Here is a 54,953-nt window from a genome sequence, read left to right as displayed (position 1 = left end):
GTCGACCGGTCGTGGCCGGCGACGTAGACGAACTCGTCGGTCAGCAGCGGGAGCAGGTCGTCGGTGAACTCGACCGGAGACGTCTGTCGCCACCGTCGCTCGCCGTCGGCGACCGCGCGGAGCTGGATATCGTCGCTGCCAGCGGTGACGAGGGTTTCTCCGTCGGCGACCCCGACGGTCCCTTGCACGTCGTGCTCCCACACCGGTCGTGGCTCGACCGGGCCCGTGTCCGTCGTCGTCGCGGTGGTCCCTGTGGTGGCTTCGTCAGCGTTCGAGGAGTCCGCGTTGGCTTCGCCGCCAGTGCCGTCCCCGGTCGCGACAGCCGCTTCGTCGGCACCTTCCAGGCGGAGACACCCGGTAGTGACGACCGATGCGAGCCCGCAGACGACCGTCCGTCGACGCATCATTCTTCCTATTTTCTCTGGTGATTACACATGATTGTATCGTCTTCTGCACCGGAAGAACGAGGTCGCGGGTCGGTCGAAGGGGACGCCGAACCCAGCGGTCAGGAGCGCTCGGCGTCGCGACAGAGGGTGGGCACGAACAGCCCGGCCCCGGGTGCGACGGCCGACAGGACGAGTGTCGCGACCGCCGTGGCGAGCATCGGCCGCGGCACCGTCACGCGCTGCGTGCGCATCGGCTCACCTGGCGGTGGCCACATCGGACTCCCGGGCGTCGGTCTCGCGCTCGACGAACTCGGCGAACCCGACGGCGAACTCGTCCACTGCGTCCCAGTCGGTGTACTCGTAGTCGCGGGACGTGTCCGTGTCGCCGGTCGCCTCGCTGGCGATCTTCTGCATCATGACGCGCTTGAGCAGCCCGTACTCGGAGTAGCGGATGGCCCCCGCGAAGCTGGCCGCGCGGTCGGGGTGCCAGCTCGTCTTCTCGACGAACTCCTCGACGTAGCGGGCGGCCTCCAGCTGTCTGGCCTCGTCCTCGACCGCGCTCGACAGGCACACCTGGAAGAACCCGGACGGGCGCGACGCGAGTTCGCGCCGGTTCTCCCGGACGAACGCGGCGACGTGCTTCTGGTGGGCCCCCATGTGGATGGACGCGCCGACGAGAACGGCGTCGAAGGCCGCAACGTCGAGTGTCGGCGGCAACTCGGTCAGGTCGACCGTGGTGACCTCGTGGCCGCGTGCCGCGAGGTCCGCCTCGATGGCGGCGACTACCTTCGCTGTCTGTCCTTCACCAGTCCCGTAGCACACGAGGAAATCGGCCATGTGTCTGTCACCAGGTAGAGATTCGACGTGTCGGACCGAATAGTCGTCTCAGATTCTCTCGCGGTGAGAACGACCCGCGGTCCGGTTGGGGGTGCGCGCTTTCCGTGACCATGCCCTATACCAGGGTATGGCGAAGGCGTACGAGTCCGAGCGCGAGGAGACCGCACGACTGGTCGCCCTGAGCGACGGCGTCATCGCCATCGCCATCACCCTGCTGGTGCTGGACCTCACCGTCCCGACCATCACCGGGACCGCCACGGACCGTGCCCTCGCCGAACTGGTGTTCGAGCAGTGGCACGAACTGTTCGGGTACGTCCTCAGCTTCCTCGTCATCGGCCTCTACTGGGTGCTCCACCGGCGGGTGTTCATCTACGTCACTGGCCACGACCGCCGGGTGCTGTGGCTCAACCTCGGCTTCCTGCTGCTGGTGGCCTTCCTGCCCTACGCCACCAGCCTCTTCTCGACGTACCCCACCACCCGGTTCGGCGTCGTCTTCTACTCGGTCGTCCAGGCCATGACGGGCCTCAGCCTCGCGCTCCTGTGGGTCCACGCGGCGCGCAGGCATCTCATCGCGGAAGGGCTCACCTCGCCCACCGTCCTGCTCCAGGCGGCCCGGTTCCTGGCGACGCCGACGGTGTTCCTGTTCGCTGCGCTTCTCGCGTTCGTGAATCCCACGTTCGGCATCCTCTCGTGGTTGCTCGTCGTGCCGGTCAACGGGTTCTTCGAGCTCCGGCTCGGCCGGGCGACCGCCTGACCGAGGGGTCCCCAGTCACTAAACCTCGTGACACACCATCCGCCTCCAGTTCCCCGTGACGGCCCGGCCGCCGGTCGCTGCGACCCAGTCCGTGCCCTCTTCCAGCGTGGCACGCCCGACGACGGTCCCGTCGGCGATGTCGACGCCGGTGAGTGTGTTCCTGCCGACGCCCCACGCGAGACCCTCGGCCGGTTCGACCGCGAACTGCGCGGGTCTGAGGTCCCCGCCCTCGTCGCCGACCGACGCCTGCCAACGGAACGCCCCCGTCTCGCGGTCGAGCGCGGTGATGTACCGTGACTCGGCGGCGAGGACCGTGTCGGCGACGACCGCGACCGTCTGGGGGTGGTCGAGACTCGCGGACTGCCACTTCGTCTCCCTGTTCTCGGGGTCGAGACAGTGCACCCCGTTCCTGTTCGAGAGGTAGAGGAGGCCGTCGTGGGCCACCGGGGGTGCGAACCCACTCAGTCCATCGTCCTCCCACAGCAGGGTGAAGTCGGGGAGCGAGAAGAACGCGGTGTAGTTCAGGAACCGGGTGAACACCGCCCCGTCGACGGTCGCCGCCCCGACGAACCTCTCGGTGGTCGGCTGGCCAGACCACGTCACCTCGAGCGTCTCCGCGTCCAGGGTGTACAGCGTGTCGTTGTCGTTGAACGTCTCGATGCCGAGGAGCAGTTCGTCACCGACGAGGCAGGGACTGCCGACGAACGGGGAGCTGCGTTCGATGGTGTTCTGGGCGACGACCTCGCCGGCGTCGAGGTCCAGTTTCAGGACGAGGTTCCCGGATTCGTCGGCGGTCCGGCCGGCGACGTACGCGTACCGGTCGGTCAGCAGCGGGAAGAATCTGAGTGCGTAGCGCTCTGGGGCATCTCGACTGCTGTCGATGACGCCGGAGGACATCGAAACCGCGGCGAGCCCGTCCGACCCGCCGACGACGAGTTCTCCGGCCCTGGCAGCCCCGAGGTCCGCCCGGAACTCCTGTTCCCAGACCGGGTCGAGGGACGGGGCGGTGTCGGTCTCGGTCGTCGTTTCGGGGTCGGTCTCCGTGGCTTCGGTGGTCGTGGCCTCTGTCTCGGTCGCGGTTGCACTGGCCGCCTTCGTCGCCTGCCGCGTGGTCCGGCCGGTGCCCGTCGCGCCTCCCCCCGGTTCGCCCGTCGCGTCCGACTCTTCGAGTCTGAGACACCCCGACCCGAGTGCCAACCCCGAGGCGGCCAGGAGCCGACGACGGCTCATCCTCCGTTCACCCATGCGTATAGTTTAATCACATTTCGAACCTTCAATAAAGGTGTTTCGAGCGTGTTCCTCGCACGGGCCTCAGCGCGCCGGGGGTCGGGTCGGGCCGCCTCCGCAACCACTAAACGCGGCTCACACCAACCACCGTGCAATGGCTGACTGGACCGAAAAGTACCGCCCGAAAACCCTGTCGGAGGTCCGGGGGAACGACAAGGCCCGCAAGCAGTTCAAGCAGTGGGCCGACACGTGGGACGACCACCGGCAGGCCGCCATCATCCACGGTTCGCCGGGGGTCGGCAAGACCTCTGCGGCGCACGCGCTGGCCAACGACATGGGCTGGCCGGTGATGGAGCTGAACGCGAGCGACTCGCGGACTGCCGACGACATCAAGCGCTTCGCCGGGCGCGCCTCGCAGAACCAGACGCTCGGCGGCGGCAGCGGCGGCCGCCAGCTGCTCATCGTGGACGAGGCCGACAACTTCCACGGGAACAGCGACTACGGCGGCTCGCGCGAGGTGACCCGCATCGTCAAGGAGGCGAACCAGCCCATCGTGCTCATCGCGAACGAGTTCTACGACATGAGCAACAGCCTCCGGAACGCCTGCAAGGACATCCAGTTCCGGGACGTGTCGAAGCGCTCCATCGTGCCCGTCCTCCGAGACCTCTGCCGGAAGGAGGGCATCGAGTACGAACAGGACGCCCTGGAGAAGATCGCAGAGAGCACGAGCGGCGACCTGCGCTCGGCCGTCAACGACCTGCAGGCGCTCGCCGAACAGGGAGAGCGCCTCGCCGTCGAGGACGTGGTGATGGGCGAGCGGGACAAGACGGAGGGCATCTTCGACTTCCTCGACGACGTCATCAAGCACAAGGGCGCACAGGAGGCGCTGTATGCGGCCTACGACGTGGACGAGACGCCCGACGACCTGCTGAACTGGGTCGAGGACAACATGCCGAAGGACTACCGGGGCGACGAACTCGCCGACGCCTACGGCTACATCGCGCGGGGCGACACCTGGCTCGGGCGGGTGCGCTCGACGCAGGACTACTCGTTCTGGCGCTACGTCACCGACAACGTCGCTGCCGGGGTCGCGGCGGCCCGCCAGCACGACCACGGCGGCTGGACCCGGTACGGCCCGCCGAGCTACTGGTCGAAGCTCGGGCGGTCGAAGGGCACCCGGAAGAAGCGCGACGCCATCGCCCGCAAGATCGCCGAGAAGGGCGGCTTCAGCATCGCGACGGCCCGCCGGGACGTGATGCCGTTCCTGGCGACGATGACCCACCACTGCAAGCCCCGCGACCTGACCGTCCAGATGGCCGCGGTCTACGAGTTCGACGCGGCCGAGGTGTCGTTCATCACGGGGAGCGGTGAGAGTACCAACAAGGTCCAGGACATCGTCGCGGACGCCGAGGAGTTGCGCGAGACCGAGGCCGTCGAACACTCCGGTGGCGCGTTCGAGGGCTTCGCGAGCGATTCGACGCGGGGCGGGGCGGCCGAGGAATCGGCAGCCGACGGGGCCAAGAGCGAGGAGTCCGGCTCGGGTGACGACCAGCAGACTCTCGGCGGCGAGGACAACACTGACACGACCGAGCAAGCCGAGGAATCGGCAGCCGAGGAGGCCGAGACCGACGACGGCCAGTCCGGACTCGACGACTGGATGTGAATTTCCCTCAAGGTTAAACTTCTTACCTGTTTGGCTGTGAAAAAATATCGGAAGGCTCAAGTTTCACGACTCCTGTTTTTCGTGTAGTTTTCCGATGAAACGCCCGCTTCTCGCACTGACGTTGGCCCTCATGCTCCTCGTGGCTGGCTGCAACACCGCCACACAGGACACCTCGACGACCGTCGAAGGGACCGAGGCAGCGACGTCCACCGCTACAACCGTACAGCCGACGACCACGGCGACACAGACGCCAACCGCGACGCAGACGACCACACCCGAACCGGCCGCGGAGGACTGTGAGTTCTCTGGGCAAGGCGACGACGATATCGTCCAGGAGAGCGGCGTCTGCCTCGGCTTCGACGCCGACCAGGTGTACCGCAACATCCTGGAGATGACCGGCTCGAACGTCACGCAGGGGCCCTCCATCCAGTCGAAGAGCCCCGAGCAGACCACGCCGTACACCTTCGACCAGTTCGGCTTCAGCAACCAGTCGTTCCAGGCCGTCATGGGCATCGCCCCCGAGGGCACGCCCAGCGTGTACGTCGCGGGCTACGCTCAGCCGCAGATGAACCCCGACGGTGGCGTCGAGGTCAACGTCGTCATGCGCTACATCGCGAAGCAGGACGGCTCGCCCGCCCCGGGTCGCACGCAGAACGCCTCCGAGGCCGAGGTCACGGCCGCCCACGAGTTCCTGCACGCCGTGCAGTTCTACCAGGGCAGTCAGGACCGCCTCGCCTCGAACCTCCGCAGTGACGGCGTGAACCTCGCGAACGTCGAGACCTCCCTCATCGAGGGCAGCGCGGTCTACTTCGAGAGCGAGTACCAGGAGCAGTACATGGGCAAGGAGGCCGCCTCCCGCTCGGTCGAGCAGTGGGCGAACTCCTCTGCGTTCTCGATGTACACGCTCGGCCCGTACGTGATGGGCGAGCGCTACACCAAGTTCCGCGTCAACTCCACCGCCGAGTTCGAGAAGCTCTACGACAACCCCGCGGTCACGATGGAGCAGATAATGCACAACAAGATGCCCGACGAGGACCTCCCGAAGGAGCTCACCGTCGAGCAGGGGTCGGACTCCGTCTGGAACCAGTACTCCAAGTCCACCAAGGGCGAGCTGTTCCTGCGCTCGTCGCTCCGCGCCGAGGTCTCCGGTGAGCTCGCCGCCGCCGGGGCCGAGGGCTGGGGCGCGGACCGCGTGATGCAGTTCCAGAACACCAGCTACGCCGAGAGCTACAAGTACGGCTACGGCTGGACGGTCCGCTTCGACAACGCCTCCGAGAAGGACGAGTTCGTCGACGTCTACCAGCAGTGGCTGGACAACCGAGGCACCGAGCAAAACGGCGTCTACGCCATGGACGAAGCGCACAACTACCGCATGGTCGATATCGACTCCGAGACGGTCGTCATCCTGGCCGGCCACGAGAACTTCGTGACCCAGGCCACCGCGACGGGGAACAACACCCACGTCACCATCACGATGACCGACTCGAAGCAGGTCGGTAGCGTGCAGGCGGACGATGACGGCGAGGACAACCGCGTCGTCGTCGACCAGCAGGCCGCGACCCGGGTCGTCGCGTAAGGCGGCCGTCACGATCTTCTTCGATTCTTCTCGCCGTACTCGCAATCTGGACCACGAGAATCGCGTCAGTCGATGAGTCGGCGGCTCACAGCAGGCCGACTTTCTCGCCGGCGACGCGGAACGCCTCGATGCAGTCCTCGATGTCGGTCTTCGAGTGGGTCGCCATCGGAACGACGCGGAGGCGACTCGTTCCCTCGGGGACGGTCGGTGGCCGGATGGCCGGTGCGACCACGCCAGCCTCGCGGACCGCCTCGGCCAGTTCGAGGGCGTCTTTCCGGTCGCCGACGACGACGGGGAGTATCTGCGAATCGCCCCACACCTGGTAGCCGAGGTCCTCCAGCCCGGTCCGGAGGTGGGTGGCGTTGCTCCAGAGCCGGTCGCGGCACTCCCCGTGCCGGGTGATGTGCAGCGCCTCGCTGGCGGCGGCTGCGGCCGGCGGGGCCAGTCCGGTCGAGAACACGAACGACCGGGCGGTGTTCACGAGGTACTCCACGAGCGTCTCGCTCCCGGCGACGTAGCCACCCTGGCTCGCGAGCGCCTTCGAGAGCGTCCCCATCTGGACGTGGACGCGGTCTTCGAGCCCGTCGCGCTGGACGATGCCGCCGCCGTGGTCGTACAGCCCGGTCGCGTGCGCCTCGTCGGCCATCACCCACGCATCGAACTCCTCGGCGGCGTCGCAGATGTCCGCGAGGGGGGCGACCGTCCCGTCCATACTGAACACGGAGTCTGTGAGGACGAGCCAGGACTCGTCGCCCGGTCTGGTCTCGGCGCGGTGGGTCAACTCCTCGTGAAGCGAATCGGCATCACAGTGGTCGTACACGACGACGTCAGCTCCGGCGAGCCGACAGCCGTCGATGATGCTGGCGTGGTTCAGTTCGTCGGAGAACACCACGTCGGGTGAGAGGGCGGCGATGGTGCCCACGTTGGCGGCGTAGCCCGAAGAGAAGGCGAGCGCGCGCTCGGTTCCCTTGACCTCCGAGAGCTGCATCTCCAGGTCGCGGTGGACCAGCGTATCGCCGGTCACGAGCCGGCTCGCACCGGCACCGGTCCCGACCACGTCGGCGGCGTCGGCGGCGGCCTGCTGGACGCGGTCGTGCTGGGTCAGGCCGAGGTAGTTGTTCGACGCGAACACGAGGTGCTGTGTCCCGTTGAGAACGGGGAGGTCAGCGCCGGGGTCGGGGGCGAAGTAGCTCCGTTCTGCGACCCTGTCCACCGGTTCGAGGTCGCGGTAGAGCGCGGCGTCTCGACGGTCGGCGACCCGTCCTGCCAGGTCGAACCCGCGGTTGCTCATCTGGTTCACTGTTTGCACATCGCATCTTGAACGGTTCGGAATCCCGATACAGGTGGTCGCGAGGGTGAGTATTCACGGTACTGAGGAGTGAACCGACCGTATTCGGTGCTCTCAGAACCCGGGTATGACCCCTGCGAACCGCGACGCGTCGTCGTGAGCGGTGTGGCTGTCGTCTCGGTCGAGTGTCTCACTCGCGAGCACGCGTTCGCCCGGGTCGTGGGCCATGCTGTTTCGTGACCCAGAGTATCGCATTCGGTTGGCGAATCGATTCTCAGTGAGTGGGTGGTGGTGTGGCTATCGGTCATCAGGTGTAGTTGTGACGTGAAGAAGACGAGTGAGGGCCGCTACAGCGATTTTTTGGGTTTTCTAATAGTGGCTATTATTTCGATGTTCGACAGTAATTTAGCGACTGAAGTAGCAAATATTAAGTCATGCTGGCCCTCGGTTGATGACATGGTGGACCACACCAGACGTGACGTTCTCAAGCTCAGTGGGGGACTACTCGGTGGCATCGCGGTCGGCTCGACCGTAACTGCAGCCGAATCGACAGACCGATTCATCGCCAAAGCGAACCCCGAAGACCTCGGCAGCGACCTCTCGGTCGTCCACGCCATGGATCCCATCGACTTCACGGTCGTCGAAGGGCCGGAGTCCGCGCTCGAATCGGCCGGCTTCGACTACGCGCCCGACGTCGAGATCCAGCTCGACGAACCGACGAAGAAGCAGGACGTCGGTGCCGAACTCGAAGACGAACCGCTCTACGACTTCCAGTGGGGCAAAGAGGCACAGAACGTGCCCGAGGCCCACGAGGTCACCCGCGGTGAGGGTACCCGCGTCGCCGTCATCGACACAGGCGTCGCCGCCGGCCACCCGGACCTCGCACACGCCGTGAACACGGACCTCTCGCAGGACTTCACCGGCGACGGCTACGGTGCTGCAAAGCCCGCTGGCGGCTACCACGGCACCCACGTCGCAGGTATCATCGCATCGAACGACCAGAACGAGGCAGGCGTCGCGGGCACGGCCCCGGCGACCGAGATCGTGGACTGCCGTGTCTTCTCGCCCAGCGCACTGGCGAGCTTCGCCGACATCCTCGCGGCCGCCGTCTACTCCGCGGCCATCGGCTGTGACGTCGCCAACATGAGCATCGGCGCGTACCCGATCTCCCGCAAGGAACTCGGTTCGTTCTACGGCAAGGTCGTCAACAGCGTGATGGCGTACGGCCGCCGCCAGGGCACCCTCTACGTCATCTCCGCCGGCAACGACGCCGCGGACCTCCAGCACGACGGTGGCATCATCTCGCTGCCGAACGAGGCCTCCAACGTGATGAGCATCTCGGCGACCGGTCCGGTCGGCTTCGGCTGGGGCGACGCCGGGATGGAACAGCCGCCCGAGACGCCCTCGGTCTACACGAACTACGGCACCAACGCCATCGACGTCTCCGCGCCCGGTGGCAACTACGACCCCGAGGCGTACGCCAACGACGTCCCCGGCTGGTACTACGACATGATCCTCAACACGGTCTCGCTGCCGGTCTTCGGTGACGACGGCTCCTACCTCGGTGCCCAGCACACCTACAGCTGGGTCGCTGGCACCTCGATGGCCGCCCCCAACGTCGCGGGCGCAGCCGCACTCGTCGCCAGCCAGATGAGTAGCTCCAACGCCAACAAGGTCCGCAACGTGCTCCGGCGCACCGCGCGTGACGTTGGCGACAAGCCGTACCACGGCGCTGGCTTCGTCGACGTCGAGGCCGCCGTCAAGGACTGAACCCAGTCGACACTCCGTCGATACCCTTCAACACATTCCGTTTTCGTCGGCTTCTGCAGCCGTGAGCCGCTGGCTCGTCACTCCCGGTACGTGCTCCGCCCGAGGGAGTCGTTCAGCGGGCAGTACTGCACCCGCGCCTCGTAGATGGCGAACGCACCGCAAAGGAACAGGACGACCGCCAGTGCGAGGTTCGTGAGTCCGGACAGGACGGGCACGACGAGGACGGCGAGTGCCGCCAGTACGAACACGATTCCGAGCGTGTACCGGACCGTTCGCTCTACCCCGCCGATGTTCCGTTCGTGCCCGATACCGAGCGTCCACCGGTAGAGCTGTCCGGCCGCATCGGCGACGCCGCCTCCCCTGGCCTTATCAGTTGATGCCATGGTATCAGTTGGTTGTAACAGGGGATAGCGGTGCCGGCGAGGAGAAACCGCGGTTCGAGAAAGAATTGCTGTTCGCTGCAGGCGCTATAACAGCCGTCCGAGGAACCGCTGGCCGCGTTCCGTCTTGGGCTGCTCGAAGAACTCGTCGGTCTCGGTCACCTCGACGACCTCGCCTTCGGCCATCAGGACGATCCGGTCGCCGACCTCCTTCGCGAAGTCCATCTCGTGGGTGACCACGAGCATCGTCATGCCTTCCTCCGCCAGGTCGCGCATGACCTCGAGCACCTCACCCACGAGTTCGGGGTCGAGTGCGCTCGTGACCTCGTCGAACAGCATCACTTGCGGGTCCATGGCGAGCGCCCGGGCGATTGCGACGCGCTGTTGCTGGCCGCCCGAGAGTTCGTTCGGGTAGGACTCGTCCTTGCCCGAGAGACCGACTTGTTCCAGCAAGTTCCCCGCTTTGACCATCGTCTGGCCTTCGTCCTGTCCCTTCACCTTGATCGGTGCCATGGCGACGTTCTCGATGGCCGTCTTGTGCGGGAACAGGTTGAAGCTCTGGAACACCATCCCGATGCGCTGGCGGAGGCGGTTGATGTCCGCGTCCGGGTCGGAGATGGGTTCGCCGTCGAGCCGGATCTCGCCGGAGCGAATCTCCTCGAGTCGGTTCGTACAGCGCAGCAGGGTCGACTTCCCCGAGCCGGACGGCCCGATGACGACGACCACTTCGCGCTCTTCGACCTCGAGGTCGATGTCCTTCAGGACGTGGTTCTCGCCGAAGTACTTGTTCACGCCGTCGAACTCGACGAGCGAGTGCTGGCTGCTCACGACATGTCACCTCGGCTGCCCGTGAATATCCGCTTGAGCTGTGCGGTCTTCGAGTCGTCATCACCACCGCCACCCCAGTCCGCGCGCTTCTCGAGCACGCTGACGAGATAGCTCATCGACATCGTGATGGCGAGGTAGAACAGGCACACCCAGACCAGCGGCGTCCACGCGTCCAGCTGGTTGGAGTTGATGTTCCGGAACACGCTCATGATCTCGGGGATGGCGATGACCGTCAGGAGCGAGGTGTCCTTGACCAGGATGATCTGGTCGTTCCCGATGGCGGCGAGTGCGTTGCGCCACGCCTGCGGGAGGACGACCTCACGGAGTGCCATCACGCGAGACATCCCGAGCGAGCGTGCTGCTTCCATCTGTCCGTCCGGGACGGCTTCGATGCCGCCACGGACCGCCTCACCGACGTACGCGCCGTGGTTCAGGGTGAGGCCGATGACCGCGGCCGGGACCCCCCAGTTTGGAATGGGGAACGTCCCGGTCGCCCACAGCTTCGGGATACCGAAGTAGATGACGAACAGCTGGAACAGTAGCGGCGTGCCGCGGAAGAACTCGACGTAGCCCTTCGCGATTCGCCCAGTAATCGGCGAGCTAGAGATGCGGCCGAGTCCGACGAGGATGCCGAGCGAGACCGACAGGACACTCGAGATGGCGACGATCTGGATGACGAGGAGGAACGCCTCGACGAACCGTGGGAACACCACCCGGAGCAGGCTGGTGTCCACCTGTGTGGACAGGATATATCCGACCATCGCCAGGATGACGACGACGAACGTCCCCGCTAACACTTCGCCGACTCGCCGAATCAGCTGGTCCTGCATGAGGAGTGAACTGATCGCCCCCTCGCTGCCAGAATCCGTTTCCGCTGTTTCGGTGGACATAACGACGAGTTAGCCCTGGAAGTAGTTGCTGTAGATGTCGTCGTACGTGCCGTTCTCCTTGATGGCGGCGATGGCGTCGTTGACCTCCTTGCGGAAGTCGTCGTCGTCCTGGCGGAACGCGATACCGTAGTTCTCGACAGTGAGCGTGAGGTACGGCGGGGCCTCCTGGCCCGCATCGGATGCCGCGCCCTCGCCCTCGAGGAAGACGACGTCGTCGTTCTGGTTCGCGAACTCGCCGTTGACGGTGTTGTCGTTGATGACGGCCGACACCTGGTTGTTGAGCAGGGCGTCGAACGCGCCCGTGATCTGGTCGAAGCTCTTGAGGGTGAGGTCGCCACCGAACTCCTCTTTGAGGCCTTCTGCCGCGCCTTCACCCGTCGTCCCCTTCTGGACACCGACGTTCTTGCCCTTCAGGTCCTCCTTCGAGGAGATGTTGCCGTCCTTCAGGACGATGACCGTCTGGTACGCCGTGAAGTACGGGTCCGAGAAGTCGACTTCCTTCGCGCGTTCGTCGTTGATGGTCATCGCGCTCATGATGAGGCGGAAGTTCCCGTTGTTGAGGGAGTTGATGATGCCGTCGAAGCTCGTCTGCTTGAACTCGTAGTCTCGGCCCATCTCCTCGCCGAACACCGCCTCGGCGATCTCGACGTCGAACCCGACGAGGGTACCGTCTGCCTCGCGGTACTCGAACGGCTTGTACGGGATGTCGGACCCGATGGTGATCGTCTCGCCGCTGCCACCGGTCAGCGAGCCCAGACAGCCGGACAGGCCCATCCCTGCGATTGCTGCGCCACTACCCTTGAGGTAACTGCGTCTATCCATGCCATGCGGGTTCGTGCCGTCCATAATAAACGGTTCGATGAGAATCCTACGTTTACACACGGACGCGCGTAAAAAATTGGATAATTCGGTCACTGTGGGAGTATCTCGACGCAGACATTGACAGCCAATCCCACGTCCCTGGGCCGAAGCCCCGTCGGGGGATTGGACGGCCCCTCAGGGCCAGGTAACGTACTTGATATTGGTCTCGTGGAGATTGATTGACAGGTAGTTCTCCTCCGTACGTAACTCCCACCTGTAGTTCTTGGACAGCGACTCACCGACTGCCACGCTGCACTCGTAGACCCCGTCCTCCTCGAACAGGCCGTCGAAGGGATGGGCGGTCAGTACGGGATTATCTGGAAGCCTTCGGGCACGACGAAGCCCGCAATCAGGAGCACCAGTGCGGTGATGCCAGCCGTCAGGAGCGCGTACGGAATCTGCGTCCGGACGTGGACCATGTGGTCGGAGCCACTGGTCGAGGAGGCCAGCACCGTCGTATCGGAGATGGGGGAGGTGTGGTCGCCGAAGATGCCACCGGAGAACACCGCCCCGATGACGATGGGGAGGTTCGCGCCGGTGGTCAGTGCGACCGGGATGGCGATGGGGAACATGATGCCGTAGGTCGACCACGAGGAGCCGTCGGAGAAACTCACGAACGCGGTCACGAGGAACACGATGAGGGGTACGATGAACGCGGGCACGCCCTGGAACCACTGCGTGACGAACGCGGCGATGCCGAGCGTCGTCACCGAGTTCTGGATGCTCGAGGCCATCATGAGGATGGCCGCGGCGAGGAAGATGCCCTTGAACCCGCGAACCATCGCGTTCGTGGCGTCGTCGTTCGAGGGGATGTCACCGCGGAGCCGGTAGAGGACGAACGAGAGGATGAGGGCCGTGGTCGCCGCGAGCCCGAGTTCGAACGAGCCAGGTGCGAAGCCCACCTCGCCGCCGGCGGGCAGGAGCAGACTGTACCCGCCGATGCTGAACAGCGTGTCGTACTGGTCGGCGGTGACGAACGGCGAGGACGTCCAGAACATCGAGCCGAGCGCGACGAGTATCATCGCACCGATGGGGATGGCGAAGTTCTGCCAGCGCGGCTCGGCGGTCTCGGCCATCTCGTACTCGTCCATCTCCCGGGAGAGCATGGGGTCGTGGTCCTCGCCGACGACCTTCCCCTCCTGGCGGGCGCGCTTCTCCTCGCGGGCCATCGGCCCGAAGTTCGGGATGACCTGCCAGGCGACCAGCGCTGCGATGACGAGCGCGATCCACGAGTAGAAGCCGGTGAACAGGGTGTTGAGGAACAGCGGCCACACCTCGCTGGTGACGGCGCTGGCGTTCTCGCCGGAGCCGGTGACCATCTCGCTCATACCCGGCGGGAGCGTCCCCTGGGTCTTCGCCGCGGTGAGGCCCGCGCCGATGAAGCCGATGAGGGCGACGCCCCACGTCGAGTAGAACGCGAGGCGGGCTGCGGGGGAGCCGGCGCTGTCGACGTAGTACGCCAGCTTCGCCCGCGAGACGTTGTACTTGTCCGTCAGCGGGCGCATCATCGAGCCGACCACGAGGCAGTTGAAGTAGTCGTCGATGTGGATGGCGACGCCTGCCAGGAAGGCCGCTTTCTCGGCGTCTCCGGCGTCGTCGGCCCGTTTCGCGAGTGCCTGCAGGACGCCCTGCAGCGCGCCGGCGCGAATCATCAGCCCGATGGTGCCACCGATGGCGAACAGGGCGATGAGGACGTTCTTGATGTACCACTCGCTGCCGAACAGCGGCGCGGTCGCCACCAGCGTCGGGATGGTCTTCAGCCCGAAGATGGTCCCGAGCAACGACCCGAATGCGGGCGACCCGTTCGCGATGTCGGCCGGGACACCCACGGCGGTTGGCTTCAGCGCACCGTAGATACTCCCGGTGGTGAGTACCCCGAGGAACAACCCGATGAGGGCCTCACGCGTGTACCACGCCGTCGCGATAGCCACGAGTGCCGGGACGACCGACCATGCACCTGCGTCTATCTGTTCGAGTGCCATGTTCTCGTGTGGCACGGCACTGCCAGAAGAAACTTACGCATAAATGTCGGCGATTCAGGCAGAAACCGGGGGTAGAACGTCCTCAGTCGTCGGCGTTCACGCCGTGGCCGGTCGTGCTGGCGGACTCGTGGCCCGTCTCGGTCCCGTCGAACATCCAGGCGGTCCCACTGACGAAGCCGCCGAAGATGACGAGGGCGGCCGCGTGGTGCAGCGTCTGGACCAGTGCGGTGTAGGTGACGACGGTCTCGCGGCCGAGCAGGATCTGGACCGGCAGGACGAGGATTGCCACGGCGAGCGCGACGTGAATGCGGCGCTGGTCGAACACCTTCCACGCGCCGTAGGCCGTCCCGAGGATGAAGAAGCCGGTGATGGACGCGACGAACCGGTGGGTCCACTCCGGAATCGAGGCGTAGTTCGGCGGGAGCAGGCCGAACACCGGCCCGCCACACAGCGGCCAGCGGCCCTGGCACGTGAGCCCTGTCCCTGTCGCTGCGGTGTACACCCCGAGCAGGATGAGCAGTCCCGTCAGAACGGTCGTGACGACGGCGAGGATGCGGACGCCGCGCCTGCTGAGCGCTTGCATACTCTGTGTCTCAGGAATCGGGCCATATCAACTGTGCGGAAGCGCCCAGCGCGTGGGAACGGGCTGCCGGTTCCGCAGGAAGATGTGCGGAAGCGCCCAGCGCGTGAGAACGGGCTGCCGGTTCCGCAGGAAGATGTGCGGAAGCGCCCAGCGCGTGGGAACGGGCTGCCGGTTCCGCAGGAAGATGTGCGGAAGCGCCCAGCGCGTGGGAACGGGCTGCCGGTTCCGCAGGAAGATGTGCGGAAGCGCCCAGCACGTGGGAACGGGCTGCCGGTTCCTGTGCTGGTTCGCAGGTTTCAAGCCTCGACACGAGAGCCGTCAAGCCATGATACAGACCCGTCTCGACGCCTTCCTCGACGAGCAGGGATACGACGAACTGTGGTTCCTCGCGCCCGCGAACGTCGCCTGGCTCACGGGGGCAGATACCCGCATCGACGCCAGCGACGCGGTCGGTGTCGCGGCGGCGCGCTACGATGGCGACGGTGTCACCGTCCTCGCCGGCCCGGATGCCGACCGGCTCCAGACCGAGGAACTCGACGACGACGTGACCGTCGAGACGTTCGCGTGGTACGAGTCCTCCCTCGAAGCGGCGGTGGTCACCCGCGCTGGCGAGGACGCGGCCGCCGACGTGGCACTGGACGGGCTGGCGACGGTCGACGCGTACGCGCTCCGACAGCCACTCGTCGACGGCGACATCGAGCGATACGACCAGCTCGGGCAGGACGTGGCGAGCGCGGTCGAGGCGGTCTGTCGGGAACTCCAGTCCGGTGACTCCGAGCACGAGGTCGGCTCCGCGGTGCGCATCGCGCTGGCGGCGCGCGACATCGAGCCAGTGAGCATCTTCGTCGGCGGGGCAGCGCGCGCCCAGCGCTTCGTCCGGCCGACGCCGACCGCCCTGGAACTCGGCGACTATGTGGTGGTCTCGGTCACGGGGCGGCGCGACGGGCTCCACGCTGGCTGCACCCGGACGGTTGCCTTCGACGCGCCCGAGTGGCTCGAAGCACGCCACGAGGCTGCGGCCCGGGTCGAGGCGACGGCCTACGCCGCGACCGCTTCGGGGGTCACCGGAGAGGGGGCCGGCACCGTGGGTGACGTGTTCGCGGCCATCCAGTCGGCCTACGACGCGGTCGGGTCGCCCGACCGCTGGCAGGCGCACCCCCAGGGAGGGGCGACCGGCTATTCCCGCCGTGAGTGGCTGGCGACGCCCGGGTCGGACACCCTGCTGCAGGGGCCGATAGCGTACGCCTGGACACCGTCGCTCCCGGGTGTCCGCCGGGAGGACACGACCCTCGTCACGGCCGACGGGATGGTCGATCGGTTGACCGACACCGGTGGGTGGCCCATCCAGCGAGCCTCGGCCGTCGGCTCCGACGAGACGTACTCGATTCCAGCCGTGCTGTCACCCTGATTTCGACGATTGTCGGACTGTTCTTTCGATTAGCTTTTTGTCGGGGGCCGTGGTGGGTCCGAGTATGGGAATCGACGAGGATTCACTCGAGTATCACGCGGAGGACCCACCCGGGAAACTGGAGATATCGACGACGAAGCCGACGAACACACAGCGAGACCTCTCGCTGGCGTATTCGCCGGGTGTCGCTGCCCCCTGTAACGAGATCGCGGCGAACCCCGACGACGCCTACAAGTACACCGCGAAGGGCAACCTCGTGGGCGTCGTCTCGAACGGCTCGGCCGTGCTCGGGCTCGGCGACATCGGCGCGGCGGCGTCGAAGCCGGTCATGGAGGGGAAGGGCGTCCTGTTCAAGCGCTTCGCCGACATCGACGTGTTCGACATCGAACTCGACGAGGCCGACCCCGAGAAGATAATCGACTCCGTCCGCTCGATGGAGCCGACGTTCGGGGGCATCAACCTCGAGGACATCTCCGCGCCGGAGTGTTTCACCATCGAGGAGACGCTCCGAGAGGAGATGGACATCCCCGTCTTCCACGACGACCAGCACGGAACCGCCATCATCTCGGGTGCCGCCCTCGTCAACGCCTGCGAGATCGCCGACAAGGACATCGGCGAGCTCGACATCGTCTTCTCCGGCGCTGGCGCGTCCGCGCTCGCGACCGCCCGCTTCTACGTCTCTCTCGGTGCCACGCGCGAGAACATCACCATGTGTGACTCCTCGGGCATCATCACCCAGGAGCGCGCCGAAGCCGGCGACGTGAACAAGTACAAGCGCGAGTTCGCCCGCGACATCCCCGGCGGCGACCTCGCCGACGCGATGGAGGGTGCGGACGTGTTCGTCGGCCTCTCCATCGGCGGGCTCGTCTCCCAGGAGATGGTCCGGTCGATGGCCGACAACCCCATCGTGTTCGCGATGGCGAACCCCGACCCGGAGATCGGCTACGAGGAGGCCAAGGCGGCCCGCGACGACGACGTCATCATGGCCACCGGGCGCTCCGACTACCCGAACCAGGTCAACAACGTCCTCGGCTTCCCGTTCATCTTCCGTGGCGCACTCGACGTGCGCGCAACCGAGATCAACGAGGAGATGAAGGTCGCCGCCGCGAAGGCGCTGGCTCACCTCGCGAAGCAGGACGTGCCCGACGCGGTCGTCAAAGCCTACGGCGACCAGCCGCTCCAGTTCGGCCCGGACTACATCATCCCGAAGCCGCTGGACCCCCGTGTGCTGTTCGAGGTCGCGCCGGCCGTCGCCGACGCCGCGATGGACTCGGGCTGCGCCCGCAAGGAACTCGACCTCGAGGAGTACGAGGAGCGCCTCGAAGCCCGCCTCGGGAAGTCCCGCGAGATGATGCGGGTCGTCCTCAACAAGGCGAAGTCCGACCCCAAGCGCATCGCGCTCGCGGAGGGCAACGACGAGAAGATGATCCGCGCCGCCTACCAGCTCGCAGAGCAGGGCATCGCCGAGCCGGTCCTCATCGGGAACCCGAACCGCATCGAGAAGACCAAGAACCGGCTCGGACTCGAGTTCGACCCCGAGATCGCCAACCCGCGCGAGGCCGACGGCGAGTACGAGGACTACGCCGACCGGCTCTACAAGATCCGCAAGCGCAAGGGCCTGACCAAGAGCGAGGCGGTCGACATGATCCGCCGCGACACCAACTACTTCGGCAGCGTGATGGTCGAGTGCGGCGACGCCGACGCGATGCTGACCGGCCTGACCCACCACTACCCGTCCGCGCTCCGCCCGCCGCTGCAGGTCATCGGCACCCGCGAGGACGCCAACTACGCGGCCGGTGTGTACATGCTGACGTTCAAGAACCGCGTCATCTTCTGTGCCGACACCACGGTCAACCAGGACCCCGACGCGAAGATCCTCGCCGAGGTCGCCGAGCACACCGCGGACCTCGCCCGCCGGTTCAACGTCGACCCGCGCGTCGCGATGCTGTCGTACTCCAACTTCGGCTCGGTCGACAACCCCGGGACGCGCAAGCCGCGCCGCGCGGCCAGCATGCTCCGGGAGGACCCGAAGGTCGACTTCCCGGTCGACGGCGAGATGCAGGCGGACACCGCCGTCGTCGAGGAGATACTCGAAGGCACCTACGACTTCGCCGAGTTCGACGAGCCCGCGAACGTGCTCGTCTTCCCGAACCTCGAAGCCGGCAACATCGGTTACAAGCTCCTCCAGCGCCTCGGCGGCGCGGAGGCCATCGGGCCGATGCTCGTCGGGATGGACAAGCCGGTCCACGTGCTCCAGCGTGGTGACGAGGTCAAGGACATCGTGAATCTGGCTGGCGTGGCGGTCGTGGACGCCCAGCAGAACGAGTAAGCCTTCGCGGTCACTTTTTGGTCCAGCTTTTGGGAGCGAGGCGGAGCCGAGCGAGACAAAAGGTGGTCGTGTAATCTGGCTGGCGTGGCGGTCGTGGACGCCCAGCAGAACGAGTAATCTCGGGGGCGCACGTTCCGAGTTCCCGGAGCCTGTCACCCCGAGTTCGCAGCGCGGTATCTCAAACGTCTGTTTGTGTTTTCTGTGCCCTTTTATCATCCCAGTCCTAGCGTCAAGTATGAACCGTCGCCGGTTCCTCACGCTGACCGCGGCCGCCGGAGCCACCGGCTTCCTCGGTCGTTCCCTCCGCGAATCCCGTGCCGAGCCGGACACACGGGACCCCCTCACCTCGCCCACCGAGGAGACGGACACGGCCGAACCGGCCACGGCGACCACGGCAGCCCCCGAACGACCCGCCCCGGAACTCGAGGTCATCTCGACGGCCTCGGGTCTGCTCGACGTCTCGGTTCGGCTCACGCGCCTCGAAGACCTGACGACCATCTACAACCGCGAGCGCGAGCTCAGCTACGCCGAACGTATCTACCTGAGCGGGCAGTTCGACACCGACACCGACTACCTGGTCGACATCGCCATCGACGGCGACCTGGTGTACGAAGACGAGGTGGCTGCTGGGGAACGCGTCGTCCTCGGCATCCGCGACGCGACGACGGTCGTGGTCGTCGACCGGCGCCGGCTCACCGAGTAACTCGGAGAGACTCGTCAGAAAAACTGTTTTCGAGTGCGAGAGCCGTCCCTGGGTACGCCCTCGAGCACCGCGACTGGCACCGCCTAGTCCGATGCGTGGCGGTCCGCCCGCGACGGCGGCGGGTACTGCGGTCCTGCCGGCTCGGCCGGGCCGAGCGGTTCGGGCAAGACACACCGTTCCGGTTCGTCGTTGACGTGCGCGTAGCGGTCCGGCGCGTTCGCCAGCGGGTGCGCCGGGTTGTCGTCGGACCGGATGCGCGCGGCGCGCACCTCGCCGAAGCCACAGAGTCGGGCGCGGATGCCGCGCCAGTGGTTCTCGCTGGCCCGCGGGACGACGAACGGTTTGGTCGGTTGCCAGTCCGGGTGTCGAGTAGCGAGTACCGCGTTGTTGACGTTCGCCGCGAGGTCGTTGTGGTCCACGAGGATACCGACGCGGGCATCCCGTGGCGCACGGGCGGCGAGGACGTCGAGGCCGAGGTGCAGTGCGCGGTACTCGGCGACGTTGTTGTCAGGCGGCGAGTCACCCGTCGACATGCGCGCGACACGGGTGCCGTCTCGGGTCTCGATGACGACACCGAGTCCACCCTGCCCAGAGGCTCGATACGAACCGTCTGTGGCGACGTAGAAATCGCGGTGGTGAGTCGTAGGCGGGTGTGCGATGTGCGGCGTCGGCGACTCGTCGAACAGATCCCGCAGGGCGGGACGGCCATGAGCGGCCATACCTGAGATAATGCGAGCATGAATATAAACGGTACGCCCCGGGGTGAAAGTGAACGACCGGGTGCGCAACCGCGGCCGAAAGTTGTGAAATAACCGACCTAAACCGGCGTCGCGGGCCGGGATAGAAAGTTTCCTTACCGTCGGTCCGTTCGTCTCGGCCGTGACCAGATACCGGAACGTCTCGCTCTTTCTCGTGCTCGCGGCCGTCTGGGGGAGCGCGTTCATGGCCATCAAGGCGGGCGTTGCCGACATCCCGCCGGTCCTGTTCGCGGCCCTCCGGTACGACATCGCGGGTGTCCTGATGCTCGGCTACGCCGTCTACGCCGTCGACGACTGGCTGCCCCGTTCCCGGGCCGGCTGGCTGGAGGTCGTCATCGGGGGCGTGTTCATGATCGCCGCCTACCACGCGCTGCTGTTCGTCGGCGAGACCGGCCCCGTGAGCAGTGGGGCAGCCGCCGTCCTCGTCGCGCTCTCACCGGTCCTGACGACCGCGTTCGCTCGCCTGCTGCTCCCCGACGAACCGGTGACTCCGGAGACGTGGCTGGGGATGTTCCTCGCGCTGGTCGGCGTCGCGGTGCTCGTCCACCCCGACCCGGACGCATTGCTCTCCGATGCGGTGGTCTCGAAACTCCTCGTGTTCGGGGCTGCGGCCGCCTTCGCGCTGGGGAGCGTCCTCACCCGCAGAATCGACAGCGACATCTCCATCGAGGCGATGGAGGCGTGGTCGATGCTCCTCGGTGCGCTGTTGATGCATGCCGTGAGCATCGCCATGCCCAGCGAATCGTTCGCGCTCATCCAGTGGACGCCGCGGGCGATCGCCTCGCTGGTGTACCTCTCCATCTTCGCCAGCGCCCTCGGCTTCCTCATCTACTTCGACCTGCTCGACCGGCTCGGCCCGGTCGAGATAAACATGGTGTCGTACGTGGCTCCGGTGTTCGCGGCGCTCTCGGGGTGGGCGGTCCTCGGCGACACCGTCGACGTCTACACCGTCGTCGGCTTCGTGATAATCTTCGCCGGCTTCGCCGTGGTCAAACGGCGGGCGCTCGCGGCGGAGGTCGAAGGCATCAGAACGACGGGACGACAGGAATCGTAAGACCCGCGAGCGTCCGTTTTCAGGGCTGGTAGGTCCGACCCAGCGCCAGTGCGAGCAGGTTCAACAGCAACAGCGAGAGGAATGCCGCGGTCTTCGTCGGTGTGTCGAGGCCGACGGTGAGGAGAGCGACGTTCACGAACGGGAGCGAGACAGCAGCCCAGAAGCTCAACATCTGGACGGGCTGGAACCCGTTCCCGTCGGCGGGGCGGTTCGAGATCTGTTCGAGTGGAGAACTTGCCATGCGACATACAGTACTACGCTAGCAGGGGTCTTATACCCGGACGAGTGTTTGTTTTATTTCTCGACGTTTCACAGAAATATACGGGTGTCCTAATCGTTTCACGACGGGTGCAACGCGCCCGAGACGTTTTATCGGCACTGCTCGTGCGGTGGAACCGACCGAGGAAACCGAGGTGTCCTAGCCGAATAGCCACTGGCGAATCGTGTGTTCGGCGCGAGCTAACGACCGGTTCGAGCCGGCTGTCATGTCCGTGGTGTGCTCGCGCTTCGGCCGGTCGTCGGTCACGCGCTCGCTGGTATCGCTCCGGTTCGCGGTGATGGTCAGGTCCGCCGCGGTGGTTGCCCAGCGGATGGACACCGTCTGGGTGTAGTCCCCGGCAGGGAGGTCGACCGCGTCGACGGTGAACTGGACCTCGGTCGTCTCGCCCGGGTCGACCGTCACTGTGCGAGTCGCCAGCGTCCGGTCACCGATGCGGTACGCGAACTCTTCGGTCGCGCTGGCCGTCCCGTCGTTCCGGACCGTGGCGGTGACCGCGACCGACTCGTTCCGCTGGACCGTGTCGGGGGCCTGCAGGTCGGTGACCGCCCAGTCCGGCCCGAGGACGGTGAGCTTCCGGCTCGACGAGACGAACCGCGTCGTGTCGGTCTCGGCTGCCGCTCCGACCGCGGTCACGACTGTTCCTTTCTGGAAGGCGACCCGGAGCCGACCGTCCTCGCCGGTCCGATACGGCGTCCCGAACAGGTCGACGGTCCCCGCGACGCGCTCGCCGGTGTCCGTTCGGCGGAGCGTGAACGTCACGCGCTCACCGACCGGTACCGTCGACCGGTTCACGGCCAGCCGCAGGTCGACCAGCTTCGGTTCGACCGTCAACTCGGTGGACGCCGAGTCGAACCTGACGGCGGGGGTCTGTGGTGCCTCGACCGTGACCGCGTACGTGCCCCTGGTCGAGAAGGAGAGGTTGGTCTGGCCGTCGGCTCCGGTCGTGGTGGTCGAATTCTCGACGGTGACCGTGGCGTTCACCGGCGCACCCGTGTCCGCCCGGGTCACAGTTGCCTGGACGGGGTCGTCGACCCGTGTTTCGGTCGTGCCGAGCACGAGGTTCAGCCCGACGACCCGTCGGTCGACGACGACGGTCGTCGCTGCGTCGGTGAAGCGCTCGGTCTCGGTCTGTGGGGCCCGGACCGTCACGGTGTGCGTGGCTGCCGTCGAGAACGTCACGTTCGCGCGGCCGTCATCGCCGGTCTTCACCGTCCGGCCGCCCGCGACGACCGTGCCGGCGACGGCCGCACCCGTGTCGGCACGGGTCACCGCGACGGTCACGTTCTGTCCGGTGACCGGATTCGAGGGGCGGACCGACGCCGCCAGGTCGACCTGGTGCCGGCGCACCCTGATGGTGACGCGCTCGGTGGTCGCGTTTTCGCTGGTCGTCGGCGACAGCACCACCTCGTACGTGCCCGGCTCGTCGAAGGTGAGGACCGCGGTGCCGTTCTGGTCGGTCTCGGCACGTCGCTCCTCGACCTGCAGTGTGACGTTCGAGACCGGTTTGTCCGCGGCGGTCACGGAGAACTCGACGGCTCCCGAGGGGTCGACGACGGTCCGGTTCGCCGCCAGTGTGAGCGCCTCCGCTTCCGGTCGGTCCTCGCCGTCGTAATCGAAGACCGGGAACACCGGGCCGCTCGATTCGTTGTCGTCGCCGAACGGCGGGCCGGTTCCGAGCCCGCCGGCCATCACCGCGAACGTGCCCAGGACGATGAGTATCAGGAGGATGACCTGCGGGTCCCGGAGTGGGCGGTAGGTGCCGTCGCTCCGCGTGCTCGCGGGCTCGGGGCCTGGTGGGCCTGCAGGGGGGTCCGACGGCATTCGCTATTCGAGTGGAGGTGTAACCCGCATAGACTTAAAAGCGTTCGCCGGACGATGCGGGAGGATGCCCGCAGCGACCCGCTTACTGGAAGCCGATACGACTGCTCTGGCGGTCGTGGCCCACGTCGGCCGTCCCGCCCTTGAAGTCCTCTTTCATCTGCTCGTAGTAGTCGAGGATGTCCTCGGTGATGGTCGGCCGGACCGACTCCATCGCCTTGCGGAAGTGGCGCATCTCGACGACCTCGCAGTCCTCGTCCTCGCGCAGGGCCTCGATTGCGGCCTCACGCGCGATGGACTCCAGGTCGGACCCGACGTAGCCGTCGGTGAGCTCTGCGAGCTCGCGCAGGCTCACGTCCGGGGCCATCGGGATGTTCTCCGTGTGGATGTGGAGGATCTGCTCGCGACCCTCGACGTCGGGCTGGCCGATCATGACGAGCCGGTCGAACCGACCCGAGCGGATGAGTGCCGGGTCGATCATGTCCGGCCGGTTGGTCGCGCCGATGACCATCACTTCGCCCATATCCTCGAGGCCGTCGAGCTCGGTCAGGAGCTGGTTGACGACCCGTTCGGAGACGTTCGAACCCATCTCGCCACCCCGGCTCGGGGCGAGCGAGTCGAGCTCGTCGAAGAAGATGACCGTCGGGGCCACCTGGCGGGCCTTCCGGAACGTCTGCCGGATGGCCTTCTCGGACTCACCGACCCACTTCGAGAGCAGCTGCGGGCCACGCACCGAGATGAAGTTCGCGTTCGTCTCGTTGGCGACCGCTTTCGCCATCAGCGTCTTCCCGGTGCCCGGCGGGCCGTAGAGCAACACGCCGGCCGGCGGGTCGATACCCATCCGCTCGAACTTCTCGGGGTTGTTCAGCGGCCACTCGATGGACTCCTGGATGTTCTGCTTGGCCGTCTCCAGGCCACCGACGTCGTCCCAGGATATCTTCGGAAGCTCGACGAGCACCTCGCGCATCGCGCTCGGTTCGACCTCGTTGAGCGCGGCGCTGAAGTCCGTGCGCTTGACGATCATCCGGTCGATGAGGCTCGGCGGGATGTCCTCCTCGTCGAGGTCGATCTCGGGGAGGTACCGGCGAAGTGCCTTCATCGCGGCCTCCTTGGTGAGGCTCTCGATGTCGGCACCGACGAAGCCGTGGGTCTCGTGTGCGAGGTGGTCCAGACTCACGTCGTCCGACAGCGGCATGCCGCGGGTGTGGATCTGCAGTATCTCCTCGCGGCCCTCCTCGTCGGGCACGCCGATCTCGATCTCGCGGTCGAAGCGACCGGGGCGGCGCAGTGCCGGGTCGACCGAGTCCACGCGGTTGGTCGCCGCGATGACGATGACCTGGCCGCGGGCTTCGAGCCCGTCCATCATCGTCAGGAGCTGGGCGACGACACGGCGTTCGACCTCACCGGTCACGTCCTCACGCTTGGGCGCGATGGAGTCGAGCTCGTCGATGAAGATGATAGCCGGTGACTCCTCGGCAGCGTCCTCGAATATCTCACGGAGCTGCTGTTCGGACTCACCGTAGTACTTCGAGATGATCTCCGGCCCAGCGATAGAGAAGAAACTCGCAGAGGTCTCGTTGGCGACCGCCTTCGCCAGCAAGGTCTTCCCCGTGCCCGGCGGCCCGTGCAGGAGGACACCCTGCGGGGGCTCGATGCCGAGCTTCTTGAATATCTGCGGGTGCTTCATCGGGAGCTCGACCATCTCGCGCACCCGCTGGATCTCGCCCTGGATGCCACCGATGTCTTCGTAGGTTATGCCACCGCCGGTCTTCTCGAAGCCGGAGATGGGCTCCTCACGGAGCTCGACCTCGGTGTCCTCGGTGATGAGGACGACGCCGTCGGGCTCGGTCTCGACCGCGATGAGGGGGATGGCCTGTCCCGGCGAGCGCATGAACGGGTGGTTCGTGCTCGACATGACCGGGACGATGTCGCGTTCGACGACCGGGCGCTTCAGGATCTGTCGTTTCACCATGCCGGCGGCATCGGAGCCGAACTGCACCGACGCCTCCTCGGGGGGTGCGAGGACGAGCTTCTCCGCCTTGGTGGCCTCTGCTTTTCTGATGGTCACCCGCTCGCCGATGCCCACGTCGGCGTTCTGGCGAGTGAACCCGTCGATTCGGACGGTGTCTGTGTTCCAGTCCTGTCGGTCTGCGCGCCACACCTTCGCGGCGGTCGTATCTGCACCTTCGATCTCGATGATATCGCCCGGGCTGAGCTTCAGATGCAACAGCGTATCCGGGTCGAGCCTGGCGATACCGCGTCCCGAATCGTTCGGGTACGCCTTGGCGACCTCTAGTTGAACTTCGTTCATGATTGTTGGGCTACGGGGATGGTCTGAAATGCGTCTCGCGTGCCGATAGGGTTTTTGGTCCCGGGGGTCCGCGGTCGATTCGCCGTCAGTTCCATGCTATGTGCTAACACTTAAGGTTGGTTCTGAGACATACAAAGGCCTACCGGCTTGACAGCGACGCCTGGTGTCGATGACGACGTCCTCTCGGCGGTTCAGCTCGTGTGTCCATCCAACATACGTCTGTAGAAACCGAACGATACTAAATCACTCGTAGGTCGTACCGAAGAACGACAGCCCACCTTATATTATATTAAGATACCTTAGTCCAAGATACACATCCGCACCTAGCCTTATATGATATGCGTCCGAATTTTCCAGTAGCGACCGACGATGACTGCCACCAACACAGCCCCTGGGGAGGAGAGTGTCAGCGAGGACGAAGAGACGCGTGAATCGATCTACAACGACCATCCATTCACGTTCGGGATGTGGCGGCATTCCGACCCCGTGACGGATGAGAACGACGCGACCGAGGAGAGCGGCGAAAGCGAACCGGAGAAGAAGACGGTCGTCGCGGACGGCGGCGTCGCGATCACCATGGCCTGTCCGAACTGTGATGGGTCACTCGTCAACGTCCAGGGCGTCCCGGCCTGTACCGACTGCGACTGGGCCGCCAGATAACCCGCACGAGACGCCTGGAGACACGTCTCGCCGCGGCCTCGCTTCTTTCTGAACTACTCTCCTATCGGAGCCGCTGTGTCGCGTTCGGCTACTCCTCGTCGTCCGAATCGTCCCCGGTGAGCGCAGGGTCCTCACCACGATGCAGCGCCAGTGCCTCCTCGATGCTCAACTCGCCGGCAGCAACCCGCCGGGCCAGGTCCTCGTCGATGGCCCGGTTCTCGCCGGACTGCTCGCGGGAGCGGTTCTTGATGACCTGTAACTCCCCGGCCGTCGGCTCGATGTCGCGGTTCTCGATGACCTCGCCCTCGATGCGGGCGATGTTCGCCGCCGCGAGCACGTCGCCCATCCCGCGCGCGCCGGTCCCGAGGTACGGCGTCGTCCCCGTCTCGTCGACGAGCTCGACCCGCACGTCGTCGAGCGCGTTCACGATGCTGGCACCTTCGAGCCGCGCCCCGTCACCGACGCGGACGACGGGGTCGACCGCATCTGCGACCTCGCGCTCGATGACGGCGACCGCGTCGTCGGCCGGCACCTGGAACGCTGCGACGACCGTGTCACCGGCGAGTACCGCGATGCCGGGGCGGCGACCTGGGTCCACCCCGACGATGGTCTGGCCGCCCTCCCCGCGGAGATGGGTCAGGGCGGCGTCGACCGCGCGCCGCGGGTCGTCCGGGTCGGCATGGACCACGCGCGGTCCCTCGACCTCCTCGTCCTCGCCCGTGATGACGACGGCTGTCTGCTCGGGCAACTCGTCATCGGGCTCGATGGTCGTGAACGTCACACCACGGTCGCGTAGTTCGTTGACGACGCCGTGGTAGACCTCGAAGTCAGCGGTGGCGACGACTATCACTCCCTGTCCTTTCGAGCCGACCGGCTTAAAGTCAATCTGTGCCCGGCCTTCCCGAGAATTTTTATCCGGGTCCGACCCACGGAGGAACGTGCAAGGGAACATCGAGACGGGGTGTGCGGACCTCGACGACCTCCTCGGGGGCGGGTTCGAGCGAGGCACCGTCACGCAGGTGTATGGGCCGCCGGCCGCCGGCAAGACCAACGTCGCGCTCGTCTCCGCCGTCGAGACCGCCGCCCGTGGGGGGACCGTCGTCTACATCGACACGGAGGGGCTGTCGCTCGACCGCTTCGAACAGATCGCGAACGCGCGGGCCTCGCGCTCGGCGGAGTCCGTCGAGGACATCACGGGCCGCATCATCGTCGAGGAGGCGCTCGACTTCCAGGAACAGGAGGAGGCGGTCCGCGACGTGGACGGGTTCGCCGACCGGGCCGACCTCGTCGTCGTCGACTCCGCGACCGGCTTCTACCGGCTCGAACGCGGCGAGGACTCGACGGGTGGTGAGTCCCTGCGAAAGGTCGGGAGGCAGGTCACCCACCTGCTCTCGCTCGCCCGCAAACACGAGTTCGCGGTGTTGCTCACGAACCAGGTGTTCTCCGACATCGACAGCGACCGGACGCGTGCGCTCGGTGGCAACACGCTGGAACACTGGATGGGGAGCGTCGTCCGCATCGACCGGTTCCGCGGCGGGAACCGGCGCGCGACGCTGGAGAAGCATCGAGCGAAACCCGCCGGTGAGTCGATTCAGTTCAAGATAACGGATTCCGGTATCGCTGCAGCTGACGTCTGAGGACGGGTCGAACCGGACCGCCGGGGTGGGTCCCGGTGTCCCGCGCAGTGGTCGTCCCCCGCTTACAGCTCGTCGAGCTTGCGGAGCAGCTGGCCACGGTACTGCTCGTCCGAACGGTAGTTCTTCATCTCCAGGACGTTGCGCTCGAGCTTGTCGAGTGCGACGCGGAAGGCGGACTCGGCACCGTAGCCCTCACCGGAGCCGGCGACCTGGCCGTTGGTCGTCCGGACACGGATCTGGCTGTAGATGAGGGGCGTCCCGCGGAGCTTCTCCTTGTGCTCCTGGAAGCGGACGTGGACGTGCAGCACGTTCATCTTCTGGTACTTGTCGACGACCTCCTCCAGCGACTGGCGGATCTCCTCGCGGGAGAGCGTGTCGAGCAGGTTGATGTTCGTGATCTGGACGTCCATGTGCTCCTCCTCGGTGAACGTCAGGGCACGGAGTACGTCGGTCTTGGTGACGACACCGGTGACGAGTCGGTCGTCGTCGTCGTTGACCACGACGAGCCCACCGAGGTCGTTCTCGAGCATGGTCGAGACGGCATCCTCGACGGAGGCGTCGATGGTGGTCGTCATGACCGGGCTGGTCATGATGTCGTAGACGGGCATGTCGAGGACGCGGTCGGTGTCGCCCGCGCGCTCGCCCGTGGTCGCCTTGTTCATGTCGCGGATGACCACGTCTGCGATGTCGTGACGGGTCACGACGCCCGAGAGGTAGCCATCCTCGTTGACGACGGGCAGCCGCGAGATACCGTGTTCGCGGAGCAGGTTGATGACCTTCCCGAGGCTGTCCTGCTCGCCGAGGGTGACGGGGTCGTCGGAGTAGATCTGTTCGACGGTGAGCGCGTCGAGGTTGTGCAACACCGCGTCGAGAATATCGTCGGCCGTGACGATGCCCCACAGGTCGTCTCCCTCGAACACGGGTGCGACCTTCACCCCGCCCTCGACGAGGACGCGCGCCGTCTCCCGGACGTCCTCGTTCCGGTCGACCTTCGGTGCCGGTGCGTTCCGGCTGGGCTTCACCAGGGCCTTGACCTTGGCGTCGTCCTCGACGTGCGACTGGAGCAGCACGCGCTCGGAGAGCACACCCTCGTACTCGCCGTCCCGGGTCACGATGATCCCTTTCGGGTTCTCGTTCTCGAACACCGAGCGAACCTTCCCGAGGCGCTCGCCGACATCGACTTCGATGAACTCCGTAGTCGCGATATCAGAAATATCCATAGTACAACGTAGGAGTTCTCCCGCATCGGTCTTCAAGATACCGCCAATCTCAGCCCAGTAGGATTTTGCGTCACCAACACCAACTCCTGCACGTGCTGCCGGACATCACGGTGCTCGGTCCCTGGACCTACCTCGCGACCGAGGTCGTCTTCGGGACCGCCGCGTTCCTCTTGCTCTGGCGAGCCGATGCCCTCCGCCGGGCCGGCAAGACCGTCCTCGCGCTCTACCCGGTCGCGTACGTCTGGGACTGGTACACCCTCGAGGTCGGCGTGTTCGCCATCCCGATGCGGACCGGCGTCGAGGTCCTCGGCATCCCCATCGAGGAGCACATCTTCATCGTCGTCGTGCCCTCGCTCGTCATCGGCGTCCACGAACTGCTGCACGGGGGTCCCGAGAGACCGGCCTCACCGGGCGGGACCGGTACCGATTCCGACGCGAGCGCAAAGGGTAACCCCCCAGGCCGCGAATTATAGAAGTATGACACGACGGTTCACGACGGGGATGGAGTCCCTCGACCGGCTCCACGAGGGTGGTATTCCGGCCGGCAGCCTGCTGGTCTTGCTCGCGCCGCCAGAGAGCCAGGCGGAGCTACTCGTCCAGCAGCTCATCGAGCGTCACCAGACCCTCTACCTCTCGACGACCCGGTCGAAGGAGTCGGTCCAGCGGACGCTCGGCGAGGCCGCCGCGACCACACAGGTCGTGTTCCTCGGCCCGAACCCGACCCCGGAGGACCTCACCAACGCGCTTCCGCACGTCCCCGAGAACGCCGTCGTCGTGGTGGACCAGCCCGACCCGCTGGAGTTCGCCGGCCGCCGCGAGTACGTCTCGATGCTCAACGCCCTCTCTCGCCGGCTGGTCGACGCCAACAGCATCGGCGTGTTCAACTGCACCGGGAGCAACGACGCGACACCCCAGCGCGCGACCACCCTCGCGTTCGCCGACCTCGTCTGGAACCTCGACCTCCGGGTGACCACCTACGCCATCGAGAACCGCCTCGCCGTCACCAAGTTCCGCGGCGGCCGGGCCTTCCGCGAACCCGTGAAGCTCCAGCTCACCGACAAGGTGCGGGTCGACACCAGTCGGGACATCGCCTGAAAACCGGGCCCCTTTTCGCGTCGGTCGGTCAGAGACCACGTATGGACGCGCTTCGACGCTCGGTTCACGAGGCTCCCCTCATCGAGGACGACGGCTACCACTACCTCGTCCATCCCATCAGCAACGGCATCCCGACACTCGACCCCCACCTCATGCGCGAGGTCGTCAACGGCATCTGCCGCGTCGCCGACCTGGCCGACGTGGACGTCATCGTCACGCCCGTGACCATGGGCGTGCACGTCGCGACCGCCGTCTCGCTCGTCGCGGACATCCCGCTCGTCGTCATCCGGAACCGCGAGTACGGCTTCGACGACGAGGTCCCGTTCGACCTCGACGGCGAGGACTACTACCTCAACGACGTGAGCGCGGGCGACGACGTGCTCGTGCTCGACGACCTGACGAACACCGGCGTCTCCATCGCCGCCATCACCGAAGCCCTCGACGACGTGGGCGCGAACGTCGCCGACGTGGTGACGGTCATCCGGCGGATGGAGTCCGAGACCGTCGAGATGGACTACCCCGTCAAGAGCCTCATCGACGTGGAGGTCACCGCGGACGGCGTCGAGATCCTGAACTGAGCGGGTTCGAGGAAGGACTGATTTTCCGCTGGGCCGTGCGCTGGCGAGACCGCGCCTTCTTCACCCCTGCGCGTGACCGCCCCACCATGGTCAGCATCCTCTGGATCAGTGCCGCCGCCGTCACCGGCCTCCTCGCGTGTAGCGCCTTCTTCTCCAGCAGCGAGACCGCCATCTTCTCGCTCTCCGTCGAAGACATCGAGGCTGACGAGGCCTCGGGCGACCGACGCGCGGCTCGCCTCGCCGAACTCCGCGAGGACCCCCATCGTCTCCTGGTCACGCTTCTGGTCGGAAACAACATCGTGAACATGGCCATCTCCAGCGTCATCACGGTCGCGCTGGTGGAGACGGTCTCCGCGGGGGCCGCCGTCACGGTCGCCACGCTGGTCGCGAGTTCGGTCGTGCTCGTCTTCGGCGAGATCGTCCCGAAGTCCTACGGGCTGGGGAACGCCAGGAAGTGGGCCCGCACCATCGCCCGGCCGCTCTATCTGGTTGAACTGGCGCTGCTCCCCATCGTCGTCGTGTTCGACGTGCTGACCCGTCGGCTCAGCGGACTGCTGGGCGGCGAAACCGCGCTGGAAGAACAGTTCGACGACGACCCGAACACACCATGACGCGGGTCGGCAGTTCTCGGGGCGTGGTGTTGTAGAAGCTACTCCGTCGCTGCGTTCGTCGCTCCCTGGCAGTCCTGCCCGTCCAGCCGTCTGGTGACCTGGTCGGTGTCGAACACGGGCGTGTCTCCGACGGTCTGCGGAAAATGTCCTGTGCTGCGGGTGGTGCCTGGTGACCGAGCCGCTCAGATATCCTGGATGTTCGCCCGCATCGACTCGGTGGCCTGTGCGTCGAGTTCGAGGTCCGGGTGGTCTCGCGTGACGTGGGTCTCGACCTTCGCGAGCACCTGCTCCTCGGTCAGTCCGTCTATCGTGGCGTCACAGCCGGGGATGATGCATTCGAGTCGCTTGGCCATTGGTTGGCTCTGGTTCGAGTCCGGACGGTAAAGAACGTGTGGAGTCGTCGTCTTCGCTATGCCTTCTCTATCATCACTTCGGTCGCCTTCACCACGGCGTCGACCTCGTCACCCTCTGCGATGCCCAGCCGGTCGACCGAACCGCTGGTGATGATGGCGGTGACGGGCTGGCCGTCCGGTGTCTCGACGACGACCTCGGCCATCAGGCCTGAGGTCTCGACTGATTTGACGGTGCCGTGGATTCGGTTTCGGGCGCTGAGTGCCATATCGTAGTTGGGGGTCGGGTGGCGATAGCCTCACTCCCTGACTAGTACGCGAGACTGGCTCCCGACGCTGCGGGCCGGTTTCGTGTGGCAGAGGCTCAGGGGGCACTCGTCGGCGTTGTGCTCCGAAGAAGCGGTTGGGGCAGATGTTGAACCTCACTCGCACCGCGTCGCGGTGCTCGCTGGTTCAAATCTTCCCGTAACTCATTCTCGGAACACGATCTTCTCGCTTGCTACGCTCACGGCTACGCCGTTCGCAATTGAGGTCGCTCCGCGACCTCGCACCGCTCGAAGGTGTTGTGTTCCGAAGAAGTGGGTTGGGGCAGATTTGAACTGCCGGCCTCCTCCATGTCAAGGAGGTGTCATAACCAGACTAGACCACCAACCCGGTGGCGTTCCGGTCTTCGTCTGCCTGCAATCCTTCGTTGGCCGGTGGTATAAAAAAGGGTTTCGAATCGACAGCGGTGTGGCGATTCCAACCACGGGGACCGGGCCCACGATTCCGGGGTGGCGTCGGGGCGGCTCGACTCCACGCCAAACTGTGTCACTGTTTCACACGAAATTCCCCAGCGCCGACGACAATCTTAAGTCGATGTACGAATTTGTACATCATAAGACGGAACAATACATTGGTGTTCACAATGCAGGACTATATCGAGCGTGTCACCGACGGCGGTGACCTCACACAGGACGAGGCGAGAGAGGCGGCACGAATGATCTTCGAGGAGGCGACCGAGGCACAGATCGGTGCCCTGCTCACGGCGCTCCGGGCGAAGGGCGAGACGGAGGCCGAGATAGCCGGGTTCGCACAGGGGATGCGCGACGCGGCGCGGCGCATCGAACCGAACCGGAAACCGCTCGTCGACACCTGTGGGACGGGTGGCGACGACTACGACACCATCAACGTCTCGACCACGAGCGCGATGGTCGCCGCAGGGGCTGGCATCGCGGTCGCCAAGCACGGCAACTACTCCGTCTCTTCTTCTTCGGGGAGTGCCGACGTGCTGGAGGTCGCCGGGGTGCAGGTCGACGCGGAACCGGCGGCGGTCGAGGCCCGCATCGAGGACGACGGCATCGGTTTCATGCTCGCGACGGTGTTCCACCCGGCGATGAAGGCCGTCATCGGCCCGCGAAAGGAACTCGGCATGCGGACGCTGTTCAACGTGCTCGGCCCGCTGACCAACCCGGCTGGGGCTGACGCGCAGGTCGTCGGGGTGTACGACCCGGACCTCGTGCCGGTGCTCGCCCGCGCACTCGCACGCATGAACATCGAGAGAGCACTCGTCGTCCACGGCTCCGGCATGGACGAGATCTGCATCCACGACGAGACGGTCGTCGCGGAGGTCGACGGTGACACCATCGAGGAGTACACGCTCACGCCCGAGGACCTCGGGCTGGAGCGCGCCCCCGTCGAGGCGGTGGCTGGTGGCAGCCCCGAGGAGAACGCCGCGGACATGACCGGCATCCTCCGGGGCGAGGTCACGGGCCCGAAGCGGGACATCATCCTCGCGAACGCGGGCGCGGCCATCTACATCGCCGGTGGGGCCGACAGCCTGCAGGCAGGCGTCGAGAAAGCTCGCGAGGCCATCGACTCCGGCGCGGCCGCCGGGAAGCTCGACGACCTCAGCTCGGTACTCGCGAAATGACGCGCGTGAAGATATGCGGGCTGACCCGCGAGGAAGACGTGGACGCCGCGGTCGACGCGGGAGCCGACGCGCTCGGCTTCGTCGTGGACGTGCCCGTCGACACCCCGCGGGAGGTTTCGGTCGAGCGCGCCGCCGAACTCATCGACCGGGTTCCACCCTTCGTAACGACCGTGCTCGTGACGATGCCGGAGACGCCAGGCGAGGCGATCGAACTCGTCCGCGAGGTCGGCCCCGACGCGCTCCAGCTCCACAGCGACCTCGCCCCGGGCGACGTGGCCTACCTCCAGTCGAACCTCGACGTGCCGGTCATCAAGCACGTCGACGCGGCGACCCCCGCGGTCGCTCGCCGGTACGCCGACGTGGCGGACGCGGTGCTGGTCGATTCGGTAGACGAGGAGGGTGCAGGTGGGACGGGCCAGACTCACGACTGGGAGCAGACGCGGGACGTGCTCGCCGACATCGAGGTGCCCGTCATCCTCGCGGGGGGGCTCACACCCGAGAACGTCGTCGAGGCCGTCGCGACGGTCGAACCGTTCGCGGTCGACGTGGCCTCCGGCGTCGAATCGAGCGGTGGCGTCAAGGACCACGACGCGGTCCGGCGGTTCGTCGTCGCCGCGACCGAGCGCCGGAGGTCGCTCCAGGCATGAGCGACGAACAGCCGAACGCCGCACCGACGCTCGCCCCCGACCGCGAGACGTTCGTCCAGCTCGTCGCGGACGCGACCGGCCCCGACACTCCCGCAGTGGTCCGCGTCGAGGCCACGCTCGACCTCGACGACACGACGACCCCGCTGGGGGCGTACGCCGCGCTCTCCGGTGCGACGGAGTCCGACCACGCCTTCCTGCTCGAGAGCGCGGAGAAGACGGCCTCCAGCGACCCGGCCGGTGCCTTCAGCGCCGGGACCGACGCGGACCGCCACGCCCGGTACTCCTTCGTCGGCTACGACCCCGCCGCGGTCGTGACGGTCGGCCCCGAGGGTGCCAGCGTCGAGCTCTGTGACGACCGCTATGCCGGACTGGTCGACCCGGTCGAGGGGGACACCCTCGATACGCTCCGGTCGGCGATGCCCGACGCCACCCCCGTCGGCTTCCCCGAGACGGGCCGCCAGCATCTCGACGGCGGGCTCGTCGGGTTCCTCTGCTACGACGCGGTGTACGACCTGTTCCTCGACGAGGTCGGCGTCGACCGACCCGACTCACGGTTCCCCGATGCCGAATTCGTGCTGGCCACGAAGACCCTCGTCTTCGACCACCACGCCGACGAGCTGTCGCTCGTGTTCACGCCGGTCATCCGCGACGGCGAAGACGCCGGTGCGGTGTACGACGTCCTCGTCGGCGAGGCTGCCCGAGTCGAGGAGCTTCTCACCGACGCGGCCGACCCCGAGCCTGGCGGCTTCGTCCGCGAGTCGGCCACTGCCGGCTCGCAGGCGGACTACGAGGACGCGGTCGCCCGGACGAAAGAACACGTCCTCGACGGCGACATCTACCAGGGCGTCATCTCGCGGACCCGTGACCTCGTCGGCGACTGCGACCCGATGGGGCTCTATGCGGCCCTGCGCGAGGTCAACCCGTCGCCGTACATGTACCTGCTCCAGCACGGCGACTTCCACGTGGTCGGCGCGAGCCCGGAGACCCTGGTCTCCGTGAGCGGCCAGCGCGTCGTCTCGAACCCCATCGCGGGGACGTGCCCACGCGGGGATAGTCCCGTGGAGGACCGGCGGCTCGCCGGCGAGATGCTCGCCGACGAGAAGGAGCGCGCCGAACACACCATGCTGGTCGACCTCGCGCGCAACGACGTTCGCCGGGTGTCCGAACCCGGCAGCGTCCGGGTCGAGGAGTTCATGAACGTCCTCAAGTACAGCCACGTCCAGCACATCGAGTCCACGGTCACCGGCACGATGGCCGCGGAGTACGACGCCTTCGACGCGACCCGCGCCGCCTTCCCGGCCGGGACGCTCACCGGCGCACCGAAGATCCGCGCCATGGAGATAATCGACGACCTGGAGGACGAGCCCCGCGGCCTCTACGGCGGCGGCGTCGGCTACTACTCCTGGACCGGCGACGCCGACTTCGCCATCGTCATCCGGACCGCGACGGTCGAGAAGGGCGCGATTCCGGGCGGCAAGGACCGCGTGACGGTCCGGGCCGGTGCCGGCATCGTGGCCGACAGCGACCCGACAAGCGAGTACGAGGAGACCGAGAAGAAGATGGACGGAGTGCTCGAAGCCCTCCGGCAGGTCGAGGTGCAGGTCTCACAGGAGGTGTCGCGATGACCCGCATCCTGTTCGTCGACAACTTCGACTCGTTCACCTACAACCTGGTGGAGTACGTCGAATCCTCGCTCATCGAGAGCGGGCACGACCCCGAGACGAAGGTCGTGCGCAACACTGCGACCCTGGACGAGATTCGCGACTTCGAGCCCGACGCCATCGTGGTCTCACCCGGGCCGGGCCACCCGGCGAACCCGCGCGACGTGGGCGTCACCCTCGACGTGTTCCGGGAGCTAAGTAGAGAGATTCCGACGCTGGGTGTCTGCCTCGGCCTCGAGGCCGCGGTCTACGCCTACGGCGGGGAGATCGGCCGGGCACCCGAGCCGGTTCACGGCAAGGCCTGGCCCATCGACCACGACGGGCGCGGCGTCTTCACTGGCCTAGAACAGGGCTTCTCGGCGGGCCGGTACCACTCGCTCGTCGCGACGAAAGTGCCCGACTGCTTCGAGGTCTCGGCCACGGCGGACCACGCGGTCGGCGCGGCCAGCGTCGACACCGCGGCGACCGACGGCGGGGCCGAACCGCTCGTCATGGGCGTGCGCCACCGCGAGTACCCCATCGAGTGCGTGCAGTTCCACCCGGAGTCGGTGCTCACGGCGTGTGGACACGACATCATCGACAACTTCCTCGAAAACCTGTAACCGCGTTTTCTAGCCGAGCAGGGCCGTCTCCATCGGGACCGCGATCGACCCCGGGAAGGGGAGCCCGAGCGGGTTGAAGCCGACGAGCGAGAGCCCCCAGAGGATGGCGAGAGCGGCGATGGCGATGACGAGCACCTTGATTGCGATGCTGAACGCGAGGTTGATGACCTTGTAGATGACCACGAGTGCGATGACGAGGAGGACGATTCCCCCGATGGTCTCTACGCCCAGTTGCATCGGGACCAGCCCTGGAAGTTCGAACATGCAGTACACCGCGCACGACGGAGGCATAAGCCTGTGGGCGAAACTGATTGGGACGGGAGTCGGCTCCGGATGCGGTTCTCGAAGCTACACTTTCACTCTGGTTTGAGTGATGTTATTACGACCGAACCATTAGGACATTCTGCCGACTGTGCCGCTACATCACGGGTACGTGATACATTCGAGAAGTGGCAATGCTGTAACACAAGCACGGTTGAATTAGTCCAAGAAATCCGTAACCCGTCCATTTATGAAGCACCATAGAGTAACAAAACTCCGCTACTACCGATGATATCGACACGACGCTTCGACGACGAAATCGCCCGTCAGCAACCTGCTGCGGGTGGGGAGGGGACCGCATGAGCGAACACCAACTGTCCGCCGACGACCTGCAGTTGCCAATCAAGCGGACCGACGGGGAGACGCTCGCCGACCGCCTCACGAGCAACGCGTACAACAACATCCTGCCCGCGCGCTACCTCCGGAAGGACGCCGACGGCGAACTCGTCGAGTCCCAGGAGGACCTCTTCGTGCGCGTCGGCAAGAACATCGCACTCGCCGAGGCGGTGTACGAGGCCGAGAAACAGGACGTGAGCGTCACCGTCACGCCCGACCAGCTCAAACCGGACCACCCGCGCCGCGACGAGCTCGCCGAGGAGGTCTTCGGGATGGGGACCTCGGTCGAGGACGACGCCGAGACCGAGCTCTCGGTGTACAACGTGAACAAGTTCGCGTACGACACCGTCGTCCCCGAACTGCCCGCGGACATCCGCGAGCACGTCGAGTCCGTCTCCCAGGAGTTCCAGGACATGATGTCGAACCTCGACTTCATGCCGAACTCGCCGACGCTGATGAACGCCGGCGACGAGCTCCAGCAGCTCTCTGCCTGTTTCGTCGACTCGCCCGACGACGACATCGACGACATCCACCAGACCGCCAAGGAGGCGGCCCAGGTGTTCCAGTCCGGCGGTGGCATGGGGTACGCCTTCTGGCGACTTCGCCCCTACGGTGACGCGGTGGGCAGTACGGGCGGAATCGCCTCCGGCCCCATCACCTTCATGCGCACCTTCGACCAGATGTGCGAGACCATCGCGCAGGGTGGGGCCCGGCGTGGTGCCCAGATGGGTGTCATGCGCATCTCGCACCCCGACGTCATCCAGTTCATCCACTCGAAGAACAAGGACGTCTCGCTCGCCCAGACCCTCCGCCTGAACGACCCGGACGACTACACGCACACCTCCTTCGCGGACGCTCTCGAAGAGGCCCGCGAACTCATCGACGACGATGGCAAGGTGCCCAAGCACCTCCGCAACGCCGTCGAGGGCCACCTCTCGAACTTCAACATCTCCGTCGGTGTCACGGACGACTTCATGGAGGCGCTCCAGAACAACGAGGAGTTCACCTTCACCAACCCGCGCACCGAGGAACCCCACGTCGCGACGCCCGAGACCAAGGAACTCTACGAGATGTTCGGCCTCGGCGAGTACGTCGAGGTCGGCGAGGTCCTGTCGATGCCCGCCGAGGTCATCTGGGAGGACATCGTCGAGGGTGCCCACGAGAACGGTGAACCGGGCGTCATCTACCTCGAGCGCGTGAACAAGCAGCACTCCTTCGACGTGGAGGAGCACCCGGACCACCGCATCCTCGCCACGAACCCCTGTGGCGAGCAGCCCCTCGAGGAGTACGAGGCCTGCAACCTCGGCCACATCAACCTCTCCACGCTGGCCGACCTCGACGCACCCGACTGGCGCGTCTGGTCCGCCGAACACGCCGACGAGTACGACTCCCACGAGGAGGCAGTCTCGGCGTTCCTGGCGGAGGCCATCGACTTCGAGGAGTTCGACTACCGCATCGACCGCGGGACGCGCTTCCTCGAGAACGTCGTCACGATGTCGGACTTCCCGGTCAAGAAGATCGAGGAGAAGGTCCGCGACATGCGCAAGATCGGCCTCGGCGTCATGGGCCTCGCCCAGCTCTACATCCAGCTCGGTATCAAGTACGGCTCCGAGGAGGGCAACGAGGTCGCCCGCCAGCTCATGCGCCACATCAACCACGAGTCGAAGTGGACCTCCCACGAACTCGCCGAGGAACGTAGCGCGTTCAACGACTGGGACGATTCGAAGTACGCCAACCCGACGCAGTACCCCGACTGGTTCGAGCACCACACCGGTCTCGACCCCGAGGAGTGGGCAGACGGCTTCACCATCCGCAACCACAACACGACCACCATCGCCCCGACCGGGACGACCTCGATGGTCGGCAACACCACGGGTGGCTGTGAGCCCATCTACAACGTCGCCTACTACAAGAACGTCTCCGACGACGTGCAGGGCGACGAGATGCTCGTCGAGTTCGACGACTACTTCCTGCGCACCCTGGAGGCCAACGACATCGACGTCGACGCCGTCAAGACAGAAGCACAGGAGCAGATGGCAGCCAACGAGTTCGACGGCGTCGAAGGTCTCGACACCGTCCCGAACGCCATCGGTGAACTGTTCGTCGTCACGCAGGACCTCACCGGCAAGCAACACGCCGCCGTCCAGTGTGCGTGCCAGGAGGGCGTCGACTCCGCCATCTCGAAGACCTGTAACTTCCCGAACTCCGCGTCCATGGAGGACATGGACGAGGTGTACCGCTACATCTACGAGAACGGCGGCAAGGGCGTCACCGTCTACCGCGACGGCACCCGCTCGAAGCAGGTGCTCACGACCCGCGCCGACAACGCCGACTTCGCCGACGAGGCCGAGGCGGCCGAGGTCATCATCGACCAGATAGAGGCGGCCTTCGGCGGCATCGAGGGCTTCCTCGACAGCGACGACGTCCGTGCGAAGCTCGAAGCCGACATCGCAGACATCGTCGGCGGTCGCGAGCGCTCCTACGCCAAGAAGAAGGAGCGCCCGGACCAGCTCCACGGTGTCACCCAGCGCATCGACACCGGCTACGGCAAGCTCTACGTCACCATCAACGAGGACCCGCAGACGGCCGAGCCGTTCGAGCTGTTCGCGAACACGGGTCACTCCGGTGGCTTCACGAACTCCTTCACCGACGCGCTCGCGAAGACCATCTCCATCGCGCTGCGCTCCGGTGTCGACCCGAACGAGGTCGTCGACAAGCTCCAGGGCATCCGCTCGCCGAAGGTCGCCTGGGACAAGGGCGAACAGATCAACTCCATCCCGGACGCCTTCGGGACCGCCCTCCGGCGCTACCTCGACGACGAGATCGACCGCACCTACCCGCAGCAGAAGACGCTCGACGAGACCGCGGCCGAGCAGCAGCGCAAGGCCCAGTCCCACGAGCCCGACGGCGGCTCTACGACTGCAGAGACGCCGGATAGCGATGCGGGTCACACCTCCGACGCGGTGGACGACCTCATCGCGGCCGGTGAGAGCCCCGAGTGCCCCGACTGTGGCTCGCTCTCGCTGTACTACTCCGAAGGCTGCAAGACCTGCGAGTCCTGTGGCTGGTCGGAGTGCTGAAGAGCCCGACTGACGGTCGCTGACTCTCTCTCTTCTCTCTCTCGCCGCCCGATGAGCGACAGCTGGGGCGATTCAGGGATACTCGTCAGACCGAAGGGCTACGTCGAACCGTTCCCCGTCATCCGTCGTCTCGGCGAGCGCGAGCTGTACCTCGGGAACGCGGCCGCCGCGGACCACGAGGCCCACGACCGGGCGTTCGCGTTCGTCCTCTCGTTGACGGCCGATTCACACCCCTCGACGACGCATCACCGGCCGCTCCGGGACGGGCCGGGTAACGAGTGGCGTGCGTTCCGTGAGGCGCTCGAAACCGCCCGAGAACTGTCCCGCCGGCAGGGCTCACTGCTGGTCCACTGCAAGGCGGGTGTCTCTCGAAGCAGTGCGGTCCTGGCGACGATGCTCGCGGCAAAAGAGGGGCGACGGTTCCGTGAGGCGCTCGAACTCGTCCAGCAGGCCCGTCCGGTCGCGATGCCACATCCGGCGTTACACGAACTGGCCGTGGTGTATCTCGCGGCCGACGGGGCGTGACTACTCGACCGTGACCTCGACCGCGTCGGGCGCGAGTTCGTCCCGGTCGTGCTCGTAGCCACCGACCTGGTAGTACAGCTGGTAGAGCGCGTCGATGACGGTGCTCGCGAGGAGCGCACCGAGGAGGCCGCGGTCGAGTTCGCGGTCGCGGACGAGTCGGCCGACGAGCAACCCGAGCAACACGAGGCGGAGCGCGTTGTACGCTCGCTGGTTGCTCCGCCGGAGGATGGCGGTGGTTCGGTCGTCGAGGTCGGAAGGGTGTCGGTCGCCGTGCATACGCCGGAACACGTCGGCCACCGTGATATATTCTCGCTCGATACCGTTAGGAGGGTCGACACGCAAGGCCAGGTATGGCAAGCGAGGGCGACGAATCGAGCGCTGCCGAGGGCGAGACCGCGGTCGACCACGGGGGACGACCGTGTCCGATGTGCGGGGAACCGCTCTACAAGCGCCACTGCAAGTACGTCTGTGAACAGCACGGCGTCGTCTACGACTGCTCCGACCCGTTCAACTGACCACATATCAGCGTTCCGGCCAGGTGGCCGAAAGCCATAGGACAACCCCACCCGTGGGTTGGGGAAGTACCCTGGTCACTCATGCAGGAACCGACGATACTCGTAGTCGACGACGAGCAGAGCCTCGCCGACCTCTACGCGACCTGGGTCGGCGACGAGTACGAGACACGGACCGCCTACGACGGCCGATCCGCGATTGAACGCATCGACCACTCGGTCGACATCGTCCTACTCGACCGGCACATGCCCGACCTCTCGGGCGACGAGGTCCTCGAACGCATCAGAGCCGACGGCTACGAGTGCTGGGTCGTCATGGTGACTGCGGTCGACCCCGGCCTCGACATCATCGAGATGGACATCCACGACTACCTCACGAAGCCCGTCTCGCAGAGCCAGCTCACACGCCTCATCGAGTCCCTGCGGGTCAAGAACCGGTTCGACGGTGACCGCCGCAAGCACGAGGAGATAACGAACAAGATGGAGACGCTCGACGACGAACTCGACTTCGACGACCTCTCGGACACGGACGAGTACCAGCAACTCGAAGACCAGCTGAAAGGCATCGGCGACGAACTCGCCGCCGAGGCCGAGGCGGCCGAGAAGAAGCTGTCCGAACTCTACTCCGACGAGTGAGCGAACGTCTCGTACGCCGGGCCGGCCAGGAGGACCGTCGCCGAGACGACCATCGCGACTGCGAGCGGGAGCCCGAGCGCGCCCAGCCCGTGCGTCGTGAGCGTGTTCGCGGAACTCCCGACGACCACGGCCGCGACCGTCCAGGGCAGTTCGCCGACGAGCGTGCCCGCGACGAACGTTCGAAATGAGACACCACTGACCGAGGCCGTACAGGTGACCGCATCGGCCGGGATGGGGGCCAGACGCGCCGCGGTGACCCCGCGGAACCCACCCGCGGTGTCGAAGTACCGTTCTGCGGACGACCGGAACCGACCGACTGCCGAGAGCTGGTCGAGCACGGGGAGAGAGCCACCGTCGTCGACCCACTTCGCCGCGAAGAAGGGCGGCATCGACGTGAACACGGCACCCGCGAGCCCGATGGGGACGCCCAGTGCGACGCCGTAGCCGTAGCCGACGACGACCGCGACGAGCGTCGTCGGCCACGCGACCAGCGGGCGCAAGGAGTAGAGGGCGACGAGCGCCAGCCCGAACCACAGTGGGTCCGCGGCGAGTCCCTCGACGTGGACGAGCACCGCGTCTGGCGAGGTGAGCAGGCTCGCGACCACCACGAGGACCAGAAGGGCTCCCCCGACGAAGGCACGCGGTGTCAGGTCGGCTCGCATCGTCCACACCTCGCTGGCGAGACGATAACCGCTTTTCGGTGCCGCGGGACGACCGACCGCGCAAGGCTTAATCGACTGGCCGGAGGAGGCTTGAGCGATGGACGGACAGGACGACCGTATCGAACTCGGCGTGGAACTCCTCTCGAAGCTCGAGGACCCGGAGCTGTCGCTGGCGGACGCGATGGACCGTATCGAGGTCGTCACCCGTGACCCGGCGGCGGTCCGAGAGATACTCGACACCGCCGTGATGCGCGGCGTCATCGAGCGCGAGGACGGCGTCGTCCAGACGACGGGCAGTGGCTTCGTCAGCCAGACCAGCGACGTGGTCACCCGGGAGGGTGACTTCGAGTGCCGTCGCTGTGGGACCGGTATCTCGACTGGTCACTTCATCAAACTCGAGGCGGGAGAACTGGGACCGTTCGGGTCGTCCTGTGTCCGGAAGGTCACCGGGCGCGAGTGAAGCGGGCCGGGCGCGACTGTCACCGGCTGCGACTGAGTTCGTCGATCAACCGCTGGATGAGTACACCCTGTCGCTCGAGCAACTCGTTCTGCTTCTCGACCTGCTGTTCGAGCGTGTCGAGTCGTTCCAGCACGGCGTCGTCGGTTCCGTCGGCCGTCGCGGGCTGGAAGCCAGCCGCTTCGAACGGGGTTGCGTCCTCGTCCGTGCCAGTATCGGCCGGTTCGGACTCGGGCTCGGCGGTCGCTTCGTCGTTCGCTGGTTCGGAGACGGGTTCGGGCTGGGTCGGCGCGGCCGACTCGTGGTCGGGGTCGGCGCGGGCATCGGCCCGTGGCTCCTGGTCGGACACCGCGGGTGCATCCTGGCTCTGAGCCTGCTCCTGACCGGTTCGTCGCTGCCCGGCCGGCTGCTGGGTCCGCGTCTCTTGCGTGCGTGCCTCTTGCGTGTGCGTCTCCTGGGCGGGCTGCGTGTCGTGTTGCTGTTGCGGCGGTCGCTGGTCCTGTCGCGGCGGCTGGGTGTCCTGCTGTTGGGACCGCGGTGCTGACGACTGGTCGGACTGGTCAGGGACCGCGTCGGTCGACGTGTTGGTTCCACCGGCGAGTGGGTCCGCCTGCTGGGCGTCCTGTTGTCCGGTCTCGGCAGTGTGCCCGTTCGGCGGTACCTGCTGGCCGTGCTCTTGCTGCGCCTGTGGCTCCGGTGTGGTTTCCTGTGCCTGCGCGTGCTGGGTCTCCTCGAGCAGTTCCTCTGCCGACTCGGCAGGCGGCTCTACGGGCACCTCGACCTCGTCCGGTTGGACCGTGTTCCCGGCATCGAGCGGGTCGACACCTTCGCCGAAGTCGATTGGCGAGGGGCGCTCCTCTTCGTCGACCTCCTCCGGGCGGACCGCGTCGTTGAGCGCGTCCAGCGAGCGCACGTCGTAGTACGCAAAGAGCGACTGCTGGAGGTACTCCTTCACCTCGGCAGCGCGGTCGTTGGCGATCTTGATGCGCTCTGGCCGGCCGTCCACCTCGAGGACGACCTGGGTCGCGACGCTGCCGTCCTCGAAGCTGAGGCCGGTCACGTCCGCGAAGTGGTACTCCTCGTAGTCCTCGTCCCAGACCGCGCCACCGACGTGTTTGACGAGGCGTTCGGAGGTGACGACGACGGTGAGCTCCGAGAACCGGAACGTCTGCGTCACCGTCTCGCCCGGGTTCGTCACCCCGCTGGCGTTGAGCACACCTGCGAGGACGGGGTGGACGACCGACTCGGAGACGTTGGCCGGAACGGTGAAATCTCTCTCCCCGTCGAGGGAGTACTCCAGCGTGATGCGTGTCTTACGCCGGCCTTCTTTGACGGTCAATCGTTCTGCTTCGTGTGGGTACTCGTCGACGGATTCGTCGCTCAGAAAGCCCTCGGACTGGTAGATGAGGGTCCGCGTCGGCGTGACGTAGAGCACGTTCTCCCCGCCCAGGGAGACTTCGGCCGCGACGTCTTCGCCTGCGAGTGTCGACTCTACGATGCCCGGAACGTCCATGCTCACTGCTTTACTACCCCACGGTATAAATCCGTGGGGCTGGTCGAACGACAGCCGGCACAGGGTGAGACTCCCAGACAGGGCGGGGACAGTTGAGAAGGTTTAAGTTTCACACTGGACAAGCGATGAGTGAGGCCGGGTGGCTTAGCTGGACATAGCGCCGCACTCATAGGGTTTAGAGATTCGGTGCGGTAACTGCCTGGGAAGGCTCATGCATGCCCCCACGGGACCCGCCAAGTCTCGGACCTGGGTCATGCGGAGATCGCGGGTTCGGAGCCCGCCCCGGCCATTTTCACTGACATCACGAGACGGAGTCGAGTGATAACTCCGTGAAAATGTGGCGGTAGACGCGACGACCCCGTTTACGGTCGCCGGCGAACGAACGTGAGCCGGCGAGCAGTCGGAGCTTGTCTCCGACTGAAGTTCGGAGCCCGCCCCGGCCACTACTTTCTGCCGAACTCATGGAAGAGTGCGAGTGACTGGTCTCGTCGTCGGGGTCTGAAAAGCGTGCGAGCTATCGCGTGCGACGAGCCGAGAGACGCCGTCTCAATCGGTGGGGTCGACGAGTTTCGAGCCCTGCTGTGCGACGAGCCCCTTCTCGATGGCCGCGTCGACGATGGTGCGGCACTCGTCGGGGTCGACGTCGTAGGCACCGGCGGCGACCGTCTCTATCTGGGTGCGTTCGATGGGGAAGTCGCGGTTCTGGAGGAGTCGCATCACCTTGTTGTAGGTGCGCGGTGAGGGGGTCGGCTGGTCGTCTTCCTGTGTCGACGGCGACTCTGCGTGTGCCGTGTCGGTCTCGCCTCGGGTGGTGTTGGCCGGGTCGTCGAAGGTCACGCCGTTCAGACCGTCCGCGTCGGTCACCGTCGCGGACTGCTCGGGGGTGTCGTCGGTCGAGGCCGCGAAGATGGAGTCGTCCGTGGACTGGTCGGGGGTCTCGGTCGCCTGGTCAGCCCCGAAGATGGAGTCGTCGGGGTCGGCGGACTCGGCGAACGGGTCGTCGTCGGCCTGGTCGCTCGGGTCCTCGCCGAAGGTGATCTCGTCGAACCCGTCGGTGGTGGGGTCGGCGGTGTCCTGTGGTGCGGGGTCGAACGTACTCGACAGGGACTTGCCCTCGGCGTCGGTGATGGAGGGACCCGATTCCTGCTCACCATCCGTTGTGCCCGTCTCGTCGGTCTCGGTCGGCTGGCTGTCCGAGTCGTCGGCGTCCTCCTCGGTGTCGTACTCGATCTCCAGCCTGACGGAGGTGACGTGCGAGAAGTCCACGGGTGCGGCCTCGAACAGTTCGAGGACGCTCTCGTACGCCTTCTCCGGGTCGTCGACCTCGATGGTTATGGAACTCATCGACACACACCCAGTTCCGTTGTCAGGTCCCACACTCGTGACCGTCTCTCACGTCGGCTCGCAGTTGGCATCGGCGTAAATCACGGGCTCACCCTATCTAAAACTTAGTAAACAGCACCTCAATATGTCTTTTATTGTAACAAATGGTGTGAGAAACGATGATGTGTCTGGAGAGCGAAGTCATGGTATGGGCGTGAATGACACTCGTTCGATAGGACGTGACGGGGCAACGGTCCCGGCGGTACTCGTCCTCGAACAGTTGGCGGTCGGGGAACCGGGGACGACGGCTGAACTCGCCGAGGCGGTCGGCATCAGCGAGGAGGAGGCCCGCTCGCTCTGTTCGGAACTCGTCGAGCGCGGGGACCTGCGCCGCAAGGAACTCAGGTCGCGGGAGACGACCTTCACGGTCTGGTACCGGCCCGCCGAGGGGATGGAGACCTCACCCGAGGCACGGGCAGAACGGGTCATCGCGTCGCTGTCGGTACCCGGCGCGAGCGAGATGATGCGGGACTGGCGACGCGACGCGGTCCGTGCGTCGTACGAGTTCCTCTGTGAGGAGGAAGAGACGACCACGACGGAACTCGTCTCGTCGGTCTATTCCGCGCACTCGGCAGGATACACCGACGAGGAGAAGTGGTGGGCGATGGTCGACGAGCGACTCGCGTGCCTGCCCGGGGTATCCCGGACGACCGACGACGCGGCGACGGTCTGGCGGTTCGACGCTCAGTAGATGAGTTCGTCGTCGTTCTCGACCATGTACAGGGTGCGGGCGGCGATGTTGACCGCGTGGTCTCCGACGCGTTCGAGGTCGCGGACGGTGAGGAGTAACCGGGAGACCGCATCGAGTGCTGCCTCTACGTCCGTCTCGTCGCCGGCCTCTGATTCGAGCAGGTCCCTGACGACGACCTGGCTCGCGTGCTCGCACTTCGCGTCTATCTCGTCGTCGTACGCCGCGACGTCGTAACAGGCCTCGACGTCGCGCTCGGCGTAGGCGTCCATCGCCCACTCGACCATCTTGATCGTCTCGGTGCCGATCTCTTGTACGTCGACCTCCGGGTAGGCGTCTTTCTCCGCGTCGATGGTGTACTGCGCGAGGTTGGTCGCGAGGTCGCCGATGCGTTCGAGGTCGGTGAGTATCTTGAACGAGGCAGCGACGAACCGGAGGTCGCCCGCGACGGGCTGCTGGAGCGCGAGCACGTCGATGCACTGCTGTTCGATGTCCAGGTAGAGCTGGTTCACCTCGCCGTCGCCGTTGACGACCTGCCAGGCGACCGATTCGTCCCCTGCCTCCATCGCCGAGAGGGCCGTTCTGAGCCGGTCGACCACGATGTCACTCATGTACGCGACGTCCGACTCCAGCGAATCGAGTTTCTGCTGGAAGCTCTCGCGGGACATGAGCGAACGTTTCGCCCGCTGACCTATCGGTGTTGTGCTCGGTTCGGTCGGACGTGTCCGGTCCGTCGAAATCGCGGATGCCGGTCCGTCGAAAACGAGAGAATTACTCGATGAGTGCGTCGTCGTTCTCGATCATGTAGAGGGCGCGCGCGGCGATGTTGACCGCGTGGTCCCCGACACGTTCGAGGTCGCGAATCGTCAGCAGGAGACGGGAGACGTCGTTGAATACCTCCTCGTTATCGGCCTCGTGTTCGGCCTCGACGAGGTCCCGGACGACGACCTGGCTCGCCTCCGTACACCGGGAGTCGACCTCGTCGTCCCGGTCGGCGATCTCGAAGCAGGCCTCGGCGTTCCACTCGTCGTAGGCGTCGAGTGCGTCCTCGACCATCGCGATGGTCAGGTGGCCGATGTCCTGGATGTCGACCTCGGGGAACACGTCGCGGTCGGCGTCGAGCGTGTACTGCGCGAGGTTGGTCGCGAGGTCGCCGATGCGTTCGAGGTCGGTGATTATCTTGAACGACGCGGCGATGAACCGGAGGTCGCCCGCGACGGGCTGCTGGAGCGCGAACAGGTCGATACACTGCTGTTCGATGTTCAGGTAGAGCTGGTTCACCTCGTCGTCGGTCTGGATGATGCGTTCAGCGGTCTCTTCGTCCTTGTTCTCGAGGGCGACGAGGGTGTCTCGCAGCCGGTCGAGAACGATCTCCCCCATGTAGAGGACGTCGTCCTCGAGGGATTCGAGTTTCGATTGATAGCTCTGACGTGCCATTGGTAAGTGGAATCGTGGGCGCTTTGAAAGGGTTTTGTCTATCGCTTGAATCGTCTGGATTACCCGAACTTGCCGGTGATGTAATCCTCGACCCGCTGGTTCTCGGGGTTCTCGAAGATCTGTTTGGTATCTCCGAACTCGACGAGTTCGCCCCCGGTGAGGAAGACGGCCGTCTTATCGGAGATACGGGCCGCCTGCTGCATGTTGTGCGTGACGATGATGACGGTGTAGTCCTCGGCGAGTTCGTCGATGAGGTCCTCGATCTGGGAGGTCGCGACGGGGTCGAGTGCCGACGCCGGCTCGTCCATCAGCAGGACCTCCGGGTCGGGCGCGATGGCTCGTGCGATGCAGAGCCGCTGTTGCTGGCCACCGGAGAGTTCGAGACCGGACTCGTCGAGCCGGTCCTTGACCTCGTCCCACAGCGCGGCCCGCTTGAGCGACTCCTCGACGATCTCGTCGTAGTCGCCCTCCTTGTTCTGGATCTCGAGGCCGTAGGCGACGTTGTCGTAGATGCTCTTGGGGAACGGGTTCGGCTTCTGGAACACCATCCCGACACGGCGGCGGAGTGCGACTGGGTCGACGTCGTCGTCGTAGACGTTCTTGTCACCGAGGTAGAGCTCGCCCTCGACGCGGGCGGCTTCGATGAGGTCGTTCATGCGGTTGATGCAGCGGAGGAACGTCGACTTGCCACAGCCTGAGGGGCCGATCATCGCGGTGACCTTGTTCTCCGGCACCTGCAGCGAGATGTCCTGGAGCGCCTGGTCATCGTTGTACCAGACGTCGACGTTCCGTGCCTCGACGATGGTCTGCTCGACGCCACCGGCGTCGGTGTCGTCTTCGTCGTCGAGACCCGCGGTCACGTCGGTCTGGAGAACCGAGCCGTCGTCGTCGCTGACGGGGTCGGTGGTCGACGTCGATTCAGCCTGTTCGTTGCTCATCTCTTGTGTCATTGGTCACGCCTCTCGCTGATACCTGTTGCGCAGTACGATTGCGATACCGTTCATCGTCAGGAGCACCACGAGCGACACCACGACGCCCGCGGCGAGCGCCGTCGTGTAGAACTCCTCGCCGGCGAACTGGGTCGCCCACGAGTACAGCTGCATCGGCATGGCGCTCCCCTTGGAGGTGAAGCCGCCGGGCACCGGTGCGACCATCGAGTAACCGATGAAGATGAGAGGGGCGGTCTCACCGATGGCGCGGCCGAGTGCGAGGATGGTCCCGGTGAAGATACCGGGCATGGCGCGGGGGAGGACGACCCGCCGGACGGTCTGCCACTTCGTGCCGCCGAGCCCGAAGGAGGCCTGGCGCGTGGAGTCCGGAACCGAGCGGATGGCTTCCTGTGCGGAGATGATGACGATGGGGAGGATGAGCAGTGCGAGCGTCATCCCCCCGACGAGGACCGAGCCGACGGGGAGCGCGAGCGTGTTGATGAACACACCGTAGCCGAGCAGGCCGTAGACGACGGAGGGGATGCCTGCGAGGTTGGAGATGTTGACCTGGATGAGGTGGGTCAGACGGTTGTTCGGTGCGTACTCTTCGAGGTACACCGCAGCGCCGACGCCGACGGGGAACGACAGCAGCGTGACGACCAGCATCAGCAACACGGAGCCGATGATGGCCGGGTAGAGGCCGGCGTCGGCCGCCGTGTTCGAGTGGTTGCTGGTCAGGAACTGCCAGTCGACCCAGGACTCGGGTCCGGCGAGGCCGAGTACGGGGGCGAGGTACCGGATGGCGAGCACGCCACCGATGAACGCCGCGGCGAACACGAGGCCGGGAACCTGGGTCGGCCGGTCCTGGACGACGACGGCGGCGTAGGCCGCGGTCGGGATGACGACGAACGTCGCGAGCACGACGCTCGGCATCGGGAAGAACCACAGGTACGGGCCGACGAACGCGGCCAGCAGCCCGAGTGCGGCGGCCGCGCCACCCGCGATGCGGCCGGTGCGCTGGTCCTCCAGCTGGCCACCGACGAACCAGGCGACTCCGGCGGCCATCGGTAGCGTGAACGTGACCCACATGATGGACCACGGGAGCAGGTAGAACGGGAACGCCGCGACAGCCCAGGGGACGACGACCGCGAAGACGGCGAACGCGACGAGACCGACGACGGTCTCCTCGAGGAAGCCGGCCCGGCGCTGGCGACGGTACAGTACGAGCGCGCCGCCCGCGAGGGCGAGCGCGGCCCAGTAGCCGAGCCAGACCTCGGGTTCGAACACGTCGAGGAACAGCATGACGATAGCTGCCCCGAGGAACAACCCACCGAAGGGGATGCCGACGGACGCGAGGGCAGTGCCGACCGCGTCGTTGTGCCTGAACCAGACCCATCCTGCGGACCCGAGCGTCGGCACGACGAACGTCGCCGCGAAGAACGCGTACCACGCGGGATCGGCGGTGAACGGCTGGATCGCCTGGATGCCGACGTACAACAACAGGGCACCCAGGGCGACGATACCGGTGAGCGTCGCGGCCAGCAGCAGGTACTGGAAGACGGTCCCGACGGTGCGGCTGACCTCACCGAAGCTCTCGATGTGTTTTCGTTCGGTCGCCATTATTCGTACTCCTCCCGGTAGCGGCTGGCGATGAAGTCACTGATGACGTTCATGATGAGCGTCATCGCGAACAGGGTGAACCCGACGGCGAAGAGGCTGTGGTAGGCCACCCCGCTCGTCGGCATGTCGCCGGTCGCGATGTTGACCATCGCGGAGGTCATGGGCATCACCGGCTCGAAGTAGACGGCGAGGGTCCCGAAGTTCGGATACGGAATCTGGGTCCCCAGGACCGAGAGCTGCCCGAAGGCGGGCATGGTCGGGGTCGAGCCTGCGGCGATGGCGACGATCATCGTCTCACCGATGGCGCGCGAGAGCGCGAGGATGAACGACGATGCGATGCCGGAGACGGCCGCGGGCACGACGATGCCGACGGAGACGTCGAACTTGGTCGCGCCCATCCCGTACCCTGCACGGCGCAGGTCCGCCGGTACCGCGCTCATCGCGTCCTCACTGATGGAGGAGACCATCGGGATGATCATGATGCCGACGATGATGCTGGCCGAGAGGGCGTTGAACGTCCCGAGTTCGGGGAAGTTGAAGACGGTCCCCGAGAGCCCCGGTACGTCGTTGTTCAGGAAGCCGAACAGGCTGTCGAGGAACGGCGTCACGTACACGAGCGCGAAGAACCCGTAGACGACGGTTGGAATCCCCGCCAGAATCTCCAGTGCGGGCTTCAACACGGCGCGCTTTCGCTTGCTCGCGTACTCGCTCAGGTAGATGGCGGTCGCGAGCCCGAGTGGCATCGCGACGACGGCCGCCCCGATGGTGATGACGAGCGTGTTGAACACCAGCGGGACCACGCCGAACGCGTACGGTTTGAATCCTGCTGCCCAGTTGGTTCCGAGGAAGAAGTCGGCGAGGCCGATGGCGTCTCCCTCGTATCCGACGAGTCCTGCCGTCAGGTCGAAGAACTTCACCGTCTCCGATGCCAGCAGGAGAACGATACTTACGGTCGTTATCACGGAGAGCAACGCACACGCGAAGAAGAAGGCGTTCATCACCTTCTCCTCCGGCGTATCGCTCGCTGTCTCAGTGATGTCCTGTGTCACCCTGTCCGTGCTCATGGAAGTCGGTCTCTATGGATAGGTAATTAGACGCGCCGAAAAGCGCTTCTACTCTGGTTCGTCAACGGCGTGTACTCGTCAGTGGTTACTCGAGGTACTCGGAGAGCTTGTCCCTCTGCTCCTGCACCGTCTCCTCGTCGTTGGGGACGTAGCCGACCTTGTCGGCGACGAGTTCGCGCTTGCCGGACTGCTCGACGAAGTACTCCGCGAACGCGCGGACCTGCGGTTTCTCCTCGAGCGACTGGACGCGCGGGTACGTGAACAGCGGGCGCGAGAGCGGCGTGTACTCGCCGGCCTTCGCGTTCTCGAGCGAGGGCTTGACACACGTGCCGTCGCCGTCGTCGATGGCGAGCGCCTTGATCTCGTCCTTGTTCTCGCTGTAGTACGCGAAGCCGAGGTAGCCCATCGCACCGGAGGAACCCTTGACGCCAGTGATGATCTGGCGGTCCTGCTCGGTCGCGGAGTAGTCCTGACGGTGGCTGTCCTCCTCACCGATGACGGCCTCGGTGAAGTAGTCGAAGGTGCCGGACGCGGAGGTCGGACCGTACAGTTCGAGCTCCTTGTCGGGCCACTCCGAGCGGATGTCGCTCCACTTCTGGGCACCGTTGGGCTCCCAGATCTGCTTGAGTTCGTCGACAGTGATGCAGTCGACCCAGTCGGCCTCCTTGTTCACGACGACGGTGAGTGCGTCGATGGCGACCTGGAGTTCGACCCAGTCCACGCCGTTGTCAGAGCACTCCTGTTGCTCGGTTTCCTTGATGGGGCGGGATGCGTTGTTGAAGTCGGAATCGCCCTTGCAGAAGTAGTTGGAGAAGCCGCCACCGGAGCCGGTCGAACTGATCGAGATCTTCACGTCGGGGTGCTCCTCTTCGAAGCCTTCCTTGATCGCCGTCGCGAGCGGGAAGACGGTCGAGCTCCCGTAGATGTCGATATTGCCCGAGAGGGAGTCACCGTTTCCGGACTCACCATCGTCGGTGCCGTCACTGCCCGAGGCCGTCCGCTTTGCACATCCAGCGAGGCCGGCGAGCCCAACAGCGCCAGCAGCGGTCACGAACTTCCGTCTGGAGACGTTCCCGAACCGTGTGTCGCTTTTCTCCGTCATCGAGTGAACGTCATGGAGATATGAATAAATACCTCGCTATGATAGCTATATATTCGTAAATAACGCAATAGACTCCCTCGATTCGTGATACCTATTCACAATGTTCTGGGCGTCGGGGACGCCGAACGAGGCACCGAATCGAATATTCCGGTCGCCCCCGTGTCTAAATCATCTGTTTTCGGGGCTCGAACCCACGATTTCGCCTCCCTGTCGGTCGAGGCCAACATTGGTCCCCGACGTGACACGTCGGTTCTTCTCCCGGTGGCGAGGACTATATAGAAACAAGCACATTTATTTTCTCCCTGACCTCATTGCCGGCTATGGAAACGCGCAAGGTGCAAGTGACGGGTGGGTCCACCTTCACCGTCTCGCTGCCGAAGTCGTGGGCGACGGACAACGGCGTCTCCGCCGGGACGACCGTCGAGTTCTATCCCGAAGAGAACTCGCTGTTGCTCACACCGAAGAGCGAGACGAAACGGACAGAGGGCACACTCGACGTGTCCGACCTCGACGGGCAGCGACTCACGCGCGCGGTCATGACCATGTACGTCTCCGGGTTCGACATCATCTCGCTGGAGGCGAACCGCATCACGACCGACCAGCGCCGCGCGATCCGGTCGGCGACCCAGAGCCTCGTCGGTGTGGAGGTCCTGGAGGAGACGAGCGACAGCGTCGTCATCCAGGACCTGCTGGACTCCTCCGAGCTCAGCATCCACAACGCCGTCACGCGCATGCGCCTCATCGCGCAGTCGATGCTCTCGGACGCCGTCACGGCACTGCTGGAGAACGACGAGGACATGGCCCGCGACGTGCGCGAACGCGACGACGACGTCGACCGCCTCTGGTACGTCGTCTCCCGTATCTTCCGGGCGACGCTGCGCTCGCCCCGCGCCGCCGAGGAACTCGGTGTCCCCCGGGAGGTCTGTTTCGACTACCACTCCAGCGCCCGCCAGCTCGAACGCATCGGCGACCACGCCGCCAAGATCGCCAACATCGCCGTCGAACTCGACGAGATAGACGACGACGTGGCCGAAGCGCTCCAGGAGCTCCACGACGACGCGGCCGACGTGCTGGAGAAGGCGATGGACGCGCTGTTCGCGGACGACCCGGACGAGGCGACACAACTGGCAAACACCGCCCGCGAGTCGGTTCGCCAGATCGACGAGCACACCCGCACCATCGACGAACTCCTGCGCGAGCGCGAACCGCAGGCCGCCCAGGCCCTCGGGCTGGTCGTCGACTCGCTCTCGCGGAGCGCGGACTACGCCGGCAACATCGCCGAGACCGCGCTGCAGAAGGCAGCCCCGAGCCCGTAAGCAGCACCGTCGTCAGCAGTCTTTTCGAGTCCGACCAGAACGAGATGGAGCCACGGCTCCGTGGCTCGCGAGAACGGAGATGAGAAGCTGATTACTCGTCGTCGACGATGACCGCGTTGACCTGCCCGTTCTGGCCGGGGCGGGAGGTGACGCGGGCCGTGCCGGCGTCGGTCTCGATGACGGCACCCTTCGTGATGATGTTCCGGCGCACGTAGTTCGGGTTGGCGTCGTTCTCGACGACGTCCTCGATGGTGGCGTGGACCGTCTCGCCGCCCTTGTTCACGTTCGCGACGTCGGTCGCGAGGGCACGGGTCTTCGTCGTGTTCCCGCGCGTCTCGATGACGCGGAAGCGCTGTTCGCCGACCTGGGTCTCCGTCGGGAGACGGCCGAGCTGGTGCTTCTTTCGGTTACGGATCGGGCGGAGTCGTCCGCCAGTACGCTTGCGCGTGGAGCGTCCCTGGTCTTGCATACCCGGAAGCAGTTCCAGCAGCTACTTGAATCGCTCGACTTGAACCGGGGTCTCGTGCCCCTGTGCCGTGTGCGGCCGGCCCTCGGGCCGTGCGAGGTGATGGCATTCTCGGGCAGCCACATCGTAGCGTTTAGGCCCGCGTCGGCCGACCGACGTGAATATGAGTCTACGTGTGGCCGTCGCCGCGCCGTTCCGCCAGCGCGGGAAGCGCGAACTCGAGCAGAACGAGTTCGTCGTCGCGCTC

General features: G+C 65.8%; 57 protein-coding genes and 2 tRNA genes (2 of these 59 only partly in view). 27 read left to right on the top strand and 32 right to left on the bottom strand.

What is annotated here, in order from left to right:
- The 3 genes from ACSC1S_RS12125 to ACSC1S_RS12115 form a co-directional block, all read right to left on the bottom strand.
- Window positions 1-407: the beginning of an outer membrane protein assembly factor BamB family protein gene (locus ACSC1S_RS12125; RefSeq protein WP_435364502.1), read on the bottom strand. 772 nt of this gene lie to the left of the window's left edge; the window shows 407 of its 1,179 coding nt (coding positions 1-407); the start codon lies at window positions 405-407; its stop codon lies beyond the left edge, outside the window.
- A 98-nt stretch (window positions 408-505) separates the two neighbouring features.
- Window positions 506-637: a hypothetical protein gene (locus tag ACSC1S_RS12120; protein WP_435364501.1), complete on the bottom strand. Its 132-nt coding sequence runs from the start codon at window positions 635-637 to the stop codon at window positions 506-508.
- A 4-nt stretch (window positions 638-641) separates the two neighbouring features.
- Window positions 642-1,223 (bottom strand): flavodoxin domain-containing protein, encoded by a 582-nt coding sequence (locus tag ACSC1S_RS12115; RefSeq protein ID WP_435364500.1) that lies wholly within the window; start codon window positions 1,221-1,223, stop codon window positions 642-644.
- Between the two features lie 127 nt (window positions 1,224-1,350).
- On the opposite strand from ACSC1S_RS12115, the gene ACSC1S_RS12110 reads away from it, so the two are divergent.
- Window positions 1,351-1,977 (top strand): TMEM175 family protein, encoded by a 627-nt coding sequence (locus ACSC1S_RS12110; RefSeq protein WP_435364499.1) that lies wholly within the window; start codon window positions 1,351-1,353, stop codon window positions 1,975-1,977.
- Between the two features lie 18 nt (window positions 1,978-1,995).
- On the opposite strand, the gene ACSC1S_RS12105 is transcribed toward ACSC1S_RS12110, so the two are convergent.
- Window positions 1,996-3,207: a PQQ-binding-like beta-propeller repeat protein gene (locus ACSC1S_RS12105; RefSeq protein ID WP_435364498.1), complete on the bottom strand. Its 1,212-nt coding sequence runs from the start codon at window positions 3,205-3,207 to the stop codon at window positions 1,996-1,998.
- 151 nt (window positions 3,208-3,358) lie between these two features.
- Between ACSC1S_RS12105 and ACSC1S_RS12100 the strand changes: the two genes are divergently transcribed.
- Together ACSC1S_RS12100 and ACSC1S_RS12095 are read left to right on the top strand one after the other, a co-directional pair.
- Complete coding sequence (locus ACSC1S_RS12100; protein WP_435364497.1) at window positions 3,359-4,867, top strand: replication factor C large subunit; 1,509 nt, start codon at window positions 3,359-3,361, stop codon at window positions 4,865-4,867.
- Window positions 4,868-4,961: 94 nt separating this feature from the next.
- Entirely contained in the window at window positions 4,962-6,443 is a 1,482-nt protein-coding gene (locus ACSC1S_RS12095; protein ID WP_435364496.1) for a hypothetical protein, read from the top strand.
- 85 nt (window positions 6,444-6,528) lie between these two features.
- On the opposite strand, the gene ACSC1S_RS12090 is transcribed toward ACSC1S_RS12095, so the two are convergent.
- Window positions 6,529-7,734 carry an aminotransferase class I/II-fold pyridoxal phosphate-dependent enzyme gene (locus ACSC1S_RS12090; protein ID WP_435364495.1) on the bottom strand — a complete coding sequence of 402 codons (1,206 nt, stop codon included), beginning with the start codon at window positions 7,732-7,734 and terminating at the stop codon, window positions 6,529-6,531.
- 453 nt (window positions 7,735-8,187) lie between these two features.
- Here ACSC1S_RS12090 and ACSC1S_RS12085 point away from each other — a divergent pair, with 453 nt between their 5' ends.
- On the top strand, window positions 8,188-9,501 hold the full coding sequence (locus ACSC1S_RS12085; RefSeq protein ID WP_435364494.1) for a S8 family serine peptidase: 1,314 nt from the start codon (window positions 8,188-8,190) through the stop codon (window positions 9,499-9,501).
- A gap of 77 nt (window positions 9,502-9,578) precedes the next feature.
- Here the strand turns inward: ACSC1S_RS12085 and ACSC1S_RS12080 are convergent, their stop codons facing one another.
- From ACSC1S_RS12080 to ACSC1S_RS12055, 6 genes are all read right to left on the bottom strand, one after another.
- A complete protein-coding gene (locus tag ACSC1S_RS12080; protein WP_435364493.1) occupies window positions 9,579-9,884 on the bottom strand; it encodes a YgaP-like transmembrane domain in 306 nt (101 codons plus the stop codon).
- An 84-nt stretch (window positions 9,885-9,968) separates the two neighbouring features.
- On the bottom strand, window positions 9,969-10,709 hold the full coding sequence (locus ACSC1S_RS12075) for an amino acid ABC transporter ATP-binding protein (protein WP_435364492.1): 741 nt from the start codon (window positions 10,707-10,709) through the stop codon (window positions 9,969-9,971).
- Window positions 10,706-11,539 carry an amino acid ABC transporter permease gene (locus ACSC1S_RS12070; RefSeq protein ID WP_435364611.1) on the bottom strand — a complete coding sequence of 278 codons (834 nt, stop codon included), beginning with the start codon at window positions 11,537-11,539 and terminating at the stop codon, window positions 10,706-10,708. The genes ACSC1S_RS12075 and ACSC1S_RS12070 overlap by 4 nt, the downstream gene beginning before the upstream one ends.
- Before the next feature lie 69 nt (window positions 11,540-11,608).
- Window positions 11,609-12,421, bottom strand: coding sequence for a transporter substrate-binding domain-containing protein (locus ACSC1S_RS12065; protein ID WP_435364491.1), 813 nt, complete (start codon window positions 12,419-12,421; stop codon window positions 11,609-11,611).
- 341 nt (window positions 12,422-12,762) lie between these two features.
- Entirely contained in the window at window positions 12,763-14,442 is a 1,680-nt protein-coding gene (locus tag ACSC1S_RS12060; RefSeq protein WP_435364490.1) for a Na+/H+ antiporter NhaC family protein, read from the bottom strand.
- 82 nt (window positions 14,443-14,524) lie between these two features.
- Window positions 14,525-15,025 carry a COX15/CtaA family protein gene (locus ACSC1S_RS12055; RefSeq protein ID WP_435364489.1) on the bottom strand — a complete coding sequence of 167 codons (501 nt, stop codon included), beginning with the start codon at window positions 15,023-15,025 and terminating at the stop codon, window positions 14,525-14,527.
- Between the two features lie 325 nt (window positions 15,026-15,350).
- Between ACSC1S_RS12055 and ACSC1S_RS12050 the strand changes: the two genes are divergently transcribed.
- The 3 genes from ACSC1S_RS12050 (at window position 15,351) to ACSC1S_RS12040 (ending at window position 19,465) form a co-directional block, all read left to right on the top strand.
- Window positions 15,351-16,433: a M24 family metallopeptidase gene (locus ACSC1S_RS12050; protein ID WP_435364488.1), complete on the top strand. Its 1,083-nt coding sequence runs from the start codon at window positions 15,351-15,353 to the stop codon at window positions 16,431-16,433.
- Between the two features lie 64 nt (window positions 16,434-16,497).
- A complete protein-coding gene (locus ACSC1S_RS12045; protein ID WP_435364487.1) occupies window positions 16,498-18,762 on the top strand; it encodes an NADP-dependent malic enzyme in 2,265 nt (754 codons plus the stop codon).
- Window positions 18,763-18,997: 235 nt separating this feature from the next.
- Window positions 18,998-19,465, top strand: a complete 468-nt coding sequence (locus tag ACSC1S_RS12040; protein WP_435364486.1) for a twin-arginine translocation signal domain-containing protein — start codon at window positions 18,998-19,000, stop codon at window positions 19,463-19,465.
- 83 nt (window positions 19,466-19,548) lie between these two features.
- On the opposite strand, the gene ACSC1S_RS12035 is transcribed toward ACSC1S_RS12040, so the two are convergent.
- Window positions 19,549-20,184: a ribonuclease H gene (locus tag ACSC1S_RS12035; RefSeq protein ID WP_435364485.1), complete on the bottom strand. Its 636-nt coding sequence runs from the start codon at window positions 20,182-20,184 to the stop codon at window positions 19,549-19,551.
- A gap of 160 nt (window positions 20,185-20,344) precedes the next feature.
- On the opposite strand from ACSC1S_RS12035, the gene ACSC1S_RS12030 reads away from it, so the two are divergent.
- The gene (locus tag ACSC1S_RS12030; RefSeq protein WP_435364484.1) at window positions 20,345-21,277 is read left to right on the top strand and encodes a DMT family transporter; all 933 of its coding nucleotides are present in this window, start codon (window positions 20,345-20,347) and stop codon (window positions 21,275-21,277) included.
- Window positions 21,278-21,296: 19 nt separating this feature from the next.
- On the opposite strand, the gene ACSC1S_RS12025 is transcribed toward ACSC1S_RS12030, so the two are convergent.
- The 3 genes from ACSC1S_RS12025 to ACSC1S_RS12015 form a co-directional block, all read right to left on the bottom strand.
- Window positions 21,297-21,518 carry a DUF8028 family protein gene (locus ACSC1S_RS12025; protein ID WP_435364483.1) on the bottom strand — a complete coding sequence of 74 codons (222 nt, stop codon included), beginning with the start codon at window positions 21,516-21,518 and terminating at the stop codon, window positions 21,297-21,299.
- Between the two features lie 177 nt (window positions 21,519-21,695).
- The gene (locus ACSC1S_RS12020) at window positions 21,696-23,378 is read right to left on the bottom strand and encodes a CARDB domain-containing protein (RefSeq protein WP_435364482.1); all 1,683 of its coding nucleotides are present in this window, start codon (window positions 23,376-23,378) and stop codon (window positions 21,696-21,698) included.
- A gap of 82 nt (window positions 23,379-23,460) precedes the next feature.
- A complete protein-coding gene (locus ACSC1S_RS12015; RefSeq protein ID WP_435364481.1) occupies window positions 23,461-25,686 on the bottom strand; it encodes a CDC48 family AAA ATPase in 2,226 nt (741 codons plus the stop codon).
- Between the two features lie 369 nt (window positions 25,687-26,055).
- Here ACSC1S_RS12015 and ACSC1S_RS12010 point away from each other — a divergent pair, with 369 nt between their 5' ends.
- On the top strand, window positions 26,056-26,346 hold the full coding sequence (locus ACSC1S_RS12010; protein ID WP_435364480.1) for a hypothetical protein: 291 nt from the start codon (window positions 26,056-26,058) through the stop codon (window positions 26,344-26,346).
- 88 nt (window positions 26,347-26,434) lie between these two features.
- Here the strand turns inward: ACSC1S_RS12010 and ACSC1S_RS12005 are convergent, their stop codons facing one another.
- Window positions 26,435-27,196 carry a hypothetical protein gene (locus tag ACSC1S_RS12005; protein ID WP_435364479.1) on the bottom strand — a complete coding sequence of 254 codons (762 nt, stop codon included), beginning with the start codon at window positions 27,194-27,196 and terminating at the stop codon, window positions 26,435-26,437.
- A gap of 88 nt (window positions 27,197-27,284) precedes the next feature.
- Between ACSC1S_RS12005 and radB the strand changes: the two genes are divergently transcribed.
- A complete protein-coding gene (radB, locus tag ACSC1S_RS12000) occupies window positions 27,285-27,983 on the top strand; it encodes a DNA repair and recombination protein RadB (protein WP_435319123.1) in 699 nt (232 codons plus the stop codon).
- 62 nt (window positions 27,984-28,045) lie between these two features.
- On the opposite strand, the gene ACSC1S_RS11995 is transcribed toward radB, so the two are convergent.
- Window positions 28,046-29,203 carry a CBS domain-containing protein gene (locus ACSC1S_RS11995; RefSeq protein ID WP_435364478.1) on the bottom strand — a complete coding sequence of 386 codons (1,158 nt, stop codon included), beginning with the start codon at window positions 29,201-29,203 and terminating at the stop codon, window positions 28,046-28,048.
- A 92-nt stretch (window positions 29,204-29,295) separates the two neighbouring features.
- Between ACSC1S_RS11995 and ACSC1S_RS11990 the strand changes: the two genes are divergently transcribed.
- The 4 genes from ACSC1S_RS11990 to ACSC1S_RS11975 all read left to right on the top strand — a co-directional run bounded on the left by ACSC1S_RS11990 (window position 29,296) and on the right by ACSC1S_RS11975 (window position 31,487).
- Entirely contained in the window at window positions 29,296-29,676 is a 381-nt protein-coding gene (locus ACSC1S_RS11990; RefSeq protein WP_435364477.1) for a lycopene cyclase domain-containing protein, read from the top strand.
- 4 nt (window positions 29,677-29,680) lie between these two features.
- On the top strand, window positions 29,681-30,298 hold the full coding sequence (locus tag ACSC1S_RS11985) for an RAD55 family ATPase (protein ID WP_435364476.1): 618 nt from the start codon (window positions 29,681-29,683) through the stop codon (window positions 30,296-30,298).
- 41 nt (window positions 30,299-30,339) lie between these two features.
- Window positions 30,340-30,876: an adenine phosphoribosyltransferase gene (locus tag ACSC1S_RS11980; protein ID WP_435364475.1), complete on the top strand. Its 537-nt coding sequence runs from the start codon at window positions 30,340-30,342 to the stop codon at window positions 30,874-30,876.
- Between the two features lie 86 nt (window positions 30,877-30,962).
- Window positions 30,963-31,487, top strand: coding sequence for a CNNM domain-containing protein (locus ACSC1S_RS11975; RefSeq protein ID WP_435364474.1), 525 nt, complete (start codon window positions 30,963-30,965; stop codon window positions 31,485-31,487).
- Between the two features lie 182 nt (window positions 31,488-31,669).
- On the opposite strand, the gene ACSC1S_RS11970 is transcribed toward ACSC1S_RS11975, so the two are convergent.
- The 3 genes from ACSC1S_RS11970 to ACSC1S_RS11960 form a co-directional block, all read right to left on the bottom strand.
- Window positions 31,670-31,840, bottom strand: a complete 171-nt coding sequence (locus tag ACSC1S_RS11970) for a DUF1059 domain-containing protein (protein ID WP_435364473.1) — start codon at window positions 31,838-31,840, stop codon at window positions 31,670-31,672.
- Window positions 31,841-31,896: 56 nt separating this feature from the next.
- Complete coding sequence (locus tag ACSC1S_RS11965) at window positions 31,897-32,106, bottom strand: TOBE domain-containing protein (protein WP_435319115.1); 210 nt, start codon at window positions 32,104-32,106, stop codon at window positions 31,897-31,899.
- Between the two features lie 310 nt (window positions 32,107-32,416).
- A tRNA-Val gene (locus ACSC1S_RS11960) sits at window positions 32,417-32,491 on the bottom strand.
- A 253-nt stretch (window positions 32,492-32,744) separates the two neighbouring features.
- Between ACSC1S_RS11960 and trpD the strand changes: the two genes are divergently transcribed.
- The 4 genes from trpD to trpG are packed head-to-tail and all read left to right on the top strand — an operon-like array spanning window position 32,745 to window position 36,659.
- The gene (gene trpD, locus ACSC1S_RS11955; protein ID WP_435364472.1) at window positions 32,745-33,749 is read left to right on the top strand and encodes an anthranilate phosphoribosyltransferase; all 1,005 of its coding nucleotides are present in this window, start codon (window positions 32,745-32,747) and stop codon (window positions 33,747-33,749) included.
- Entirely contained in the window at window positions 33,746-34,396 is a 651-nt protein-coding gene (locus ACSC1S_RS11950) for a phosphoribosylanthranilate isomerase (RefSeq protein ID WP_435364471.1), read from the top strand. Before trpD ends, ACSC1S_RS11950 begins: the two co-directional genes overlap by 4 nt.
- The gene (gene trpE / locus ACSC1S_RS11945; RefSeq protein ID WP_435364470.1) at window positions 34,393-36,021 is read left to right on the top strand and encodes an anthranilate synthase component I; all 1,629 of its coding nucleotides are present in this window, start codon (window positions 34,393-34,395) and stop codon (window positions 36,019-36,021) included. The genes ACSC1S_RS11950 and trpE overlap by 4 nt, the downstream gene beginning before the upstream one ends.
- Complete coding sequence (trpG, locus tag ACSC1S_RS11940) at window positions 36,018-36,659, top strand: anthranilate synthase component II (RefSeq protein ID WP_435319111.1); 642 nt, start codon at window positions 36,018-36,020, stop codon at window positions 36,657-36,659. The genes trpE and trpG overlap by 4 nt, the downstream gene beginning before the upstream one ends.
- Before the next feature lie 9 nt (window positions 36,660-36,668).
- Here the strand turns inward: trpG and ACSC1S_RS11935 are convergent, their stop codons facing one another.
- Window positions 36,669-36,923, bottom strand: a complete 255-nt coding sequence (locus ACSC1S_RS11935; protein WP_435364469.1) for a hypothetical protein — start codon at window positions 36,921-36,923, stop codon at window positions 36,669-36,671.
- A 356-nt stretch (window positions 36,924-37,279) separates the two neighbouring features.
- On the opposite strand from ACSC1S_RS11935, the gene ACSC1S_RS11930 reads away from it, so the two are divergent.
- Window positions 37,280-40,396, top strand: coding sequence for an adenosylcobalamin-dependent ribonucleoside-diphosphate reductase (locus tag ACSC1S_RS11930; RefSeq protein WP_435364468.1), 3,117 nt, complete (start codon window positions 37,280-37,282; stop codon window positions 40,394-40,396).
- A 51-nt stretch (window positions 40,397-40,447) separates the two neighbouring features.
- The gene (locus ACSC1S_RS11925) at window positions 40,448-40,921 is read left to right on the top strand and encodes a protein-tyrosine phosphatase family protein (RefSeq protein WP_435364467.1); all 474 of its coding nucleotides are present in this window, start codon (window positions 40,448-40,450) and stop codon (window positions 40,919-40,921) included.
- Here ACSC1S_RS11925 and ACSC1S_RS11920 read toward each other — a convergent pair whose 3' ends face one another.
- Complete coding sequence (locus ACSC1S_RS11920; protein WP_435319107.1) at window positions 40,922-41,197, bottom strand: hypothetical protein; 276 nt, start codon at window positions 41,195-41,197, stop codon at window positions 40,922-40,924.
- 74 nt (window positions 41,198-41,271) lie between these two features.
- Here ACSC1S_RS11920 and ACSC1S_RS11915 point away from each other — a divergent pair, with 74 nt between their 5' ends.
- Window positions 41,272-41,436, top strand: coding sequence for an HVO_2523 family zinc finger protein (locus ACSC1S_RS11915; RefSeq protein ID WP_435364466.1), 165 nt, complete (start codon window positions 41,272-41,274; stop codon window positions 41,434-41,436).
- A gap of 81 nt (window positions 41,437-41,517) precedes the next feature.
- On the top strand, window positions 41,518-42,069 hold the full coding sequence (locus ACSC1S_RS11910) for a response regulator transcription factor (protein WP_435364465.1): 552 nt from the start codon (window positions 41,518-41,520) through the stop codon (window positions 42,067-42,069).
- Here ACSC1S_RS11910 and ACSC1S_RS11905 read toward each other — a convergent pair.
- Complete coding sequence (locus tag ACSC1S_RS11905; protein ID WP_435364464.1) at window positions 42,054-42,731, bottom strand: TVP38/TMEM64 family protein; 678 nt, start codon at window positions 42,729-42,731, stop codon at window positions 42,054-42,056. The genes ACSC1S_RS11910 and ACSC1S_RS11905 overlap by 16 nt on opposite strands.
- A gap of 97 nt (window positions 42,732-42,828) precedes the next feature.
- Between ACSC1S_RS11905 and ACSC1S_RS11900 the strand changes: the two genes are divergently transcribed.
- Entirely contained in the window at window positions 42,829-43,191 is a 363-nt protein-coding gene (locus ACSC1S_RS11900; protein ID WP_435364463.1) for a DUF5830 family protein, read from the top strand.
- Between the two features lie 19 nt (window positions 43,192-43,210).
- Here ACSC1S_RS11900 and ACSC1S_RS11895 read toward each other — a convergent pair whose 3' ends face one another.
- On the bottom strand, window positions 43,211-44,701 hold the full coding sequence (locus ACSC1S_RS11895) for a DUF7115 domain-containing protein (RefSeq protein WP_435364462.1): 1,491 nt from the start codon (window positions 44,699-44,701) through the stop codon (window positions 43,211-43,213).
- A gap of 133 nt (window positions 44,702-44,834) precedes the next feature.
- Between ACSC1S_RS11895 and ACSC1S_RS11890 the strand changes: the two genes are divergently transcribed.
- Window positions 44,835-44,990 (top strand) — tRNA-Met (locus ACSC1S_RS11890).
- A gap of 257 nt (window positions 44,991-45,247) precedes the next feature.
- Here ACSC1S_RS11890 and ACSC1S_RS11885 read toward each other — a convergent pair.
- Window positions 45,248-46,045: a hypothetical protein gene (locus tag ACSC1S_RS11885; protein ID WP_435364461.1), complete on the bottom strand. Its 798-nt coding sequence runs from the start codon at window positions 46,043-46,045 to the stop codon at window positions 45,248-45,250.
- Between the two features lie 187 nt (window positions 46,046-46,232).
- On the opposite strand from ACSC1S_RS11885, the gene ACSC1S_RS11880 reads away from it, so the two are divergent.
- The gene (locus tag ACSC1S_RS11880; protein ID WP_435364460.1) at window positions 46,233-46,775 is read left to right on the top strand and encodes a FaeA/PapI family transcriptional regulator; all 543 of its coding nucleotides are present in this window, start codon (window positions 46,233-46,235) and stop codon (window positions 46,773-46,775) included.
- Here ACSC1S_RS11880 and phoU (ACSC1S_RS11875) read toward each other — a convergent pair.
- From phoU (ACSC1S_RS11875) to ACSC1S_RS11850, 6 genes are all read right to left on the bottom strand, one after another.
- The gene (gene phoU / locus ACSC1S_RS11875; RefSeq protein ID WP_435364459.1) at window positions 46,769-47,440 is read right to left on the bottom strand and encodes a phosphate signaling complex protein PhoU; all 672 of its coding nucleotides are present in this window, start codon (window positions 47,438-47,440) and stop codon (window positions 46,769-46,771) included. The two genes, ACSC1S_RS11880 and phoU (ACSC1S_RS11875), sit on opposite strands and share 7 nt — an antisense overlap.
- A 103-nt stretch (window positions 47,441-47,543) precedes the next feature.
- Window positions 47,544-48,209 (bottom strand): phosphate signaling complex protein PhoU, encoded by a 666-nt coding sequence (phoU, locus tag ACSC1S_RS11870; RefSeq protein ID WP_435364458.1) that lies wholly within the window; start codon window positions 48,207-48,209, stop codon window positions 47,544-47,546.
- Window positions 48,210-48,268: 59 nt separating this feature from the next.
- Window positions 48,269-49,147 (bottom strand): phosphate ABC transporter ATP-binding protein PstB, encoded by an 879-nt coding sequence (gene pstB / locus ACSC1S_RS11865; protein ID WP_369684419.1) that lies wholly within the window; start codon window positions 49,145-49,147, stop codon window positions 48,269-48,271.
- Between the two features lie 15 nt (window positions 49,148-49,162).
- Complete coding sequence (pstA, locus tag ACSC1S_RS11860) at window positions 49,163-50,758, bottom strand: phosphate ABC transporter permease PstA (RefSeq protein ID WP_435364457.1); 1,596 nt, start codon at window positions 50,756-50,758, stop codon at window positions 49,163-49,165.
- Entirely contained in the window at window positions 50,758-51,822 is a 1,065-nt protein-coding gene (gene pstC, locus ACSC1S_RS11855) for a phosphate ABC transporter permease subunit PstC (protein WP_435364456.1), read from the bottom strand. Before pstC ends, pstA begins: the two co-directional genes overlap by 1 nt.
- Window positions 51,823-51,907: 85 nt before the next feature.
- Window positions 51,908-52,924 carry a PstS family phosphate ABC transporter substrate-binding protein gene (locus tag ACSC1S_RS11850; RefSeq protein ID WP_435364455.1) on the bottom strand — a complete coding sequence of 339 codons (1,017 nt, stop codon included), beginning with the start codon at window positions 52,922-52,924 and terminating at the stop codon, window positions 51,908-51,910.
- A 320-nt stretch (window positions 52,925-53,244) separates the two neighbouring features.
- Here ACSC1S_RS11850 and ACSC1S_RS11845 point away from each other — a divergent pair, with 320 nt between their 5' ends.
- Window positions 53,245-54,240 (top strand): PhoU domain-containing protein, encoded by a 996-nt coding sequence (locus ACSC1S_RS11845; protein WP_435364454.1) that lies wholly within the window; start codon window positions 53,245-53,247, stop codon window positions 54,238-54,240.
- Window positions 54,241-54,331: 91 nt separating this feature from the next.
- On the opposite strand, the gene ACSC1S_RS11840 is transcribed toward ACSC1S_RS11845, so the two are convergent.
- Entirely contained in the window at window positions 54,332-54,709 is a 378-nt protein-coding gene (locus ACSC1S_RS11840) for a 30S ribosomal protein S8e (protein ID WP_261652054.1), read from the bottom strand.
- A gap of 160 nt (window positions 54,710-54,869) precedes the next feature.
- Between ACSC1S_RS11840 and ACSC1S_RS11835 the strand changes: the two genes are divergently transcribed.
- Window positions 54,870-54,953 carry the 5' portion of a DUF2240 family protein gene (locus ACSC1S_RS11835; RefSeq protein WP_435364453.1) on the top strand. 366 nt of this gene lie beyond the right edge of the window, so the window shows 84 of its 450 coding nt (coding positions 1-84); its start codon is at window positions 54,870-54,872; the stop codon falls past the right edge of the window.

It is taken from the genome of Haloarchaeobius pelagicus (assembly GCF_051207375.1).
GTDB lineage: Archaea > Halobacteriota > Halobacteria > Halobacteriales > Natrialbaceae > Haloarchaeobius.
This window is presented reverse-complemented; position numbering and strand designations above follow the sequence as displayed.

Coding starts and splice junctions, on each gene's coding strand:
- ACSC1S_RS12120 (WP_435364501.1), bottom strand. CDS start 637: ATGCGCACGCAGCGCGTGACGGTGCCGCGGCCGATGCTCGCCACGGCG.
- ACSC1S_RS12115 (WP_435364500.1), bottom strand. CDS start 1,223: ATGGCCGATTTCCTCGTGTGCTACGGGACTGGTGAAGGACAGACAGCG.
- ACSC1S_RS12110 (WP_435364499.1), top strand. CDS start 1,351: ATGGCGAAGGCGTACGAGTCCGAGCGCGAGGAGACCGCACGACTGGTC.
- ACSC1S_RS12105 (WP_435364498.1), bottom strand. CDS start 3,207: ATGAGCCGTCGTCGGCTCCTGGCCGCCTCGGGGTTGGCACTCGGGTCG.
- ACSC1S_RS12100 (WP_435364497.1), top strand. CDS start 3,359: ATGGCTGACTGGACCGAAAAGTACCGCCCGAAAACCCTGTCGGAGGTC.
- ACSC1S_RS12095 (WP_435364496.1), top strand. CDS start 4,962: ATGAAACGCCCGCTTCTCGCACTGACGTTGGCCCTCATGCTCCTCGTG.
- ACSC1S_RS12090 (WP_435364495.1), bottom strand. CDS start 7,734: ATGAGCAACCGCGGGTTCGACCTGGCAGGACGGGTCGCCGACCGTCGA.
- ACSC1S_RS12085 (WP_435364494.1), top strand. CDS start 8,188: ATGGTGGACCACACCAGACGTGACGTTCTCAAGCTCAGTGGGGGACTA.
- ACSC1S_RS12080 (WP_435364493.1), bottom strand. CDS start 9,884: ATGGCATCAACTGATAAGGCCAGGGGAGGCGGCGTCGCCGATGCGGCC.
- ACSC1S_RS12070 (WP_435364611.1), bottom strand. CDS start 11,539: ATGCAGGACCAGCTGATTCGGCGAGTCGGCGAAGTGTTAGCGGGGACG.
- ACSC1S_RS12065 (WP_435364491.1), bottom strand. CDS start 12,421: ATGGATAGACGCAGTTACCTCAAGGGTAGTGGCGCAGCAATCGCAGGG.
- ACSC1S_RS12060 (WP_435364490.1), bottom strand. CDS start 14,442: ATGGCACTCGAACAGATAGACGCAGGTGCATGGTCGGTCGTCCCGGCA.
- ACSC1S_RS12055 (WP_435364489.1), bottom strand. CDS start 15,025: ATGCAAGCGCTCAGCAGGCGCGGCGTCCGCATCCTCGCCGTCGTCACG.
- ACSC1S_RS12050 (WP_435364488.1), top strand. CDS start 15,351: ATGATACAGACCCGTCTCGACGCCTTCCTCGACGAGCAGGGATACGAC.
- ACSC1S_RS12045 (WP_435364487.1), top strand. CDS start 16,498: ATGGGAATCGACGAGGATTCACTCGAGTATCACGCGGAGGACCCACCC.
- ACSC1S_RS12040 (WP_435364486.1), top strand. CDS start 18,998: ATGAACCGTCGCCGGTTCCTCACGCTGACCGCGGCCGCCGGAGCCACC.
- ACSC1S_RS12035 (WP_435364485.1), bottom strand. CDS start 20,184: ATGGCCGCTCATGGCCGTCCCGCCCTGCGGGATCTGTTCGACGAGTCG.
- ACSC1S_RS12025 (WP_435364483.1), bottom strand. CDS start 21,518: ATGGCAAGTTCTCCACTCGAACAGATCTCGAACCGCCCCGCCGACGGG.
- ACSC1S_RS12020 (WP_435364482.1), bottom strand. CDS start 23,378: ATGCCGTCGGACCCCCCTGCAGGCCCACCAGGCCCCGAGCCCGCGAGC.
- ACSC1S_RS12015 (WP_435364481.1), bottom strand. CDS start 25,686: ATGAACGAAGTTCAACTAGAGGTCGCCAAGGCGTACCCGAACGATTCG.
- ACSC1S_RS12010 (WP_435364480.1), top strand. CDS start 26,056: ATGACTGCCACCAACACAGCCCCTGGGGAGGAGAGTGTCAGCGAGGAC.
- ACSC1S_RS11995 (WP_435364478.1), bottom strand. CDS start 29,203: ATGGATATTTCTGATATCGCGACTACGGAGTTCATCGAAGTCGATGTC.
- ACSC1S_RS11985 (WP_435364476.1), top strand. CDS start 29,681: ATGACACGACGGTTCACGACGGGGATGGAGTCCCTCGACCGGCTCCAC.
- ACSC1S_RS11980 (WP_435364475.1), top strand. CDS start 30,340: ATGGACGCGCTTCGACGCTCGGTTCACGAGGCTCCCCTCATCGAGGAC.
- ACSC1S_RS11975 (WP_435364474.1), top strand. CDS start 30,963: ATGGTCAGCATCCTCTGGATCAGTGCCGCCGCCGTCACCGGCCTCCTC.
- ACSC1S_RS11970 (WP_435364473.1), bottom strand. CDS start 31,840: ATGGCCAAGCGACTCGAATGCATCATCCCCGGCTGTGACGCCACGATA.
- ACSC1S_RS11965 (WP_435319115.1), bottom strand. CDS start 32,106: ATGGCACTCAGCGCCCGAAACCGAATCCACGGCACCGTCAAATCAGTC.
- trpD (WP_435364472.1), top strand. CDS start 32,745: ATGCAGGACTATATCGAGCGTGTCACCGACGGCGGTGACCTCACACAG.
- ACSC1S_RS11950 (WP_435364471.1), top strand. CDS start 33,746: ATGACGCGCGTGAAGATATGCGGGCTGACCCGCGAGGAAGACGTGGAC.
- trpE (WP_435364470.1), top strand. CDS start 34,393: ATGAGCGACGAACAGCCGAACGCCGCACCGACGCTCGCCCCCGACCGC.
- trpG (WP_435319111.1), top strand. CDS start 36,018: ATGACCCGCATCCTGTTCGTCGACAACTTCGACTCGTTCACCTACAAC.
- ACSC1S_RS11935 (WP_435364469.1), bottom strand. CDS start 36,923: ATGTTCGAACTTCCAGGGCTGGTCCCGATGCAACTGGGCGTAGAGACC.
- ACSC1S_RS11930 (WP_435364468.1), top strand. CDS start 37,280: ATGAGCGAACACCAACTGTCCGCCGACGACCTGCAGTTGCCAATCAAG.
- ACSC1S_RS11925 (WP_435364467.1), top strand. CDS start 40,448: ATGAGCGACAGCTGGGGCGATTCAGGGATACTCGTCAGACCGAAGGGC.
- ACSC1S_RS11920 (WP_435319107.1), bottom strand. CDS start 41,197: ATGCACGGCGACCGACACCCTTCCGACCTCGACGACCGAACCACCGCC.
- ACSC1S_RS11915 (WP_435364466.1), top strand. CDS start 41,272: ATGGCAAGCGAGGGCGACGAATCGAGCGCTGCCGAGGGCGAGACCGCG.
- ACSC1S_RS11910 (WP_435364465.1), top strand. CDS start 41,518: ATGCAGGAACCGACGATACTCGTAGTCGACGACGAGCAGAGCCTCGCC.
- ACSC1S_RS11905 (WP_435364464.1), bottom strand. CDS start 42,731: ATGCGAGCCGACCTGACACCGCGTGCCTTCGTCGGGGGAGCCCTTCTG.
- ACSC1S_RS11900 (WP_435364463.1), top strand. CDS start 42,829: ATGGACGGACAGGACGACCGTATCGAACTCGGCGTGGAACTCCTCTCG.
- ACSC1S_RS11895 (WP_435364462.1), bottom strand. CDS start 44,701: ATGGACGTTCCGGGCATCGTAGAGTCGACACTCGCAGGCGAAGACGTC.
- ACSC1S_RS11885 (WP_435364461.1), bottom strand. CDS start 46,045: ATGAGTTCCATAACCATCGAGGTCGACGACCCGGAGAAGGCGTACGAG.
- ACSC1S_RS11880 (WP_435364460.1), top strand. CDS start 46,233: ATGGGCGTGAATGACACTCGTTCGATAGGACGTGACGGGGCAACGGTC.
- phoU (WP_435364459.1), bottom strand. CDS start 47,440: ATGTCCCGCGAGAGCTTCCAGCAGAAACTCGATTCGCTGGAGTCGGAC.
- phoU (WP_435364458.1), bottom strand. CDS start 48,209: ATGGCACGTCAGAGCTATCAATCGAAACTCGAATCCCTCGAGGACGAC.
- pstB (WP_369684419.1), bottom strand. CDS start 49,147: ATGAGCAACGAACAGGCTGAATCGACGTCGACCACCGACCCCGTCAGC.
- pstA (WP_435364457.1), bottom strand. CDS start 50,758: ATGGCGACCGAACGAAAACACATCGAGAGCTTCGGTGAGGTCAGCCGC.
- pstC (WP_435364456.1), bottom strand. CDS start 51,822: ATGAGCACGGACAGGGTGACACAGGACATCACTGAGACAGCGAGCGAT.
- ACSC1S_RS11850 (WP_435364455.1), bottom strand. CDS start 52,924: ATGACGGAGAAAAGCGACACACGGTTCGGGAACGTCTCCAGACGGAAG.
- ACSC1S_RS11845 (WP_435364454.1), top strand. CDS start 53,245: ATGGAAACGCGCAAGGTGCAAGTGACGGGTGGGTCCACCTTCACCGTC.
- ACSC1S_RS11840 (WP_261652054.1), bottom strand. CDS start 54,709: ATGCAAGACCAGGGACGCTCCACGCGCAAGCGTACTGGCGGACGACTC.